General features: G+C 71.7%; 52 protein-coding genes, 1 tRNA gene and 1 other RNA gene (1 of these 54 cut by a window edge). 24 read left to right on the forward strand and 30 right to left on the reverse strand.

The window, feature by feature from the left end; genetic code table 11:
- Together AA75_RS03400 and ffs are read right to left on the reverse strand one after the other, a co-directional pair.
- Positions 1-1,310: DNA polymerase III subunit gamma and tau (locus AA75_RS03400; RefSeq protein ID WP_033818204.1), on the reverse strand; the 1,310-nt coding region annotated here is incomplete at its 3' end.
- 106 nt (positions 1,311-1,416) lie between these two features.
- An RNA gene (gene ffs / locus AA75_RS44725) (signal recognition particle sRNA small type) lies at positions 1,417-1,507 on the reverse strand.
- Positions 1,508-1,638: 131 nt separating this feature from the next.
- Here ffs and AA75_RS03405 point away from each other — a divergent pair.
- From AA75_RS03405 to AA75_RS03415, 3 genes are all read left to right on the forward strand, one after another.
- A tRNA-Ser gene (locus tag AA75_RS03405) sits at positions 1,639-1,726 on the forward strand.
- A gap of 489 nt (positions 1,727-2,215) precedes the next feature.
- Positions 2,216-2,962, forward strand: coding sequence for a hypothetical protein (locus AA75_RS03410; RefSeq protein ID WP_149037913.1), 747 nt, complete (start codon positions 2,216-2,218; stop codon positions 2,960-2,962).
- Complete coding sequence (locus AA75_RS03415; protein WP_255369494.1) at positions 2,952-4,133, forward strand: XRE family transcriptional regulator; 1,182 nt, start codon at positions 2,952-2,954, stop codon at positions 4,131-4,133. The genes AA75_RS03410 and AA75_RS03415 overlap by 11 nt, the downstream gene beginning before the upstream one ends.
- Before the next feature lie 191 nt (positions 4,134-4,324).
- Here the strand turns inward: AA75_RS03415 and AA75_RS03420 are convergent, their stop codons facing one another.
- The 3 genes from AA75_RS03420 to AA75_RS03430 form a co-directional block, all read right to left on the reverse strand.
- The gene (locus AA75_RS03420) at positions 4,325-5,569 is read right to left on the reverse strand and encodes a site-specific integrase (RefSeq protein WP_033818206.1); all 1,245 of its coding nucleotides are present in this window, start codon (positions 5,567-5,569) and stop codon (positions 4,325-4,327) included.
- Between the two features lie 10 nt (positions 5,570-5,579).
- Positions 5,580-5,885, reverse strand: coding sequence for a helix-turn-helix domain-containing protein (locus AA75_RS03425; protein ID WP_033818207.1), 306 nt, complete (start codon positions 5,883-5,885; stop codon positions 5,580-5,582).
- A 337-nt stretch (positions 5,886-6,222) separates the two neighbouring features.
- Positions 6,223-6,744 (reverse strand): helix-turn-helix domain-containing protein, encoded by a 522-nt coding sequence (locus AA75_RS03430; RefSeq protein ID WP_051811741.1) that lies wholly within the window; start codon positions 6,742-6,744, stop codon positions 6,223-6,225.
- A 257-nt stretch (positions 6,745-7,001) separates the two neighbouring features.
- On the opposite strand from AA75_RS03430, the gene AA75_RS03435 reads away from it, so the two are divergent.
- Complete coding sequence (locus AA75_RS03435; protein ID WP_304441481.1) at positions 7,002-8,564, forward strand: DnaB-like helicase N-terminal domain-containing protein; 1,563 nt, start codon at positions 7,002-7,004, stop codon at positions 8,562-8,564.
- A gap of 757 nt (positions 8,565-9,321) precedes the next feature.
- Here the strand turns inward: AA75_RS03435 and AA75_RS03440 are convergent.
- On the reverse strand, positions 9,322-9,813 hold the full coding sequence (locus AA75_RS03440) for a TrmO family methyltransferase (RefSeq protein WP_033818208.1): 492 nt from the start codon (positions 9,811-9,813) through the stop codon (positions 9,322-9,324).
- Positions 9,814-9,826: 13 nt separating this feature from the next.
- On the reverse strand, positions 9,827-11,209 hold the full coding sequence (locus AA75_RS03445; RefSeq protein ID WP_033818209.1) for a hypothetical protein: 1,383 nt from the start codon (positions 11,207-11,209) through the stop codon (positions 9,827-9,829).
- Between the two features lie 216 nt (positions 11,210-11,425).
- On the opposite strand from AA75_RS03445, the gene AA75_RS03450 reads away from it, so the two are divergent.
- The 4 genes from AA75_RS03450 to AA75_RS03460 all read left to right on the forward strand — a co-directional run bounded on the left by AA75_RS03450 (position 11,426) and on the right by AA75_RS03460 (position 13,098).
- On the forward strand, positions 11,426-11,662 hold the full coding sequence (locus AA75_RS03450; RefSeq protein WP_033818210.1) for a hypothetical protein: 237 nt from the start codon (positions 11,426-11,428) through the stop codon (positions 11,660-11,662).
- Positions 11,659-11,808 (forward strand): hypothetical protein, encoded by a 150-nt coding sequence (locus tag AA75_RS48980; protein ID WP_158515434.1) that lies wholly within the window; start codon positions 11,659-11,661, stop codon positions 11,806-11,808. Before AA75_RS03450 ends, AA75_RS48980 begins: the two co-directional genes overlap by 4 nt.
- Positions 11,805-12,008 carry a hypothetical protein gene (locus AA75_RS03455; RefSeq protein ID WP_033818211.1) on the forward strand — a complete coding sequence of 68 codons (204 nt, stop codon included), beginning with the start codon at positions 11,805-11,807 and terminating at the stop codon, positions 12,006-12,008. Before AA75_RS48980 ends, AA75_RS03455 begins: the two co-directional genes overlap by 4 nt.
- A gap of 67 nt (positions 12,009-12,075) precedes the next feature.
- Positions 12,076-13,098 carry an NAD(P)-dependent oxidoreductase gene (locus AA75_RS03460; protein WP_233288908.1) on the forward strand — a complete coding sequence of 341 codons (1,023 nt, stop codon included), beginning with the start codon at positions 12,076-12,078 and terminating at the stop codon, positions 13,096-13,098.
- On the opposite strand, the gene AA75_RS03465 is transcribed toward AA75_RS03460, so the two are convergent.
- Positions 13,095-13,958 carry a glycosyltransferase family 2 protein gene (locus AA75_RS03465; RefSeq protein WP_033818213.1) on the reverse strand — a complete coding sequence of 288 codons (864 nt, stop codon included), beginning with the start codon at positions 13,956-13,958 and terminating at the stop codon, positions 13,095-13,097. The genes AA75_RS03460 and AA75_RS03465 overlap by 4 nt on opposite strands.
- 28 nt (positions 13,959-13,986) lie before the next feature.
- Here AA75_RS03465 and AA75_RS03470 point away from each other — a divergent pair, with 28 nt between their 5' ends.
- The 4 genes from AA75_RS03470 (at position 13,987) to AA75_RS03485 (ending at position 19,040) form a co-directional block, all read left to right on the forward strand.
- Positions 13,987-14,748 carry a hypothetical protein gene (locus AA75_RS03470; RefSeq protein WP_051811743.1) on the forward strand — a complete coding sequence of 254 codons (762 nt, stop codon included), beginning with the start codon at positions 13,987-13,989 and terminating at the stop codon, positions 14,746-14,748.
- A gap of 10 nt (positions 14,749-14,758) precedes the next feature.
- Complete coding sequence (locus AA75_RS03475; RefSeq protein ID WP_051811745.1) at positions 14,759-16,114, forward strand: hypothetical protein; 1,356 nt, start codon at positions 14,759-14,761, stop codon at positions 16,112-16,114.
- Between the two features lie 269 nt (positions 16,115-16,383).
- Entirely contained in the window at positions 16,384-17,664 is a 1,281-nt protein-coding gene (locus AA75_RS03480; RefSeq protein WP_033818214.1) for a hypothetical protein, read from the forward strand.
- A 344-nt stretch (positions 17,665-18,008) separates the two neighbouring features.
- The gene (locus tag AA75_RS03485) at positions 18,009-19,040 is read left to right on the forward strand and encodes a DUF4041 domain-containing protein (RefSeq protein ID WP_199520251.1); all 1,032 of its coding nucleotides are present in this window, start codon (positions 18,009-18,011) and stop codon (positions 19,038-19,040) included.
- A gap of 467 nt (positions 19,041-19,507) precedes the next feature.
- Here the strand turns inward: AA75_RS03485 and AA75_RS03490 are convergent, their stop codons facing one another.
- Together AA75_RS03490 and AA75_RS03495 are read right to left on the reverse strand one after the other, a co-directional pair.
- Complete coding sequence (locus AA75_RS03490; protein WP_033818216.1) at positions 19,508-20,479, reverse strand: RNA polymerase subunit sigma-70; 972 nt, start codon at positions 20,477-20,479, stop codon at positions 19,508-19,510.
- 68 nt (positions 20,480-20,547) lie between these two features.
- A complete protein-coding gene (locus AA75_RS03495) occupies positions 20,548-21,288 on the reverse strand; it encodes an SDR family oxidoreductase (protein WP_033818217.1) in 741 nt (246 codons plus the stop codon).
- A 598-nt stretch (positions 21,289-21,886) separates the two neighbouring features.
- On the opposite strand from AA75_RS03495, the gene AA75_RS03500 reads away from it, so the two are divergent.
- Entirely contained in the window at positions 21,887-23,890 is a 2,004-nt protein-coding gene (locus tag AA75_RS03500; RefSeq protein ID WP_149037914.1) for an SMI1/KNR4 family protein, read from the forward strand.
- Here AA75_RS03500 and AA75_RS51615 read toward each other — a convergent pair.
- Positions 23,842-24,186: an NAD(P)H-binding protein gene (locus tag AA75_RS51615; protein ID WP_082526220.1), complete on the reverse strand. Its 345-nt coding sequence runs from the start codon at positions 24,184-24,186 to the stop codon at positions 23,842-23,844. The two genes, AA75_RS03500 and AA75_RS51615, sit on opposite strands and share 49 nt — an antisense overlap.
- On the opposite strand from AA75_RS51615, the gene AA75_RS03505 reads away from it, so the two are divergent.
- Complete coding sequence (locus AA75_RS03505; RefSeq protein WP_082526221.1) at positions 24,185-25,975, forward strand: RICIN domain-containing protein; 1,791 nt, start codon at positions 24,185-24,187, stop codon at positions 25,973-25,975. The genes AA75_RS51615 and AA75_RS03505 overlap by 2 nt on opposite strands.
- Positions 25,976-26,536: 561 nt before the next feature.
- On the opposite strand, the gene aspA is transcribed toward AA75_RS03505, so the two are convergent.
- The 5 genes from aspA to AA75_RS03530 form a co-directional block, all read right to left on the reverse strand.
- Entirely contained in the window at positions 26,537-27,949 is a 1,413-nt protein-coding gene (gene aspA / locus AA75_RS03510) for an aspartate ammonia-lyase (protein ID WP_033818219.1), read from the reverse strand.
- Between the two features lie 38 nt (positions 27,950-27,987).
- Complete coding sequence (locus AA75_RS03515; RefSeq protein ID WP_149037915.1) at positions 27,988-28,998, reverse strand: asparaginase; 1,011 nt, start codon at positions 28,996-28,998, stop codon at positions 27,988-27,990.
- A 26-nt stretch (positions 28,999-29,024) separates the two neighbouring features.
- On the reverse strand, positions 29,025-30,482 hold the full coding sequence (locus AA75_RS03520; RefSeq protein ID WP_033818221.1) for an amino acid permease: 1,458 nt from the start codon (positions 30,480-30,482) through the stop codon (positions 29,025-29,027).
- Positions 30,479-31,156 (reverse strand): FadR/GntR family transcriptional regulator, encoded by a 678-nt coding sequence (locus AA75_RS03525; RefSeq protein ID WP_033818222.1) that lies wholly within the window; start codon positions 31,154-31,156, stop codon positions 30,479-30,481. The genes AA75_RS03520 and AA75_RS03525 overlap by 4 nt, the downstream gene beginning before the upstream one ends.
- 547 nt (positions 31,157-31,703) lie before the next feature.
- Entirely contained in the window at positions 31,704-32,165 is a 462-nt protein-coding gene (locus AA75_RS03530) for an SRPBCC family protein (protein WP_033818223.1), read from the reverse strand.
- 313 nt (positions 32,166-32,478) lie between these two features.
- On the opposite strand from AA75_RS03530, the gene AA75_RS03535 reads away from it, so the two are divergent.
- Positions 32,479-33,387 carry a sensor histidine kinase gene (locus AA75_RS03535; protein WP_233288909.1) on the forward strand — a complete coding sequence of 303 codons (909 nt, stop codon included), beginning with the start codon at positions 32,479-32,481 and terminating at the stop codon, positions 33,385-33,387.
- Positions 33,384-34,130, forward strand: coding sequence for a response regulator transcription factor (locus AA75_RS03540; protein WP_082526223.1), 747 nt, complete (start codon positions 33,384-33,386; stop codon positions 34,128-34,130). Before AA75_RS03535 ends, AA75_RS03540 begins: the two co-directional genes overlap by 4 nt.
- On the opposite strand, the gene AA75_RS03545 is transcribed toward AA75_RS03540, so the two are convergent.
- Together AA75_RS03545 and AA75_RS03550 are read right to left on the reverse strand one after the other, a co-directional pair.
- Positions 34,088-35,122: a haloalkane dehalogenase gene (locus AA75_RS03545; protein WP_082526224.1), complete on the reverse strand. Its 1,035-nt coding sequence runs from the start codon at positions 35,120-35,122 to the stop codon at positions 34,088-34,090. The genes AA75_RS03540 and AA75_RS03545 overlap by 43 nt on opposite strands.
- A 106-nt stretch (positions 35,123-35,228) precedes the next feature.
- Positions 35,229-36,044 carry an SDR family oxidoreductase gene (locus tag AA75_RS03550; protein WP_033818224.1) on the reverse strand — a complete coding sequence of 272 codons (816 nt, stop codon included), beginning with the start codon at positions 36,042-36,044 and terminating at the stop codon, positions 35,229-35,231.
- Between the two features lie 100 nt (positions 36,045-36,144).
- On the opposite strand from AA75_RS03550, the gene AA75_RS03555 reads away from it, so the two are divergent.
- Both AA75_RS03555 and gcvH read left to right on the forward strand, forming a co-directional pair.
- Positions 36,145-36,723, forward strand: coding sequence for a TetR/AcrR family transcriptional regulator (locus AA75_RS03555; protein WP_033818225.1), 579 nt, complete (start codon positions 36,145-36,147; stop codon positions 36,721-36,723).
- Between the two features lie 210 nt (positions 36,724-36,933).
- Positions 36,934-37,332 carry a glycine cleavage system protein GcvH gene (gcvH, locus tag AA75_RS03560; protein ID WP_033818226.1) on the forward strand — a complete coding sequence of 133 codons (399 nt, stop codon included), beginning with the start codon at positions 36,934-36,936 and terminating at the stop codon, positions 37,330-37,332.
- Positions 37,333-37,407: 75 nt separating this feature from the next.
- Here gcvH and AA75_RS03565 read toward each other — a convergent pair whose 3' ends face one another.
- The 5 genes from AA75_RS03565 to AA75_RS03585 all read right to left on the reverse strand — a co-directional run bounded on the left by AA75_RS03565 (position 37,408) and on the right by AA75_RS03585 (position 43,796).
- A complete protein-coding gene (locus AA75_RS03565; RefSeq protein ID WP_199520252.1) occupies positions 37,408-39,753 on the reverse strand; it encodes an FtsX-like permease family protein in 2,346 nt (781 codons plus the stop codon).
- Entirely contained in the window at positions 39,750-40,457 is a 708-nt protein-coding gene (locus AA75_RS03570; protein ID WP_033818227.1) for an ABC transporter ATP-binding protein, read from the reverse strand. Before AA75_RS03570 ends, AA75_RS03565 begins: the two co-directional genes overlap by 4 nt.
- A gap of 124 nt (positions 40,458-40,581) precedes the next feature.
- Complete coding sequence (locus AA75_RS03575) at positions 40,582-42,267, reverse strand: hypothetical protein (RefSeq protein ID WP_033818228.1); 1,686 nt, start codon at positions 42,265-42,267, stop codon at positions 40,582-40,584.
- Between the two features lie 131 nt (positions 42,268-42,398).
- The gene (locus AA75_RS03580) at positions 42,399-43,241 is read right to left on the reverse strand and encodes a VOC family protein (protein WP_233288910.1); all 843 of its coding nucleotides are present in this window, start codon (positions 43,239-43,241) and stop codon (positions 42,399-42,401) included.
- A gap of 45 nt (positions 43,242-43,286) precedes the next feature.
- A complete protein-coding gene (locus AA75_RS03585; RefSeq protein WP_033818229.1) occupies positions 43,287-43,796 on the reverse strand; it encodes a DinB family protein in 510 nt (169 codons plus the stop codon).
- Between the two features lie 279 nt (positions 43,797-44,075).
- Between AA75_RS03585 and AA75_RS03590 the strand changes: the two genes are divergently transcribed.
- Entirely contained in the window at positions 44,076-45,173 is a 1,098-nt protein-coding gene (locus AA75_RS03590; protein WP_033818230.1) for a PD40 domain-containing protein, read from the forward strand.
- Positions 45,174-45,194: 21 nt separating this feature from the next.
- Here the strand turns inward: AA75_RS03590 and AA75_RS03595 are convergent, their stop codons facing one another.
- Entirely contained in the window at positions 45,195-45,779 is a 585-nt protein-coding gene (locus AA75_RS03595) for a hypothetical protein (protein ID WP_033818231.1), read from the reverse strand.
- Between the two features lie 97 nt (positions 45,780-45,876).
- Between AA75_RS03595 and valS the strand changes: the two genes are divergently transcribed.
- Positions 45,877-48,435: a valine--tRNA ligase gene (gene valS, locus AA75_RS03600; RefSeq protein WP_033818232.1), complete on the forward strand. Its 2,559-nt coding sequence runs from the start codon at positions 45,877-45,879 to the stop codon at positions 48,433-48,435.
- Positions 48,436-48,517: 82 nt separating this feature from the next.
- Here valS and AA75_RS03605 read toward each other — a convergent pair whose 3' ends face one another.
- Entirely contained in the window at positions 48,518-49,045 is a 528-nt protein-coding gene (locus tag AA75_RS03605; protein ID WP_199520253.1) for a histidine phosphatase family protein, read from the reverse strand.
- 181 nt (positions 49,046-49,226) lie between these two features.
- A complete protein-coding gene (locus AA75_RS03610; RefSeq protein WP_359892841.1) occupies positions 49,227-50,585 on the reverse strand; it encodes an MFS transporter in 1,359 nt (452 codons plus the stop codon).
- Between the two features lie 244 nt (positions 50,586-50,829).
- Between AA75_RS03610 and AA75_RS03615 the strand changes: the two genes are divergently transcribed.
- Positions 50,830-51,744 (forward strand): LysR family transcriptional regulator, encoded by a 915-nt coding sequence (locus AA75_RS03615; RefSeq protein ID WP_033818233.1) that lies wholly within the window; start codon positions 50,830-50,832, stop codon positions 51,742-51,744.
- A 93-nt stretch (positions 51,745-51,837) separates the two neighbouring features.
- The gene (locus AA75_RS03620) at positions 51,838-52,434 is read left to right on the forward strand and encodes an HhH-GPD-type base excision DNA repair protein (RefSeq protein WP_033818234.1); all 597 of its coding nucleotides are present in this window, start codon (positions 51,838-51,840) and stop codon (positions 52,432-52,434) included.
- Here AA75_RS03620 and AA75_RS03625 read toward each other — a convergent pair.
- Positions 52,418-52,639 carry a KTSC domain-containing protein gene (locus AA75_RS03625; RefSeq protein WP_033818235.1) on the reverse strand — a complete coding sequence of 74 codons (222 nt, stop codon included), beginning with the start codon at positions 52,637-52,639 and terminating at the stop codon, positions 52,418-52,420. The two genes, AA75_RS03620 and AA75_RS03625, sit on opposite strands and share 17 nt — an antisense overlap.
- Positions 52,640-52,730: 91 nt before the next feature.
- Between AA75_RS03625 and AA75_RS03630 the strand changes: the two genes are divergently transcribed.
- The gene (locus AA75_RS03630; RefSeq protein ID WP_033818236.1) at positions 52,731-53,225 is read left to right on the forward strand and encodes an FBP domain-containing protein; all 495 of its coding nucleotides are present in this window, start codon (positions 52,731-52,733) and stop codon (positions 53,223-53,225) included.
- Between the two features lie 42 nt (positions 53,226-53,267).
- On the opposite strand, the gene AA75_RS03635 is transcribed toward AA75_RS03630, so the two are convergent.
- Positions 53,268-53,789, reverse strand: coding sequence for a YbhB/YbcL family Raf kinase inhibitor-like protein (locus tag AA75_RS03635; RefSeq protein ID WP_033818237.1), 522 nt, complete (start codon positions 53,787-53,789; stop codon positions 53,268-53,270).
- Positions 53,790-53,855: 66 nt separating this feature from the next.
- Entirely contained in the window at positions 53,856-54,707 is an 852-nt protein-coding gene (locus tag AA75_RS03640; RefSeq protein WP_033818238.1) for an alpha/beta hydrolase, read from the reverse strand.
- Positions 54,708-54,797: 90 nt separating this feature from the next.
- Between AA75_RS03640 and AA75_RS03645 the strand changes: the two genes are divergently transcribed.
- Positions 54,798-55,961: a hypothetical protein gene (locus AA75_RS03645; RefSeq protein WP_033818239.1), complete on the forward strand. Its 1,164-nt coding sequence runs from the start codon at positions 54,798-54,800 to the stop codon at positions 55,959-55,961.
- Positions 55,962-55,991: 30 nt separating this feature from the next.
- Here the strand turns inward: AA75_RS03645 and AA75_RS03650 are convergent, their stop codons facing one another.
- Positions 55,992-56,455: the final stretch of a helicase HerA-like domain-containing protein gene (locus AA75_RS03650; RefSeq protein WP_033818240.1), read on the reverse strand. Its footprint extends 1,198 nt past the window's final position; the window shows 464 of its 1,662 coding nt (coding positions 1,199-1,662); its start codon lies off the right edge, out of view; it ends in the stop codon at positions 55,992-55,994.

Consider the following 56,455-nt stretch of genomic DNA (forward strand, 5'->3'; position numbering starts at 1 on the left):
GCCTGCGCGGGGGCGGGTGCCTGGGGCGCGGCGGCCGGTACGGGCTGCGCCGCGGGCGGGGCGGCCGGTGCCGGCTGCTGGTACTGCGGCTGGGCCGGCTGGTACTGCGGCGCGGCGGCGAAGCCCCCGGCCGGGGCGGTGAGGGCCCCGGTCGCGGCCCGCCGCTCCAGCTTGTCCAGCCGGGCCTGCAACGACAGCTCGTCGCTGTACGCGCCGGGCAGCATCACCCGGGCGCAGATCAGCTCCAGCTGGAGCCGCGGGGCCGCGTTCCCCCGCATCTCGGTCAGGCCGGTGTTGACGATGTCGGCGGCGCGGCTCAGCTCGGCCGCGCCGAACCCGTCCGCCTGCGCCTGCATGATCGCGACCCGGTCGGCGGGCGCGTCGAGCAGCCCCTTCTCCCCCGCGTCCGGCACGGTGGCGAGGATCACCAGGTCGCGCAGCCGCTCCAGCAGGTCAGTGACGAACCGGCGCGGATCGTGCCCGCCCTCGACCACCCGGTCGATCACCTGGAAGACGGTCGCGCCGTCCTGCGCGGCGAATGCGTCGACCACCTCGTCCAGCAGCGCGGAGTCGGTGTACCCGAGCAGCGCGGTGGCCATCTGGTACGTCACCCCGCCCTCGGTGGCACCGGCCAGCAGCTGGTCCATCACCGACATCGAGTCACGCACCGAGCCGGCGCCGGCCCGCACCACCAGGGGGAAGACCGAGTCCTCGACCTGGATCTGCTCCCGGCCGCAGACCTGGGCCAGGTAGTCGCGCAGCGTGCCGGGCGGCACCAGGCGGAACGGGTAGTGGTGGGTGCGGGAGCGGATCGTCCCGATCACCTTCTCCGGCTCCGTGGTGGCGAAGATGAACTTCAGGTGCTCCGGCGGCTCCTCCACCACCTTCAGCAGCGCGTTGAAGCCGGCCGAGGTCACCATGTGCGCCTCGTCCAGGATGAAGATCTTGTACCGGCTGTGCACGGGCGCGAAGAACGCGCGCTCGCGCAGCTCACGGGCGTCGTCCACACCACCGTGCGAGGCGGCGTCGATCTCGATCACGTCGATCGAGCCGGGCCCGCCGGTCGCCAGGTCGCGGCAGGACTGGCACTCCCCGCACGGGGTCGGCGTCGGGCCCTGCTCGCAGTTGAGACAGCGGGCGAGGATGCGCGCGCTGGTCGTCTTGCCGCAGCCGCGGGGGCCGCTGAAGAGGTAGGCGTGGTTGACCCTGTTGTTGCGCAGGGCCTGCTGGAGCGGAGCGGTCACGTGCTCCTGCCCGATGACCTCCGCGAAGGTCTCCGGGCGGTAGCGGCGGTACAGGGCTAGGGACACGCCACCGACGATATCGGGCGGGACAGACAAACGCGTCGCCCCGCAGGCCACCCCCCTACTGCCAGACCCCGAACCCTGCACCCGGCCGGACCCGGTCCGGGAACGCAAGGACCCCTCGTGCACCCGCCAGAGCCCTCCTACCCTTGCTGCCTTCCGGCCCTGGGGGGGTTCAGAGAGATAACGCCACACGAGGGGCTGGCACCAGAGTAGCGGATCCCCGCCCCGACCTGTACCGCCACCCCGCATCCACGATCCGCAGGCAGCCACCCGTGACCACCTGCGGATAGCTGGTCGCGAGCACCCCGGAACATGTACTAAGCTCTCCCACGGAGGATTCGCCTAGAGGCCTAGGGCGCACGCTTGGAAAGCGTGTTGGGGGCAACCCCTCACGAGTTCGAATCTCGTATCCTCCGCCATGGCTCACCAGCCATAACGAAGGCCCCGACCGCCCAGCGGTCGGGGCCTTCGTCGTGCCGTGGTCTCAGTTTTGGTCTCAGTTGCCTGGAAGAGACCCGCCACAGGTCCAAATATGGACCCCCGGGCATCGCAGTCGCGCGGAGCCGCCGAGTAGATGCCCCACCGCATCCCCGGTCAACGCCGACCAACGGCGAGCTGGGCAACGCCGATCGTCTGATCCAAGGCCCGTCTGGCAACTGTGCGCACCACACTGACGTCACCCAGCGCCTCAGCGACCCGGCCCGGCACTCCGCAGTCCATGCTCCGACCGGAGCACCGCCCCTGCCGGATCAGGCTTACCTTCGAGCACATGCGGGCCGGAGCCACCACTTGCCAGTCCACCCAGCCGCCAGAGTGTCGGATTGACGCGGAAACTAAAGTGCTGCACCATGACCTAAGCACTTCGGTAAAGTCCCGTCGCTACCCCTGCTAACTCGGGAGTGGTCACCTTGCCACTGCACAGTTCTCGGTTCGACCAGCTGGTGGGCGAGCCCGCACAGCGCGTACGTCGCCATCTGGCCTGGGCACTGCGCACCGGCAATCAGGAAGCCGTCGAAGCCTTCAAATTCAGCAGATACAGCGATGGCCACACCTTCGGAACTAACCGCTGGAGGTTCTGTGTCGGCGCACTGAAGGACAAGGACCGCTTGGCCGAGTACCTACCGGAAGCACACCCGCTGCGCGTCCAGAGCACGTTCATGCTGGCGGTGGGCGGTGCCGTCGTCTACCCCGTCTGCTACGCGAACGACGCCACCTCGGACGTGCGGGAGATGAGAGTCCGCACCTCGCAGATCCGCCAGGAGATGTTCGCCGCCTATGGTCGGCTCGCTCCCCAAGTCCAGACGGCTTTGCAAATCCGCGAGGGCATCGAGGGCGTCGAGTGGGTTCTGGAGGATCTCAACGAGGCACCCGAAGAGTTGCCCGACCAGCCCAAGATGGTGCTACTCGCCTACGCCAGCAATCGCGCTGGCGGCCTGCTCAACTGCTTTGTCGGGGAGGCTACGCTCGACGCCACTGGCGCGGTTAGCTGGGACTGGCTCGAGCCGCTGCCTATCGCAGACGCCGAAGGCGGCACCGGCGGCCTCACTGCCGTCTCTCCGACCGCTCCGACCGGTCCCGGTTTTGGGGCTGGCAAGGAACCCGACCTCCACCTGGAAGACGCGGAAGACACCGCGCACGAAAGCGATGAGCACTAAGCGACCGCACCTGTCCCTGGCGTCGGCCCTGCCGCTGGACCTCTCGTCCTCAGTGGCAGGCGCCTTCGACGGGGCACGACTCACCCAAGCTCGACGCTTGGCGGGCTTGACCAAGAAGGATCTGGCTTCCAAGATCGACGTCACGCCCGCCGCCGTGGGTCAGTACGAGGCGGGCGGCATCCGTCCCCGCCCGGAACAAGTACGGCGCATCGCCGAGGTCCTCGGAATGCCAGCGACGTTCTTCACCGCCGGCCGTCCCCGGGCAGCACTCGACACCGGAGCGGTCCATTTTCGTTCCCTGCGCTCAGCTCCCGCCCGGGAGCGAGAGCGCGGTGTCTCCTTCACGGAACTGGTGTGGGAACTCGCCCACGCGCTGGAAACCTACGTTCGCATGCCCGACGTCGACCTGCCCGGCTGGGACGGCGGCGAAAGCACACCAGGCCTGCCGACCGACCCGCAGCAGGCAGCCCGAGCCCTGCGTAAGCGCTGGGATCTCGGGGACGGCCCCATCCCTCACTTGGTCAGGCTCCTGGAATCCCGGGGGATCCTGGTCACAGTTCTGCCCTACCGCAACCCCGACAGCCGCAAGCTCGATGCCTTCTCCACCACTCACCTCCCCCGGCCCGTCGTGGTACTCAACGACGAGCGCGACGACGTCTATCGGCACCGGTTCAGCTGTGCCCACGAACTCGGCCACCTACTGCTCCACGGTGAAGCTCATCCGGGCGACATCCAACACGAGCGCCAAGCAGACGCGTTCGCTGCTGAGTTCCTGACGCCTGCGGTCAGCCTGATCGGCCAGCTGCCTACCAAGATTGATTTCACCCGTCTCGGTGCGCTGCAGCAGACCTGGGGAGTTTCGCTGGATTCCATGTTGGTCCGCTGCCGTGAACTCGGCCTGCACACCGAAGCGGTGAGTGGTCGGGCCTGGCGCCGCCTCAAGGCCCTGCGCGCCGACGGAATGCTCCCATCAACGCCAGTGAGTAGCTATCCCGGCGAGGTCCCTGTCCTCCTCGAACGGGCCCTCGGCATGGCGCGACGCAAGGGGGTCTCTGTTCAAACTGTTGCAAGGGACCTGCATTGGCCCGAACACCTGGTTCAGCAACTGCTTGAGTACGTGGATCCACGGCCGGCTCTTGATCTCCAGGACGCGCTGGAGCCCACGGAGTAGCGGAGCGCATGGGGCAGGTTGCCCTCAGAACAGACAAGGGAGACCAGCTCTGCGGGCTTCCTACCAACGCAGCAGGCGGGCACTCACGGCCAGATCGAGGAAGTAACAGGCTGGCTCCACCCGATGGCCATAGCGCAGGAACCGTCACCCGGCTGATTTTGTAGCCGGGGCAGACAGCGTTCGTTCAGGCCTCAGGATCCGTCGTCAGCAGCGTGTTCGGCATGCCCTGCATGCCCGCCCCAGAGCAGGCTGCCGATCTTTCGGCCCACGTCGTGCAGCATCGGGTCGGTGACGTGCTGGTAGCGCTTTGCCATCGAGGCCGAGGACCAACCCATGATCGCCATCACGATCCGTTCCGGCACACCGAGGAGCAGGAGGACGGTGGAGGCAGTGTGGCGTGCGTCGTGCAGGCGGCCGTTGCGGACGCCGGCCTCGCGCAGGAGCCGCTTCCAGTGGTGGTAGTCGGTGCTGGGGTTGAGCGGCTGGCCGACCTCGGAGGCGAACACGTAGCCCTTGTCCAGCCAGAGGTCTTGGGCAAGGGCGCGCTCGCGGTCCTGCTCCTCCTTGTGCTGACGGAGGATCCTGGCGAGCTGCTCGGGAAGCGGGACGGGCCGCCTGCCTGCCCTGGACTTCGGGTCTGCGGTCTCGGGGCGGGTCGGGACCTTCTGGAGGCAGAAGCCGGGCTTGCGGCCGCAGTCCTCGCGGCACCCGTGCGTGTACTTGGGTCGCAGGCGGCCTCGCCGGACCCACGCCATCCCCTTGTCGAAGTCGATGTCCGTCCATCGCAGTCCGAGGACCTCGCCCTGCCGCAGGCCGAGCGCGAGGGCGAAGATCCACCGGGCGGAGTTGCGCCGCTTGCGCGCCGTTTCCAGGAGGGCCTGGACCTCCTCGTGCTCGAAGGGCTCGACCTCGTCGTCGTCCAGCTTCGGCGCCTTCGCGATCGTGGCCACGTTGATGGTGAGGTGGCCACGACGGACGGCCTCGCCGAGCGCGACGCGGACGGTGCGGTGCGCCTGGTGGGCGGTTCCGCCCCGCTTTCCGTTGGCCCGCATCTTCTTGTAGAGGCGCTCCAGGTGCTCGGGCTCCAGCTTGACGAGCTTGTGCGCGCCCAGGCCGGGGATGAGGTGGACGCGGACCGCGACCTCGTAGCCGGACAGGGTGTTCTCGCCGACGGAGCCGGGCACGATGTTCGTAATCCAGTGGGTGAGCCAGGTCTTGACCGTCCACTGCTGGCCGGGCTTGCGGACGGTACCCGCGTCCCGGTCCTTTTCAAGCTGCCGGACCTTCTTGGTGACCTCGGCCCGGGTCTTGGCCGTGACGTGGCGGCGGTCGGGCGTGCCGTCGTCCTTGACGCCGACGGTGACGCGACCGTGCCAACGCCCGTCGCCACCCTGGTAGATGGAGGATGCGCCGTTGGGCTGTCGAGACTTCGTCATGCGCTCCCCCTCAGGCCGCGAGTACGACGGCAGCACCGACGGTCCGCACACGAGCGGCCAGGTACTCGTCCAGCGCCTGCGCAGGCACGCGACGAAGGCGGCCGATTGTCACGGACGGGACGTCACCGGAGGCAACGAGGGAGTACATCGTCGTGCGACCGATGCTCAGTCGACGGGCAGCCTCCTCAACGGTGAGCGCGACCAGCGTGTTGTCGGCTGCCAAGCCGTCCTGATCAGCGATCAGGCGGAGGAGCACGTGCTCGGTGGTGCCGAGGGCGTGAGCCACTCGGGAGAGCTCCAACGGTGTTTCGGACATGGGTGTCCTATCCCGACGGCGCTTTCGGCTATGCGCCGCCGTTGTCGATGTTCCAGGGATGGGCGATTGGGTTGTGCGAGGCCGCGTGGCGACCCCCGGCGTTCGTAGCGCCGAGGGGCTGCGGAGGGGCATGACTGGTCGAAGGTTCACGGGCTGGCGAAGCCCGTGGTCGGACCCGGCGGGACGGGACGTTAGCCGCAGATTCCGGCCGCACCAAACTGCCGGACGCCCGGCATGATGCCGGTCATCATCGGATCGGCGACGGGACTGACGTGCTGAGCCAACGGAGTACAACAGGTGCCCTCTGGCAGCCGGGGCCTGCCCTCGGATGCCCTGGCTATGCCTCGGTTCCCGGGTCGGCAAGACCCTCCGCGTCGGGCGAGCCGGACGGGAACTTCGGCGAGCGGTAGTCGTCACCGGCCGCGTCCGCCACGACTCGGGTGATCATCGCTCTGATGAGCTCTTCGAGATTCGGGTGGGCGCGTCCGTAGGCGTCGAGCGCCTCACGGGCCCGGTCCATGTCCTTGCGAGCGGCGACGGACTTCTGCCAGCTCTCGGCCAACTCCGCCAGCAGCCGCTTTACGTGGGCGTTCGCGGCGATCTCGGGTGGTCCGACCAGGTTGTCCAGGGAGATGTCGAAGACCTTGGCGAAGCCGATGGCCTCATCCAGGTTGACCCTTCGACGCGGCTCACCGCTCTCGATGCGCCACACCGCCGACTGGTTGAGCGGGTAGCCGGCCTCGGTCAGGCGCTCGGCAAGCGTGGCGGTACTCCACCCGCGCGCCTCGCGCTCCATCTTGATGCGCCGGGCGACGTTCTCCTCCCCCTCCAGCCGTTGTTGCCGGTCCTCGTCAGCCATGGTCAACCCTCCATGCATCGTCATCAAGCCCATTTGCAATGCGTCGAGCACGACGTTAACGTGATGCAAGATGAAACGCAACTGAGCCGAACCGCATCGGCGAGCCGGGCCAGCCACCCGGCACCACGACGCAAAAGGCCCCCGACGCTACGAACGCCGAGGGCCAAACGCAGAACCTCGAAAACCGCCCATCCCTGGAACAGTCGACAACGGAGGAACCGGGTAGCCGCCCGAATCCTCCGAGTGAGGACACCGCTGTGGACAAGCCTACGGCCCCGCCGCCAGGCCCGTCATCCCACGACCAGCGAAGGGACCGCCGCGCCTCGGACCCCGCCCCCGCGCTCGTCGGCACCACCTCCGGGGAGCCGCCGCACAACATCGACGCCGAACAGGCAGTCCTCGGCGCGTGCATGTTGAAGCACCAGGCGGTGGACCAGGTCCGGGGGACGCTGGACGCGGGCGACTTCTACCGGCCCGCCCACGAGACCATCTGGCGCGCGATCCTCGCCCTGCGCGCCGAGGACGCCCCGACCGACCCCATCGCCCTCGCGGACCACCTGCAAGGCAAGGGAGATCTCTCCCGCGTCGGCGGCTCGTCCTACCTCCACACCCTGGTCACCGTCGCGCCGCCCTCGACGGACAACGCCGACTACTACGCGCAGATCGTGCGCCGCGACGCCCAACTGCGGACCTTGCACACCACTGGCGTCCGCACCGTCCACCACGCGCTGACCCCGGGTGCCGACCCGGACGAGATCCGCACGGCCATCGAGACGGAGATCCGTGCCGAGCGTGAACGCGCCCTGTCCTCCGGCGGTAGCCGCCTGGCCCGCTACATCGTCAACGGCTGGGACTTCGTCACCAAGACCGGCGCGGACAAGGAACCCCTGTGGGGCACCCGCGAACAGACCGCCTGGGCCTCCGGCGAAAGCCTGATGATCGTCGGCGCACCCGGCGTCGGCAAGACCACCCTCGCCCACCAGGTCGTCCTCGCCCGCCTCGGCCTGCAAGCCTCCGTCCTCGACCTGCCCGTCGCCGAGGGCGAGCGCGTCCTCTACCTCGCCATGGACCGCCCCCAGCAGATCGCCCGCGCCATGGCCCGCCGCATCACCCCCGCCGACGAGGCCCACCTGCGCGACCGGCTCACCGTATGGCAGGGACCGCTCCCCGCCACCCTCGACAAAGAACCCGACCTCCTCGCCGAACTCGCCGCCGCCCACCGCGCCGACACCATCGTCATCGACAGCCTCAAGGACGCGGTCAGCACCCTCGTGGACGACTCCCTGGCCGTCGCCTTCAACAACGCCCGCATGCGCGCCCTGCGCGCAGGCGTCCAGATCATGGAACTCCACCACCAGCGCAAGGCCGCCGCCGACGCGCCACGCGGGATGCGACCCACCCTGGACCGGGTGTACGGCTCGACCTGGCTGACCGCCGGAGCGGGCAGCGTCCTGTTCATCGCCGGAGAGGCCGGCGACCCGGCGGTCACCATCCACCACCTCAAGACCGTGACCGGCGAGATCGGCCCCCTCCCGGTCATCCACGACCACCAGCGAGGCACCACCTACGTCGAGCCCACCCTCGACCCCGTCACCATCCTGCGCGCCGCCCCGGACGGCCTGACCACCCGTGACCTGGCGACCACCCTGACCGGCGAAGCCAACCCCGACCGCGCCGACATCGAGAAGGCCCGCCGCCACCTCGACCGCCTCGTCAAGACCGGACTCGCGGTCAAGACCGAAGGCACCGCCGGAGGCGCCGGAGGCGGCCAGCAGGCCCGCTACCGCCCCTCCGCCCGGCACATCACCGCCGTCTCGTAACCGCCACCACGGCGACCGGCGTGACCGGGGGCAACGCAGCGACCGCGCCCCCGGTCAGTCCGTCGTACTGACCGACCCCAGTGACCGAGGCTCCGGTCAGCCGGTCACTCCGACCGACCGAACTGACCGGAGTGCCACGCAGGCCAGCAGCCCGCCGACCTGCTGACCTGCTGACCGGCCCGTCGGACGACCAACGGACGGCACCCACCAGGGCCACCGGGCGGCCAGCCAGTGAGCGGATCACCAGCCCCACCGGGCACCGGCAACCAGGCGCGGATCGTTCACGGGACCGTACACGCACCCCTCCCGCAAAGGGGCCGGTGGAAGCCGTTCACACCGTCCACGCCGAGCAAAGAAACCGCAGGTAGAGCGATCACGGAGGCGTACACGCCGTCCACGCGACCCAGCGTTCACGCGCGAGCCCCCCTTTAGAAGGGGGCTCGCGTGTACGCCCCACCGTGAACGCCCCGCCTTCGAGGAGACTCCAAGCCGCCGCCCGCCGTAACCAGGTAGACCCAGCAACAAGAGATCACCGTGATCCGAATCCTGATCAGACCACCGGAAGCCGGAGCAAGTTGTGGGGTAAGGACTCCTTACCCCGCCCCGCTCCTGGCGGAGCAAGTTGTCGCATTGGACGGTCCTATGGCCCGCCGCCGCACCTGCCCTCGCCCAGGGGTGCGAGAGCAAGCCTGGAACCAGCGGCAGCGGAGAGGCATGGAGCCACCGATGCTCGCGATCGGACAGTCACGGTCCGCCGTCAGTCATTGGCCGTGGGCGCGAAGTAGTCGCGGAGCATGACAGTCGTCCACTCGGGCTGGTGCTGCTCTCCACGAGGTCCCATCTCACCGAACCACGGCTTCACGTCCAAGACCGGCGTGCCGTCGACGGCGTCGAGGTCCTCGACGTGAAGGTCCAGGCCGTCAACCTTGAGCAGGCGGCAGCGTGAGACCCCGAGCCAGTTCAGGCGCCGCATGTTGCGGTGCCCGAAGATCCCGACCTCCGGCCACTCCGGGTTGTCCCGAGGCCGGCGGGCTCCGAGATTCAGGTCGGTCGGGTCGGTCAGGTGGAAACGGAAGACGATCTCCAGGTGCGAGAAGTCCTCAAGCCCCTTGGTCGCGTCGGCGGTGAAGAGGGATCTGTCCAGCCGGATGATCGCCCGGGTGCCGCCCCAGAAGTCGTCTGTGGGTTCGATCCGTCCGCCGACCACGTGGCCGAGTGCCTCGACCTCGAACGTCTCACGGTCTGCCATCAGTGACTCCTCATCAGGCTGTTTCGGTCAGGTACGCGGCAGCGCGTGCGTCGATCTCGCTGATCGCCGCGGTACCGCGCCGCCGGTAGGGGGAGAGCAGAGTACGCATGTCGGCGGCGGCCTGGCGGGTGCGGCCGGACCGTACGCCGTCCATGGCATCGAGCGCCTGCGACCAGGTGGCACAGGCCCGGTCGACGTTGTTCATCTGCGCGTACACGGAGCCGAGATATCCCAGCGTCACCGCGTGAGTGCGGGTGAACTTCGTCGCCTTGCGGGTGCGGACGCTGTGGTGGAACTCGCGCACCGAGCCGTCGAGATCGCCTATGTCGCGCAGGGCGCACGCGGTCTCGTGGGCGAGGCTCGCCTCGCCGAAGAAGAACACCCGGTCCGGCTCGGCGATGTCGTCGCTCGCGGCGGACAGGTCGTCCTCGGCCCGTAGCAGCGCCTTTGCGGCGGCGTTCTTACGTCCGGCGGTGGCCAAGCTCCGGGCGTGGACGACGCCGAGGAGAGCCCGTTCCCGTGGGGAGGCGAGCGCGTATCGGTCGCCGTCGACGGAGGCGGCGGCAAGGTTGAGAGCCTGCTGGTGGTGTCCGAGATCGATGGCTTGGTGCGCCATGGCCCGCAGCACGTGAGCGGCCATCGGCGGATCGCCGGCCTCGGCCGCGAGCTTCACCGCCTCGGCGAAGTACCGCTGCGCTGTCGCGTGCTGGCCGCCGTCGAACGCCATCCAACCCGCCAGGTAGGCGAGTTCGCTGGCTGCGGAGAAGAGATCACGGCGAACACGCTCATCGGTGAACTTACCCCGCAGGTAAGCGGTGACGTCGGTCGCCAGGTACTGCACCACGGACGTCCAGGCGTGACCACCGCCTCGCCGTTGGTCCACTTGGGAGAACAGGGTGGTCATGTCGCGGACGGCTGCGAGGTCGCCAGGGCCGACCCGCCGGGTTGCGGCAGAGCTACGCGCACTGCCCCGTTCGGCCATGCGCTGCCACCAGTCTTCGCCGGGCAGGGAGAGCGCGGCCACCGAGTAGACCGCCACCCCCAGGGCCCGCCTGCGTTCCACGTCCACGTCGGTTCTCCCGAGTTCGGCCAGCGCGCTCAGCGTATCGGCGTCCCAGTCGGGTTTTTGGGGCGCGGGCGCGATCAGGCCGATCTCCTCCAGCGTCACGACCCGTCCGCCGAGCGCGCGGCCCAACGCCTCGGCCAGGAAGGCGCCGACGTTCCCGGCCGGCTGACCGCCGTTCTTCCAGTGCGTGATGCTCGATTTGTTGGTCTCCAAGAGCTCGTCGTGCTCGGCCGCGACCCGCCTGACCAGGCGCGCGATCGCATCGCCAGAGAGCTTCGTCTCGCCGATGACCTTCCGCAGCCGCTCGTTCGGTTCCCTCGTCGGCGCCAAAGCGCACCTCCCTGACGGGCCGTTAAACCGCTTAAACCGCATAGCGTGCCCAACACCGTACTCCCAGTAGCGATTAGGCGGTTCACTAACTGCATGCCGCTCCGCAGAGTGGAGCCGATTCGGGTCCTGGACCCCTGCGAAGCGGCGGCCTGCGGCGGCTCCAGCCATGTCCGGCATCGAGATCCGCCCCGCCAACTCGCGACCCCGGAGACGCTGATGACGACTGCCGACCGCACACCGCACCCGTGGAGCCTCAACATCGCCTCCACGCTCGTGGACCCCATCCGGCCGAACCCGCGCCGATCCACGAGTCCGACGCGGGAGGGCGCCGCCGCGACCAGCAATCGCATGCTGCTGGACGAGCACCGCAGCAAGGACGGGCTGTGCGTCCGGTGCGAGAGCCCCTGGCCCTGCGACGTGACCAGGAGCATCCGCTTCGGGAGCGCCGCGTGAACAGCGCCGAGATCCCCATCCAGGCCGGCAACCGGACAGTCACCTTCGTCCCGAACCGGGAACGCGCCCGCCGACGCGCTTTGGTCCTGCGTCAGCTCGCTGTCGGCCGTCGCCGCCGCAAGCGGCACCGGGAGTCGGCGGCGTGAGCGCTGAGAACTCCCCGGACTTCAAGCTCCCCGAGGACCGCCACCAGGGCCTGTACATCCGCACGTTCAAGCTCGCGGCCGACGGCACCCGGTACGACGACTCCGGCGTAATCACTGTGGATTCGGAACCCGGCGCCTACGCGTACCACCCCTCGGCCACCTGGCCCGCCTGCCGCTGCCCTCAGCACCGCGACATCTGACACGACCATCACCGGCGGCTACCGCGCTTCTGCGGCCCCGCCAACCCCGCGTGAGAGGAAGAACCTGTTGTCCCTCGAACAGCTCTCAGGAAAGACCGTGCTGGTCACCGGAGCCGGTGGCCTCATCGGCAGCCGCATCACGTCCCAGCTCCGCCAGCTCGGCGCCCGCCCCATCTCGGTGTGCAAGCTCGACGCCTACCCACACGAGGTGTACCGCGAGCGGTTCGGCATCGACGCCTCCGACCCGGACTTCATCGTCGGCGACATCGCCGAGCCGGACCTGATGCGCAAGGTGATCTCCGGCTGCGACTACGTGATCCACGCCGCCGCGCTGGCCGACGTGGCGGCCTGCACGCGCCGACCGCTGGACGCCATCGACACCAACATCACCGGCACCCAGCGGGTCCTGGACGCCGTCGCCGCCTCAGACCGGGTGCGCAGGATGGTGTTCGTCTCCTCCGCCAGCGTCTACGGCAACGGCGACCACACTGGCCAGCCCGAGCAGTTCATCGAGGGCACAGCGGTCCAGCCGGTGTCGGTGTACGGCAACAGCAAGGCGTGGGGCGAATACCAGACCGCCGCTGTCCTCGGCGGCGCCGGCATCTCGTACGCCGTGGTGCGGTATTTCTCGGTCTACGGCGAGCCGCAGGTCGTCAAGGAGCGGAGCCACTCCTGGGTGGTCGCCTGGTTCGCCATGCGGGCCGCGCTCGGGCTGCCGCTGCACCTCAACGGCGGCGGTCACCAGATCCGCGACATGGTCCACGTGGACGACATCGCCACCGGCACGCTGTGCGCTCTGGTCGCACCTCGCGCCCACAACAAGACCATCAACATCGGTACCGGAAGCGGCACTTCGATCCGGCAGATCGCCGAACTCGTCCGCAGCCATTACCCGGACGCCCCGCTGGTCGAGACGCCCATGCCACCCGGCGACCCCGAGGGCGGTTACGCCTCCATCCAACGGATGGAGGACCTGCTGGGCTGGAGGCCGACCATCTCCATGACGGAGGGCGTCGCCCGCTACGTGGCCTGGCTGAAGGCCACCCCCGCCGCCATCCCCGACTGGATGCGCCAGGCAGCAGCTGCCTAGATGATCGGCGGCCGGCCCAGCCGGGTCATGGTCCACACCGTGCGCCAGCGCATCGGCTTGCGCCGACCGCACGGTGTGCGCCAGCCCTCGGCGAACCCTGCGAACCACGCCTTCAGCCCGGCCACATCCCGAGTCCGAGCGACGGTGAGCGCCACCCACACCCCGAGGTAGACCGGCACCAGCAGAGCAGGCAGGTGCCGACGCGCCAGGTACACCCGGTTGCGGGCGTTCACCCGGTAGAAGAAGGAGTGCCGGGTCGGGCTGGTACGCGGGTGCTGGAGCAGCAGCTCAGGTACGTAGAGCACCCGCCATCCGGCATCCAGCGCCCGCCATGCCATGTCGGTCTCCTCGTGCGCGAAGAAGAAGGAGTCCGGCCAGTCGCCGACCTGCTCCAGCATCTTCGAGGACAGCGCGTGGCCGCCGCCGAGGAAGCCGGTCACCTCCCCGCCGCGCATCGGATCTCCAGCCCGCAGGCGGGGGACGTGGCGTCGCTGGGTGACGCCGGTCTCGTCCGCGATCCGGAAGCCGACGATCCCCAGCCTGGGGTCGGCCTCGTACAGGGCAGTGATCCGGGCGAGGACGTCGTCCGCGACCAGCAGGCCGTCGTCGTCCAGGTCGACCACCACGTCCACGTCCCGCAGGTGGTCCAGGGCGACGTTCCGGCCGCCGGTCACCCCAAGGTTGTCCGCCAGCTCCACACCCTCGACCCCCGACGGCAGTTCCTGCAGCGCGCACCCGTTGCCGACCACCACGACCTTCGCGGCCTTGACCGTCTGCATCTCCACCGAGGCCAGCAGCTCGGCCAGCTCCTTCGGCCGCGTGCCCATGGTCAGGATCGCCACACCCAGCTTGACGCCCACCGAACCTCTTCCCTTCGAGGAACCAGAGATGACCTCACGAACGCCGGAGCACAGCACCGCGTCGCTCCGAGAACTCGCCGAGAACCGGAGCCTTCCCGCCCATCAGGTCATGGACCAGGACACACTCACCTGGATCGCCAGAAACCGGCCCGAAGCCTCAGCCGCGCCGCCCACCCTGCCACATCCGCCGCTCATGCTGGTACCGAACGCCACCTGGTTCGCGCAGCCCCAGCTCGTCGACTCCATCCACGGCATCCGGCACAACGCCCGCGTCTCCCTGCTCGCCGGTCTGCTCGCCCAGGAGTACGGACTCGACAGCGATCACACCGCCGCCCTGTGCGCCGCCGCAGCGGTCCACGACTGCCGGCGGCGCGACGACCGCGACGATCCCGCACACGGCCGACGGGCAGCACTCTGGTTCACCCGCAACCAGCCCGCCGTGGCCACCATGCTCGGCCGCGAACTCCCGCCCCACCTCTCCCAGCAGGCAGCCGCCGCGATCGGCCTCCACGACGTCCCGTACGCGGACTTCACCTCCCAGCAGAACCTCACCTACCAGCGGGCGCCCCACTTGATCGACCTGCTCAAGGCGGCCGACTGCCTGGACCGCTACCGGCTCCCTCTCGCCCGCTGGTGGCCCGACCCGTCCCACCTGCGCATTGTCATCCCGGCATGGCTCCACCCCGTCGCCTTCGATCTCGTCGTCCGAAGCGAGCAGGCACGGCTCAACGGCGCCACCAACTGCGGAGCGCTCATCCACGCCAGCCAGATCCTCAACCCCCGGCAGTAGGAGGCCGTCCATGCACCACGAGTGGGACAACGCCCACACCGACCACACCAGCAGCGTTACACGGCCCGGCCCCTCCGGCCTCGCCGAGAGCGAAGCCGACTGGCGCCACCACCTCGAACACGGGACGCCCAACGGCTGGCTCCTTAGCGGCAACGCCATGACCAAGACGCTGACCTCCGGACGTCCCATCCACCTGATGCACACCACCGTCGCTCTGGACGCGATCCGCGCCAGCGGGCACCTTTATGCCTCCACCGGCTGCCTGGCCGCGGCCCTCTACTGCGCGCCTCTCACCCCTGAGCCCGCCGGCCTACGCCCCCACAACCTCGGCACCTACCTGCTGGAGACGAAGAAGCACACCCGCACCCTGGTCTTCGAGATCACCCCCGACGCCCCCGTGCCGCCCAAGGGCATCGACTATCTCCGACTGGGCGCCATCCACCTGCGCACCTACCTCACCCACCGCAGCTTCCTCACTGAGCCCGAAGACGCCAAGCTCCGCCGAGCAGTGCTGGACCGGCTCCATGCAGCGGCGCCCTTCCTCGACACCCTCCTCGCCAACGCCGCCGGAAAGCAGACGCCGGAAGCCGAGTTCATCGACCAGCTCGCCGCCACAGTGCCGGCCTTCCCGTTCCTCGGTTACCTCTACTTCGAGGTGCTGTCCGAATACCTGATGCTCCACTCCACAACCCCCGAGACCAAGGCGTGCGCCCAGCTCGGCGAGATGAACAACCGCCTCTACAAGCGGCTTGCCTTCTCGGCGGTCCAGGGCATGGAGCTGCTCTTCGACCTGTCCCGATTCAACCCGGGACAACGCCTTCTCCAGCTCGTCGGAGAGATCGAGGCTGGCCTAGCCCCCGGGGTGGCCGAATTCACCAGGCGGCGACTGTCACACCTGTTCGCCGGCGTCGCACTCTCGCCCGCTCAGGACGCGGCGTCTTTCACCTTCCGTAACTCGGACTTCGACCGCCTCGCCACGACCGCTCCGCACCTGCTGGGCCAGCTCGTCTTCCGCGAGATGCGGATCGTCGACCGCTACCCGCAGCTGTATCTCGCCTTCGAGCAGGCCAAGGCGCTGGAAGCGTGGAGCTACTGGAACGCCGAGGGCATCCCAACACCGTTCAACGGCACAATCCCGAAGGGCGAGATCGGCATCAACCCGGCCTATCCGCGCGCCCGCTGCACCGTTTGGACCGCAGAGACCTGCGAGCGCGGCCTGCTGCACCCGGTCGAGCAGCTCGACGTCACCCTCGCTCCCCGCCTCGCCGAGCTGTCCATGACGGCCATGCGGAGGGACGACACAGGAAGAGCCGCAGGTCACGAGCCAAGCTCGGCCCTGCGATGTGGGGCACCGAAACGTCCATGACCGCCGAGACGGCCGGCACCGCTGCGGACCGCCCCGATCCGGTGCGACGAGGACTACAAACGCGTCTTCTCGGAGGGCGCCCCCATCCGCTTGGCGGTTTCGCGCTCCCGGGGCCGCCGCCACGGGCCTCGGCGTCGTCCACGGCTACCTGCGCGGGGCATAAGCAACCACCCCCTCGATCCTGGGGTTACCCCGCCAGCCGCAGCGATCATCGCTACGGTGAAAGTTGCAGGGTTTGATCCTCGGTACCAGGTCTTGTAGGGGATGTCATGGGCAAACGTCGCGGCTTCTTCGCGGAGATGAACTACCAGGCGCAGCAGGCGGAAAAGCGCCAGCGCCAGCAGCAGGCCGCCGCCCATCGTGCTCACATTGCAGCGCAGCGCCAAGCCGAACACGCCGCGAGGGCATACCACAGCGCACAGGTGGCGGCGGCAAGGGCTTCTGCCGCCGAGAGGAAGGCTGCGGAACGTGAGGCCGCCCGACTCCATGTGGAGTCCAGGCTCGCCGAGGTCGAGTCCATGAACACCGACCTGGCCAGGGAGCTTGCCGACATAGACGGTCTGCTCGCGTGGACCCTGGGCATCGACGACTTCGTCGATCTCGAATCATTGAAGATCTCGAAGGTCGAGCATCCTCCATTCAACCCTGGCACCCTGGCGGTCCCCGCACCTAAAGTTGCAGAGCCAAACTACGCGCCTGAGCCCGTTTATCAGGAGCCAACTGCCCCAAGCGGACTCTCAGCCATGCTTGGCGGAAAGAAGCGGCACCAGCAAGCCATCGTAGAGGCCCACGCCTCCTTTAAGAACGCGCATGGCTATTGGCAGCGCACTATGGCCACCATCCACGACAACTACATCAAAGAAGTTGCTCAGCGCGAACGATTCGAAGCCTCGCGCTTGGCGAAGCTATCCGCCGCCGAGGAGAAATACAAGCAGGAGTGCGAGGAGCGCGAGACTGAGGCATCAGCTCACAATGCTGCGGTCACCAAGCTCATCAACGACCTTGCATTCGATGTCGAATCCGCTATCCAGGAGTACATCGGCATCGTCCTTTCCAACTCAATCTACCCCGATGTTTTCCCGGTCGAATACGACCACGCTTTCAATCTCGCATCCCGAGAGCTTACGCTTACAGTCAGGATTCCGGAACCCTCAGCCATACCCTCAGTGAAGGCGTACCGATACGTCAAGACGAAGGACGAGATTACCTCAACCGACCTGCCCGTTCGCGAAAAGAAGGAGCGGTATGCGAATGCAGTCTGGCAGGTCGCTGTTCGCAGCCTGCATGAAGTCTTCGAGGCCGACCGCGCCGGTAAAGTCCACTCAATCGCGCTGACGATCGGCGTCGATTCAACCGATCCCGCCACCGGTCGGCCAGCGACCGTTCCTCTTGTTATCGTCGCCGCGGACCGCGAGACCTTCAATAGCTTCGACCTGGCCAAGGTGATCCCTCAGGCCACTTTGCAGCACCTCGGCGCTGCAATATCGAAGTCGCCGTTCGATCTGGCTCCGGCAGACACCAATCGCGGCATCCGGGTTCGAGGAAAGTGACAATGCGATTCAACCCACCGCCAGGGTGGCCCACACCGCCCGAAGGCTGGACTCCCCCGCAGGGCTGGAAGCCCGACCCATCCTGGCCGCCCCCACCACCTGGCTGGCAGCTCTTCTTGCCCGACGGCGGGACCGAATCGCACAGTGACGTCAACGGGTCCATGCCCGCACCAAATATCGAGGCTTCCGCGCCCCTGACGCAGGGCTCACCGGTGACCAAGCCAGACCATGCATCTGCCAGTGCACCGACTCCGCCACCGTCCCACGGAGTCGACCCCGCACCGCTGTTGGCCCGAATCGCCGATCTCGAAGCAGCACTCTCCGCCACACAAAGTGGCGCCGACGTGATCGATCTCAGCGACCAGCGCGCTTTGCAGGACGTCGGCATCTACCGCTACCACCATCCCCTGGAAAGCGCGGCGGCTTACAGGGACCGGTTGCGCAGTCTCGAATGCCAGATCGACGACGTCATCAAGAGCAAGCGCGCGATCCTCGCTGCCGACCTGTTCACCTTCGACGGCTCTCTGGCTCGAGGGCGGAAACTTATCGGCGATCTGTCCAAGCTGATGCTACGGGCCTACAACGCCGAGGCCGATAACTGCGTGCGCTCGCTGAGGTCAGGGAACGTGCGCACCGCGCAGAAGCGACTGGAGTCAGCAGTCGCAGCGATCGAGAAGCTCGGGGCGATCATGGAAATGCGAATAAACCCCGAGTATCACGCCCTGCGAGTCGCCGAGCTCGAACTGACCGCTGACTTCCAGATAAAGGTGCAGGAAGAGCGCGAACGCGCACGCCAGGAGCGACAGCTCCTCCGCGAACAGCGCCAGGCCGAACAGGAGCTGGCAGCCGAGAAGGAGCGGCTCGAGAAGGAGAGATCTCACTACATTGGCGTCCTAGCGTCCCTCCGCGCCAAAGGGGACGACGCCGCCGCTACTGAACTCTCCAACCGGCTCGCCGAGATCGAAAAGGCCATCGCAGCCAACGACTACCGCATCGCGAATATCCGCGCCGGCTACGTATACGTCATCTCGAACATCGGCGCATTCGGTCCGAACATCGTCAAGATCGGCATGACCCGCCGCCTCGATCCAATGGACCGCGTCCGGGAGCTCGGCGACGCTTCAGTGCCGTTCCGGTACGACGTCCATGCCCTGTTTTTCTCCGAGGACGCCGTGGCGCTGGAGTCCGAGCTCCACAAGGCGTTCGCCGATCGACGCGTCAACTTCGTCAATGAGCGACGGGAGTTCTTCTTCGCCACACCGTCCGAGGTCCGAGCTCTCCTGGCAGACAGGGTAGGCGGCCTGCTCGAGTTCACAGAGGAACCCGCAGCTCTCGAGTACTTCCAGAGCCGCAGCCGCTGGCCACAACAGGGCTGAACGTGGATCGCGGAGCCTCGTCTATCCGTGGCGGGCCCCGCCTGATCAGGTGGGCCGGGATGTTCGCAGCAGCAGCGCCATGGCCTGCGGACACCCACCGTCGCTGAGCCAGGATCCCGATCCTGGTCTCAGTTCTGGTCTCATTCATCACGGTTCAGGACTGTTCAACCGGCACCCTGGAAAGCTCTCCGCCGCAGGTCAGAACGTGTGCGGACCCCGCCGGACAGCGCCGTGCAGAATTGGAAAGCGTGTTGGGGGCAACCCCTCACGAGTTCGAATCTCGTATCCTCCGCCTTCACGAAGGCCCGGACCGTTCTACGGTCCGGGCCTTCGTCGTTCACCGGCCTCCCACACCGGACGACGGCGACTTCGCCGCTTCGACGAACCACGCCTCGCGGGCTGCGCGGACTGCGCGGCCGTCAGGCGCCGGGGAGGATCGCAGGAAGCACGTCGGCAGACCGAGGATCTCAGCCACGTTCCGTCGCGAGCGCGGGATCGAATCCGAACGTCGGCACCAGGCTCGCGTCGTTGAACGCCGTGATGCGGGCGACGCGGGCGCCGATCAGGGTCAGGACCTGGACGCCGTAGGGCTCGTACCGCCCGTCCCCCGCGTGCCTGTGGATGACGAAGGCGGACTGGCCGTTGGCGCTGGTGGGCGTCAGCCGCCAGAGGTCGGGGCGCAGCACCTGGTCGGTCAGGAAGCCGAGGACGGCCCGGCGGCCGGTGAACCAGGTCGGGGTGGGCGGCATCTCCAGCTCGACGTCGACGCGCAGCAGGTTGACCAGCGCGGCGGGGTCGGCGCGGGTGAAGGCGTCGACGTAGCCGTCGAGGAGGGTGCGCCTGGTCTCCTCGTCCGGCTCGGCCAGGTCGTCCGCGACCGGTCCGGCGTCGGCCAAGCGGGCGCGGGCGCGGCGGAGCGCGCTGTCCACGGCCGCGATGGTCGTGTCCAGCATCTCGGCGACCTCGGCTGTCCGGAACCCCAGTACGTCGCGCAGGGTCAGCACGGCGCGCTGGCGGGCGGACAGATACTGGAGCGCGGCGATGAAGGCGAGGCGCACGCCCGTCCGCGCAGCCACGACCGTCGCCGGGTCGTCGGCGCCGAACCGGGCGTCCGGCGCCGGCTGGAGCCACGCCATCGTCGGCTCGCGGGGAGCCACCGCCACCCGGTGGTCGTCCGATGGCGCGCCCAACCCCGACGGCAGGGGCCTGCGTTTGCGCGTCTCCAGTGCCGTCAGGCAGGCCATGGTGGCGATCCGGTACAGCCACCGCCGCACCGAGGATCGCCCCTCGAAGCCGTCGAACCCACGCCACGCCCGCAGGTAGGTCTCCTGCACCAGGTCCTCGGCGTCATGGATCGAGCCGAGGATCCGGTAGCAGTGCGCGAGCAGTTCCGGCCGGAACGGCTCGGCCAGGGCGGTGAAGTCGGCGTTCGAGGGCATCGCGGATCCTCCTCGGAGTGCGGCGGGGCCACTGTAGGCGGCGGTGGGCGGCGTGGCCGGGTGGCGGCTCAGCCGATCGGGCTCAGACCCTCGCTGCCGAGCCGGTACTCCGCACCGCTGTCCGGGTTCCCGGCGAGTTCCACGACGGCCTTGCCGACCTGCTCCAGGTGGAGGATCGGCTGCCGTCCCTCGATGAAGGTCTCCCGATCGACACCCACCCGCGCGGCGTAGCCCGTGACCCCGGCCTCGCCCACCCCGCCGACCGGGGTCATGTCCGGCAGCACCGTGACGAACCGGATTCCCGACCCGGCCCGCTCGGACTCCTCGGCGCCGTACTGGCGCAGGTAGCGGACGGCGGCCTTGGCGCTGGCGTACCCGCCGCTGAGCGGGGAGCCTCCCAGAGCGGCCCCACTGGACATCGACAGGACCAGGCTGCCCGGCGCCAGCGGCTCCCGCAGCGCCGCCCCGGTCCAGGTGAACACGTGCCGGGTGTCGACCTCCCAGTTGCGACTGAAGGTCTCCCAGGTCTGCTCCTGCACGGGCGCCATGTGCGGCGTGGCCCCGGCGTTGAGGACGAGCAGACTCGGGCTGTGCGTGCGGATCACCTCTGCGGCGAGCGCTTCGTCGGTGGCGTCTGCGGCAACGGGCGTGAAGCCCTCGCCGAGTTCGTCGCGTACGGCGCACAGCCCCTGCCCGTCGCGGGCGATGCCGATGACGCGGGTCCCCCGGGCGACGAGCGCGGCGGCAATCGCGCGCCCGAAGCCACGGCTGGCACCGGTGACCACTGCGGTCTGAACGGGATCTGACATCGGAATCTCCTCAGTACTGGTCGGGTCCGGTACCTATCCAGACCAGCGGCGGGCGGAAAAACCGTCGCCCTCACGGAAAGATCTTTTGGAGGCACCCGGGAAACACCCGTCGCCGCTTCGACACCGCCCGCATCGCCCGCCCCGTTGCCCATCAGCGCCCCGGATCGGCAGCACCTGCTGCGAGGCCGACTGGCGACCCGGGCCCTCGGAGGGGGCGGGCTACGCAGTGGGAGTACGAGGCGACCGCCAACGGACATGTCAGCTACCTCGCCGACGAGCCCGACCGAACCGTCCACCTCGTTTTCCGCCTCCCTCGGCACCCCAGGGACACCGACAGCTATCGGAGAATTGGCGCGCCGGAATCGGCCACCTCGGCGTGCCGCTGCTGCCGGCCGGGGGGCGGTCGGGTACATCCTGGCCGCGGGCGAGGACCACTGTGAGCTTCGGTGCCCGGTCCGCAACCGGCGCACCTGCGGCCCCCTCGACATGATCCCGGGCTGTCACCGCCCCGGCATAGGGTGCGACTCCGACGAACAGTCGTTGATCTCGCGGAGGTTGACCCGTGGTGGCACACCTGAGCCATGTACCCCGATCCTGCATGGCATCCTGGCTGCTGCCGAACGGCCCGGAGTACTTCATCCCGGAATTCACGTCGGCGGCGTGTACGGCGGCGCGTATGGTACTGGCCGAGGACGACGCTCGGCGCGAAGCGGTCGGCCTGACTCTCATCCACCTGCTGGACCACGGTTTCGCGATCCGCCCCGAGGTGGCCCGCACGATCGTGGAGCTTGTTCCCGAGCAACGGGCTGCCGCCGCCGCGCAGTTGCGCCTCTACGGCGCCGACCCGATGAACGATCGGGCGCGTATCCCATATCCGCAGCAGGACGTCTCCGACACGAGTTCCGCCGCGCTGCTCACGCACATCGCCCTGGCAGTCCTGGACCCCGACGAACTCCCGGCGGCACGGGAGCGGTTCCGGAACACCGGCGATGCCAGGGCCGCCGTCCACAGCGCCGCACTCGCCCGACTCGGACCGGAGCCGAGGGAGGACGCCCTGGTCCGGCTGACGGCGGGCGCCAACCGGAACCGGACCCGGAGTGAGTCGTCGGCCGTGCCGCCGTCGATGCTGCGCATGGCGCTCGAAGACGGGACGTGGTCGGCACTAGTCTCGCTGGCGCTGTTTCCGGACGAGTGGAAGTCACCGCACGGCCCGGTGAGCGAACTGCCTGACCTCGTCCCATCGGGGTGCGCGGCAGTACGCGAGATGCTCGCCCAGGACACGGCTCAGCGCGAGGCGATCGGCAGCGCGCTCGTCGACCTGCTGGATCTCGACTTCGTGAGCCGCATCGAGGTGGCCCGCACCATCGTGGACCTCGTTCCCGAGCAACGCCTGCGCGCGGCTGCGAAGTTGAGCGGATATCTGGCGAACCTTCCGAACGACCCGGCGCTGGTCCACTCTCTTCACAAGGATCTTTCCCCCACCGCTCCCGCCGCGATGGCCACCCAGATCGCGCTGGCCACGCTCGACCCCGGGCAGTCCGAGGCGGCGCGCTCCCGGCTCCAACTCGCCAACGGACACGTGGAGCCCTTCTTCGCCGCCGACTTCGCCCAGCTCGGACCGCAGCACACCAACGACGTGCTGGCCCGGATGGCTGCGCGGCTGACGCCCCGGCGAGTGCAGGAGATGTTCACGCTGAGCCCGTACGTGGATCGGCAGCATGTTTACGAACTGCTGCACGGCGTGGTCGCCGGTGGCGTGCCGGTCGGTCTCGTCGCGGTGCCGCTGACCGTGCTGGAGCTGGCCGAGCGTCCTGACGCGGTGCGGCTGGCACTGGAGTCATTGGTGCTGAACCCGAAGGAGTACCTGGTCACGGGCGGAGACAAGGACATCGTGGCGGCGGTGCTCGATGCGGGTCCTGAGTTTCAGGGCCAGGTGACCGCGGCGCTGTGGTGGGTCGTCAGGAAGCTGTCGCTCAACCGGGCACTGCGTCTCCAGGCCGCGGCACGGCTCGGCCCGTCCGACCGCGAGGTCGCCGAGCGGTTCCTGACCGGCCCGGACTCCGAGAGCGCACGGCTGGAGCGCGCGGCGGTGGCCGAGGCCTGGCGGCGGATCGAGGAGGCGCTGACGGTGCACGCTCCGGCGCTGCTAGGCGGCCTGGCCGCACCGGCGAGCGCCGAGGAGGTCGCGATGGCCGAGGCGCAGCTCGGATATCCGCTGCCGGTCGACTTCGCGGCCTCGTGCATGATCCACCGTGCGGTCGACATTCCGGGCGCGGGCCCCGACGACTGGATGCACTGGGACGTTTCCGAGCTTGCCGAGATACGCGAGAACACGGCCGACGACTGGTCCTCGCGGGCCTACGTTCCGCTCACCGTGGAGGGCGACGGCTCCCACGTGGTCATGGATCTGGACCCCGAGGGGTCGCCGGGCCGGTTGATCTACTCGGACCAGGGCTGGGACCCCGATCCGGATGACGAGCGTGCACCGAGCTGGCTGTCCGTCCTGGAGTCCTTCGCCGGCAACCTGGAAGCCGGCTGTTACCGGTACAGCATCTACGACGACGCTACCGGCGCGGGCGAACTCCTCCACGAGCACCTCTGATCAACGGCCCCACCACCGAAGGCCCCCACCCTCCGGGCGGTTTCCTCGGTCGGGGTGTCGACGAGGGCGGCGGGACGCAGGATCGTCCAGTCCAGCGGCCGGTCCCTGATCGCCTCCTCGGCAGCCCGCTTCGCCTTCAGGTTCGGTCCGGCCCCCGCGGCGAACACCACCGCGTCGGCGCGTGGTGCCCGAAAAAATCTTTGCGATCCGCGGCAACCCTTTCGGGGGCGGCGACAACTGGGGGGGTGTCCGGACACCCGGTCTGTCACAGACAACGGCTGAAAGAGAGCAGGCATGTCCCTCGCCCCAAGTCACAGGAAGCGGCGCCTGTACCAGCGTCGGAGTCTCTGGGCGGCCGTCGGCCTGGCCGTCCTTGGCGGCTCCGTGGCCGTGGTCAGCACGGCCTCGGCGGGAACCGTCGACACCAACGCCTGGTACACGCTGGTCAACCGCGCCACCGGCGAGTCGCTGGACGCCCTCGACTACGCCACGTACGACGGTTCTCCGCTGGGGCAGTGGAGCCGTACCGGCGGGACCAACCAGCAGTGGAAGTTCGTCGACTCCGGCGAGGGGAACTACCGGCTGCAGAACCGTAACTCCGGCAAGGTCCTGGACGACTACGGCTGGTCGGACGCCGAAGGCGCCGCGCTGGTGCAGTGGCGCGACCTGAACGGCGCCAACCAGCAGTTCCACCTGGAGAAGTCGTCGGACGGTTACGTGCGTCTGATCAACCGCTTCAACGGCAAGGCCGTCGAGGTCCCGGGCGGTTCCAAGACCGACGGGAGCCACCTCGCCCAGTACCACGACTGGAACGGCCCCCAGCAGCAGTGGCAGCTCGTCCCGGTCGGCGGCAACACGGGCGGCTCCGGCAGCACCGCCACGCCCACCACGCCCACCACGCCCACCACGCCCACCAAGCCGACCGGCAGCGCTCCGGCGAGCCAGGCTCCGAGCACCCGCCCGACCTCCGTGCCGCCGGCGTCCCCGGCCCCCGGCAGCGGCAGCTCGGCGAAGACCCTCATGGGCAGCACAACGATGCTCATCGGCGGCGCGATGGACGACTCCTCGGCGCACGCCGCGCCGTTCGACGTGCGGTACAACTACGTGCACAGCCAGCCCGCGCCCTCGTCGGACGCCTACACGGCGGCCCGCTGCCAGGACGGGTGGTCGGGCTGGTGGGGCTGCTGGACCGGCAGCACCACGGCGCCCGGCACGTTCGTGACCTACAAGGACGCCAATGCGGCTCATGAGACCTACCAGGGCAAGTCGCGCCCGCAGAAGCAGCTCTGGACCTGGTACTCGCTGCGCGACCTCGGCGACGCGGCGGGCCAGGGCGACGGCCCGGGCGAGGTCCAGGCCATCAACCGGGCCGACCTGCTCACCCGCTACCTGAACGACTACCGCTTCTTGCTCCAGAAGATCGGCACCTCGCACGACATGATCGACCTCGAGCCCGACTTCTGGGGCTACGTCCGCTCGCTCGGCAACCCGCACCAGGTCGCCGCGCAGGTCAAGGCCGCGAACCCCACGGACTGCGGCTCGCAGGAGAACAGCGCCTCCGGCCTGGCCCAGTGCCTTATCTCGATGGGGCACAAGTACGCGCCGAACACCGGCATCGGCCTGCACCTGTCCTGCTTCGACTGGCAGCAGAACACCCCGCAGTGCGCCAAGGACTACGCGGACCTCGGGGCATCGAGCGCCGACTTCCTGGTCACCGACGTGACGGACCGCGACGCGGGCTGGTACGCACTGCCCGCCCACGGCAGCAAGAACACCTACTGGAACGACCAGAAGGGCTTCGCCGCGCTCGCCTTCTACAAGACGATGGCCGAGGCCGTGGGCAAGCCGGTGGTCCTGTGGCAGGTCCCCCTGGGCAACATGGCGCAGAACAACACGCCCAACCACTACAAGGACGACAAGGTCGACTGGTTCTTCTCGCACCTGGACCAAGCGGCGAACGCACACGTCGGCGGCATCCTGTTCGGCGCCGGCTGGACGGAACAGACCACGCCCGAGACCGACGGCGGCAACCTGATCAACAAGACCATCGCCTACCGCAACGCGGGCGGCACGCCGCTCAAGTAACCAGCAAGCGCACATAGGGAGCAAGCCCCGGGCCACCGGCCTGGGGCTTGCCCGCTTTGGCGGCTGACGGAGCGGCTTACGCCACGCTCTCGCCGGAACCACCAAAGCCATCGCTTCGAGGACACCGAGTGCGCTGGCGACGACGACGCCCTTGCGGTCTTCCTCGACCGCGAAGCGGCAGCCGACTCCGACCTCCGCCTTCAGGCCCGGGACGACCGTGCCAAGGCCGTCGAGCCGGCCATCCTCGTCCTGGGCCACTGGCTGGCCACCACCGCCCAACCGCAGAGCCGCCGGTGAGCGCCCTCGCAGCCTTCCGCAAGCCCCTCGGCCGGGCAGCGGCCGACACCGAGGTCGCGGGCTGGCAGGCCGTCTCCCGCGCGCTGCCGGTGCCCCGGCTGCTTGGCCGCACCGACGACTTCGTGGCCTACGAGGACGTGTTCGCCAGTGACCGGTGCACCAAGCTGCTGGGCGACGTGATTGCCACCGCCGACCGTCACCCGGACACAGCGGTGGCTGGAAGAACGGCCCGGGGGGCGTTCCCCCCGCTCGGGCCGACCGGGGTCAGAGCTGCGGCGAACCGCTCCCCGCGAGCACCTCGGGCCGCAGCAGCGCCTGCAGCCGCTCGGCCGGCAGCAGGCCTTTCTCCAGCACGAGTTCGGCGACGCCGCGCCCGCTGACCAGGGCCTCCTTGGCGATGCCGGTGGCCGCCTCGTAGCCGATGTGGGGGTTGAGGGCGGTGACCAGGCCGATGGAGTTCTCCACGGCGGCCCGCAGCTGCGCCTCGTTCGCCGTGATCCCGGCGACGCATCGCTCGGCGAGGGTCAGGCAGGCGTGCTCCAGGTGCATGATGCTCTTGGAGAGGGAGTGCAGGATGACCGGCTCGAAGGCGTTCAGCTGGAGCTGCCCGGCCTCCGCGGCCATGGTGATGGTGACGTCGTTGCCGATCACCTCGAAAGCGACCTGGTTGACGACCTCGGGGATCACCGGGTTGACCTTGCCGGGCATAATGCTCGAACCGGCCTGCACCGGCGGCAGGTTGATCTCGTTCAGGCCCGCGCGCGGCCCGGACGACAGCAGCCTGAGGTCGTTGCAGGTCTTGGAGAGCTTGACGGCGATCCGCTTGAGCACACCGGACATCTGCACGAAGGCACCACAGTCCTGAGTGGCCTCGACCAGGTTGGCGGCCGTCACCAGCGGAAGGCCGGTGATCTCGGCCAGGTGGCGGCGCGCCGACTCGGCGTATCCGGCCGGGGCGTTGAGGCCCGTACCGATCGCCGTGGCGCCGAGGTTGATCTCCTGGACCAGCTCGACGGCCTCCGCGAGCCGGCTGCGGTCCTCGTCGATCATGACCGCGTACGCCGAGAACTCCTGCCCGAGCGTCATCGGCACCGCGTCCTGGAGCTGGGTGCGGCCCATCTTCAGGACGTCGCGGAACTCGACGGCCTTGCGGGCGAAGGCGTCCTGGAGCACGGCCATCGCCTTGAGCAGACCGCGCACGGCGAAGACCGTGGCGATCTTGACGGCGGTCGGGTAGACGTCGTTGGTGGACTGGCCGAGGTTGACGTCCTCGTTCGGGTGGAGGTGCTGGTACTCGCCCCTGGCGTGGCCGAGCAGCTCCAGCGCCCGGTTGGCGACGACCTCGTTGGCGTTCATGTTCGTCGAGGTACCGGCGCCGCCCTGGATGACGTCGACGACGAACTGGTCGTGCAGCTTGCCGTCGCGGATCTCGCGGCATGCCTCGATGACGGCGGCGGCCTTCTCCTGTTCCAGCAGGCCGAGTTCCTCGTTGGCGAGGGCAGCGGCCTCCTTGACGGCGGCGAGGGCGTCGATCAGATGCGGGTACGCGGAGATCGGCGTCCCCGAGATGGGGAAGTTCTCCCTGGCGCGCAGGGTGTGTATGCCCCAGTACGCCTCGACGGGTACGTCGCGGTGGCCGAGCAGGTCGTGTTCGCTGCGGTGGGCTGCGGAGGTCATGGCGGTGTGGGCCTTTCGGAGGTGGACGATTCGCTCGGTCAGGCTTGCGTCGGGGAGAGCGGGTCGAGCGCGCGGACCGACCGGACGCTGCCGACCGGCTTGCCGCCTCCGAGTAGCGGTTCACCCGCGAACTCGGCGAGAGCCGCCGGGTCGATGCCGGCGCGGGCGAGGGCCGCGGCAACGACCGGTATGCGCGCCCGGTTCGCCCCGTCGGAGATCTTCACGGCGACGGCCCGGCCGTCCGGCAGGGCGGCGACCTGCACACCCTCGAAGCCGTCCTTGGTGAGGAGCCCGGGCACGGCGCGCATCAGCGCGGCGACGTCGCGCCCCGAGCCCGAGGCCATCTCGGCGTGCTCGCGCATCGCGTCGGCCACCCGGGCCTCCGGGGTGCCGGCCGGCGAGGTGGTGATCCGGGCCGCGGCGCGCGCGAGCCCGTGCAGCGAGGCGGTGAACAGGGGCGCGCCGCAGCCGTCGACGGTCACCCGGGCGATCGCCTGGCCGGTGAGGTCCTCGACGGTCTCGGCGATGGCCCGCTGGAGCGGGTGGGCGGGGTCGAGGTAGTCCTCCAGCGACCAGCCGTTGAGCTCGCAGGTGTACAGCATGGCCGCGTGCTTGCCGGAGCAGTTCTGCGCGAGCCGGGACGGCAGGCGCGCCTCGCGCACCCAGGTGTCGCGCACCACCGGGTCGTACGGAAGGTCGGGGATGTTGCGCAGGTCGTCCTCACGGACCCCGGCCAGCTCCAGGATGCGACGGGTGCCGGCAAGGTGCACTGCCTCGCCGGAGTGGCTGGCCGCGGTCAGCGCCAGCAGCTCCCCGTCGAGCGGCAGCCCCGCCCGCACCATCGCCACCGCCTGCAACGGCTTGAGCGCCGAGCGCGGATAGAAGGCGGCTTCGATGTCACCGAGTTGAAGCTCCACGGCCGAGTCGGCGCCCAGGACGACGACCGAGCCGTAGTGGATGCCTTCGACGACTCCACCGCGGACGAGGTGGGCGACCGGGGCGTGGCGGGGCTCCCGGATCACCGGAGGCTGGGCCTGAGCCTCAGCCACCGAACTTCCGTACGAAACTGCGTGGTTCACACGTTCACCTCGGAGGACTTCGTACGGGCGACCCGCCCGCGTACGCCGTACCAGCCGGCCACCAGGGCAGCCGCGATCAGCGGCACGCACAGCACCGTGGCACGGCTGGCGCCGCCGTCGGCGTACATCAGGACGAAGACGGAGACGAGGAAGCCGAGCGTGACGATCTCGGTCCATGGGGAGCCGGGCAGCCGGTAGCCCGGCCGGGACAGCTCGCCCGCCTGCGTCTTCCGCCAGAACAGCAGGTGGCAGATCATGATCATGCCCCAGGTGGACAGGATGCCGATCGCCGCGAAGTTGAGCACGATCTCGAACGCGTCCGCCGGGACGACGAAGTTGAGGCCAACGCCGAGGACGCAGATGCCGCTGGTGAGCAGGATGCCGCCGTAGGGGACCTGGGTGCGGCTCATCACGCCGGTGAACTTCGGTGCCGAGCCGGACATCGCCATGGAGCGCAGGATGCGCCCGGTGGAGTACAGGCCGGAGTTGAGCGAGGACATGGCCGCGGTGAGCACGACGAGGTTCATCACGGCGCCGGCCGCCGGGACGCCGATGTGGGAGAGGACCGTCACGAAGGGGCTCTGGCCTGCGGAGTACCTGTTCCAGGGCAGCAGCATCGACAGCAGGACGACCGAGCCGACGTAGAACAGGCCGACGCGCCACATGATCGAGTTGATCGCCTTCGGCAGGATCTTCTCAGGGTTCTCGGTCTCGCCCGCCGCGACGCCGACCAACTCGACGGAGGCGTAGGCGAAGACGACACCCTGGATGATCAGCAGCATCGGCAGCACGCCGTTGGGGAAGACACCGCCGTGGTCGGTGATCAGCGAAGGGCCGGGGACGGCGCCGTCGACCGGGTGCCGGGTGACCAGCAGGAAGATGGCGATCGCCATGAAGATCACGAGGGCGCTGACCTTGATGATGGCGAACCAGAACTCCATCTCGCCGAAGATCCTCACCGAGATGAGGTTCACGGTGAGGACCACGGCCAGGGCGACGAGCGCGATCACCCACTGCGGGATGCCGGAGAACAGGCCCCAGTAGTGGGTGTAGGTGGCCACGGCGGTGATGTCGGCGATGCCGGTGGTCACCCAGTTGAGAAAGTACATCCAGCCCGCGGTGTACGCGCCCTTCTCACCGAGGAACTCCCGGGCGTACGAGACGAACGCGCCGGACGAGGGCCGGTAGAGGACGAGTTCCCCGAGGGCACGGACGACGAGGAAGGCGAAGACGCCGCAGATCGCGTACGCGACGAAGAGGGAGGGGCCGGCGTCGGCGAGCCGGCCGCCCGCGCCGAGGAACAGGCCGGTGCCGATGGCGCCGCCGATGGCGATCATGTTGACGTGTCGGGACTTGAGGGACTTGCGGTAGCCCGCGTCACCGGCGTCGACGTGACCGGACGAGGTGCGGGTGTCCGCCTGGGCGGACTCTTCCTGCAGGGACTGCTCGCTCACGCCTCGGGTCTGCCTTCCGTGGGGATGTCCGTGCGCCGGGGGCGCACGATGTCGGTGAGGGTCGTCTCGACGCAGTCGAGGTGGTGGGCCATGGCTTCCACCGCGTCGTGTTGGGAACCGTCCACCAGCGCCTCGACGATCGCCCGGTGCTCGCGGTTGGACTGCTCGCGCCGACCTCCCAGATCGTTGAGGAAGGCCGACTGGCGGGCCAGCGCGTCCCGGATCTCCTCGATGATCCGGCGGAACACCGGGTTCTGAGCGGCCTCGGCCACGGCCAGGTGGAAGAGCGTGTCCATCGCGACCCACGCGGTGGTGTCGGTCTCCCGCTCCATCCGGTCCAGGAGGTGGGCCAGGTGGTCGAGGTTCTCCGGAGTACGGCGCAGCGCCGCATAGCCGGCGACCGGGATCTCGACGTGTCGGCGCACCTCCAGCAGGTCGCTGGCCGCGTAGTCGCCGAAGGTGGGGTCCTCGACGGTGCTGGCGACGACGAAAGTGCCCTTCCCCGTCCTGGAGACGGTCAGACCCATGGTCTGCAGGGCCCGCAGGGCCTCGCGCAGCACGGGGCGACTGACCTCCAGGCTGCGGCACAGCTCCGCCTCGGAGGGGAGCTTGTCACCGATCGCGTATTCGCCGCGCTCGATGGCACGGCGGAGGTGGGTGAGGACCGCTTCCATGGCGCTGACGCGCCGCAGTCTCGTACCACCTGTCTGGCTGTCTGACAGGTTCACGGGAGTGATACTCCGGTTAACGGGACGTGACTGTCAAGGGTGCGGAGGCATGCCACGATCGCTACGAAGCCACGCCGCGGGACTCCATCCACGCGCGGGACGCGCAGGCTTCTCGACGGCAGTTCCGAGTCCCAGCGTCGGCCCCGGTCGTGGATTCGGTCTCAGTTCTGGTCTCATTCATCGCCGTTCAGGCTGGTCCAGATGCCTTCCCAGCGACCAGAAAGCCGTAGGTGACAACGTGTACGGACCCCGCCGAACACCCCCGAGCAGAATTGGAAAGCGTGTTTGGGGCAACCCCTCACGAGTTCGAATCTCGTATCCTCCGCCGGCAGAAGGCCCGGACCGCTCAGCGGTCCGGGCCTTCGTCGTTCGCGGCCTCGGCCGAAGTCCCAACGGGCCCTCGGTCGGTCGGCGGCCCGTCCTCATCGACGTTCCTGACCGCTGGCCAGGTGAGACCACCACCCGCTCGGCAACGGTGGCAGGCCCGCCCGCCTCAGTGGCCGCCGGCCAGCCGCCGGGCCAGTACTCGGCCGCGCTCGGCCTGTACTGCTCCGGCCTTCCCGGCCGCGTAACGGAGGAGGCCGAAGGGCGCGTGCAGCCGCAGCCGATCGACCACCAGGGAACCGCCGTCGCCTCGGGCGGTGAGGGCGAACCGGTAGTCCATCCGCACACCACCGGGACTGACCACCTCGCCGCTGACCGTCGCCTCACCCGGAAGTCGGGCGTCGTCGGTGCGCAGGCTGACCTGGATGACGTTGTCGTGCCGGACCAATCCGAGGAACCGGAAGCGCTCGACGGCCACGTAGTGCGTGACCCCGCCCTCGCACCGCACGTCCCGCACGTCCACGAGCAGCGGGGAGAGACCGATGTAGTTCTCGGGGTCCGCCAGGTGGGCGAGCACCGCAGCGGGCGTCGCCGCGATGTCGTAGCTGTGGCTCAGTTCGGTGCTGGGCACGTCCAACTCCCCTGTCCGGTCCGGGTGCGGCCGTCATCGTGGATCGGGAACGATCGTCGGATGATCGCACCTTCCTGCCGGCTCCGTCAGGCCATCGCCGGAAGCTCCTCCGGCGACCTCAGTCGCCAATGACGTCAAGCCGACAGTCCGGCCTGCCGAGGCTGGTGTCAGACGGCCACGAGCCGTCCAAAAGCGGTGATCTCCGGCTGCGAGTACGTGATCCGCGCCCGGCGCCGAGGTCATCCCGGGGATGTACGGACCTGGGCCCGGCGGACGATGCGGCGGCGGGCGGGTGACTGGCAGGGTGGGGGCCGTGTGGAGATCCGGGAGCGTCTGGCTGGTCGTCGCGTTGGCCGTGGTGGCGGTGGGAGCGGCGTGGCTGGCGGTCGCGCTCGGCCGGGCCCGGCGGCTGCACCGGAAGGTGATCGAGGAGCGCGGCTGGCTGCTCGAGCGGGAGCGCGAGAGCGCCGCGCGGGTCGCGGTGGACGCCGAACGGGCCCGGATCGCCAGGGAGTTGCACGACATCGTCAGCCACAACGTGAGCGTCATGGTGGTCCAGGCCGGGGCGGCCCGCGAGGTGCTCACCCTGCGGCCCGACCAGGCCGTGGAGGCGCTGATCGCCGTCGAGGGCGCCGGGCGGGACGCGATGACCGAGCTGCGGCACCTGCTCGGCGTGCTCGCGCCGTCGCAGAGCGGCGATGACGACCCCGACCCGGCCGCGCTGTCCCCGCAGCCCGGCCTGGACCAGCTCGGCCGGCTGGTCGACCGGATCGCGTTCGCCGGACTGCCGGTGGAGGTGCGGATATCCGGCGAGCCCAGGGCACTGCCGGGCGGGGTCGGACTGACGGCGTACCGGATCGTGCAGGAGGCGCTGACCAACGCCCTCAAGCACGGCGACGCGACCAAGGCCGAGGTGACGGTCCGCTACGCCGACCGCCAGCTGCGGGTGGAGGTGCTGAACAGCGGACCCAGCACGCTGTTCGGCCGGCCCTCGACCCCTGGCGCGACGGCGCCGACCGCGGGGCGGCGGGGTGACGGCGCGGGCCGCGGGCTGGTGGGCCTGCGGGAGCGGGTCGCGGTGTACGGCGGCGATCTGGACGCGCGGCGGCGGCTGGGCGGCGGCTACCGGGTCCGGGCCAGGATCCCGTTGGACCGGCCCTTCGAGCAGCCGTCGGACCGGCCGTCGGAACGACCGCTGGACCGGCCGCGGGACCGGCCGTGACGGGCCCGGCGCCGGCCGGCGTCGCGGGTACCGAGGGCTCCGAGGGTGCCGGGCCCGCGCCGCGGGTCCTGATCGCCGACGACCAGGCGCTGGTCCGGACCGGGTTCCGCATGATCCTCACCGCGCGCGGCCTCGACGTGGTCGGCGAGGCCCGGGACGGCGCCGAGGCGGTGGCGGCGGCCCGCAGCCTGCGGCCAGACGTGGTGCTGATGGACATCCGGATGCCGAACCTGGACGGCCTGGAGGCCGCCCGGCAGGTCCTGGCGCAGGACCCGGACTGCCGGGTGATCATGCTGACCACGTTCGACCTCGACCAGTACGTCTACGCCGCGCTGGCGCTCGGGGCGAGCGGCTTCCTGCTGAAGGACGTCACCGCCGAGCACCTCGCTGCCGCCGTGCGCCTGGTCGGCACCGGCGACGCCCTGCTGGCGCCCTCGATCACCCGGCGGCTGGTGGAACGCTTCGCCACCGGCGGCGGCCCCGGCACCGACGCCGGGGGGCGCCGGACGCCGGCCGTCCACCGCGAGCTCGGCGCCCTGACCCCGCGCGAGCTGGAGGTCCTCACCCTGCTGGGCCGCGGCCTGTCCAACGCCGAGCTCGCCCGCACGCTGACGCTCAGCGAAGCGACCGTGAAGACCCACGTCGCCCGGATCTTCGCCAAGCTGACCCTCCGCGACCGTGCCCAGGCGGTCGTGCTGGCCTACGAGACGGGACTCGTCTCCCCCGGCGGGAGCGACGCGTAAGCACCTCCCGCCGCCGCTCCCGCCCCCGCCCCCGTTCCAGCCGTCCCAGCTGGCCCCGCCGGCCCAGCCGTCCGGGCCCGGTGGAGGCCGTGCCGGGCCGACCAGGCGGTGACGGCGGCGGCGATGGCGAGCGGCTGGTCCTCCGGGGTGTGGTGGCCGGCGACCAGGTCGGGGTGGTGCTCGATCTCGAGGCCGGCGATGTTCGCCGCGCACCACTCGACGGTCGCGGGGCCCATCATCACCCCGGGCCCGGGGGCGAAGGTCAGCAGCAGTTTGGGCACGTCCGCGCTGGCGGCCAGCCAGCTGTCGTACGCCTCGATCCTGGCGACGACGTCGGCGGGGTCGCCTCCCAGCGGCATCGACCGGGGCCACTGCAGCAACGGGCGGCGGCTGCGGCGGGTCGGGTACGGCTGGCGGTACACCTCCAGGTCGGCGGGGTCGAGGGGGGTGGCGACGGAGCCGGGCAGCGCCTGTTCGATGAAGGCGTTGTCGTCGAGGATCATCGCCTCACCGACCTGCGGGGTCCTTATCGCCCGGAACAGCGGGCGGCCGCCCTCCGGGAACTCCTCCCAGCTCATCGGCTTCACGATGGTCTCGGTGAACGCGATGCCGCGGACCCGGTCGGGGTGCCGGGCGGCCCGGTCGAAGGCGAGGGCGCCGCCCCAGTCATGTCCGACCAGCACGACGTCGGTGAGACCGAGCGCGTCGAACCAGGCGTCCAGGTAGCGGGCCTGGTCGGCGAAGGTGTACGCGATGTCGGGCTGCCCGGACGCCCCCATGCCGATCAGGTCCGGGGCCAGCAGGCGGCCCGGCCGGCCGACGGCGGGCAGGACGTGCCGCCACAGGTGGGAGGAGGTGGGGTTGCCGTGCAGGAACACGATCGGCGGGCCTTCACCGCCTTCCCGGTGGAGCCCCCCATGGAGCTCCCGGTGGTGCTCCCGGTGGTGCTCCCGGTGGAACATGAACGAGTCGAGGACGGGCTGGACGGGCATGTCGGCCGCTCCTGTGCGGGTCGGGGGTCCAGGGGTCAGGGGTCCAGGGGTCAGGGTCAGGGGGGCGGGAGTTCAGGGCCCCGGGACGGTGCCCGGCTGCTGCAGGTCAGCGGAAGGCCGGGGCGGTCCGGGCGGCCCAGGCGGCGAAGGTGCGCGGCGCCCGTCCGAGGATGCGTTCGACGGCGGGGCTCACCTCCTGCTCGGCGGGCAGCGGCCGGCCGAGGATGGCGAGGGTGCCCTCCACCACCGGTTCCGGCATGAAGGCCAGCATCTGCGCGCGGGCCTCGGCGCGGGTCTGCTCGACGAACCGCACCGGGCTGCCCAGCGCCTCGCCGATCGCCTCGGCCCGCTGGCGCGGGCTGACGGCGGCGGGTCCGGTCAGGTCGTACGTCCGGCCGGTGTGGCCGCTCCCGCGCAGGACCGCGGCCGCGACCTCGGCCACGTCCGCGGGGTCGACGGTGGGCAGCGCGACGTCGCCGAAGGGCGCGGCGGCCGTCCGCCGCTCACGGATCGACCCGGCCCAGGCGAAGGCGTTGGAGTTCAGGCCCCCGGAGCGCAGGACGGTCCAGTCCAGGGCGGAGCGGCGTACCGCCTCCTCGAACGCGACCGGGTGGCGGTAGACCTCGGGCCTGGTCCCGGCTCCCTGCGAGGAGAGCAGGACGACCCGGCGCACGCCGCCCGCTGCGGCGAGGTCGAGGATGCCCTGCGGGTCCTCGCCGGCGACCAGCAGGAACAGCGCGTCGGCGCCGTCCAGGGCGGGGCGCAGGCTCTGCGGGTCGGCGAGGTCGGCCGCCACGTGCCGTACGCCGTCGGGCAGCGGGGCCGGACGGCGGGAGACCGCGGTCACCTGCTCGCCGGCGCCGGTGAGGATCCGGACCAGCTCCTGTCCGACGTTCCCGGTCGCACCCGTCACAACGATCATGAGAAAACCCCCGCGAGTTGGTCAGTGGATAGGTAAGTCAGTTGGCTGACTTAGTCGAGACCCTAGCCGCTCCCCGGGGCGCACGTCTACAGTCAGTCAGGTGACTCACTCAAAAACCGCCCGGCGGTCCTCGGGCAAGCGGGAGCGGCTGGCGGCCGCCGCCGCCCAGGTACTGCACGAGCAGGGCGTCGAACAGACCACGCTCGCCGACATCGCCCGGGCCGCCGACGTACCGGTCGGCAACGTCTACTACTACTTCAAGACCAAGAACGAGCTGGTCGAGGCGGCGATCGACGCCCATGCGCAGGGCCTCGCCGCCCTGATCGGCGCGCTCGACACGCTCGAAACCCCGCAGGACCGGCTGAAGGCGCTGCTGAACGGCTGGATCGAGCAGCGCGAGCTCACCGCCCGCCACGGCTGTCCGACCGGATCCCTGGCCTCGGAGCTCGACAAGCGCGCGGACGGCCTCGACCGCGCCGTCGCCAAGGTGATCGAGGCACTCATCGACTGGGCCGAACAGCAGTTCCGGGCGATGGGACGCGAGGATGCCCGCGAACTCGCGGTCGCGCTGGTCGCCGCGTACCAGGGGATCTCGCTGCTCACCAACACCCTGCGCGACCCCGAGCTGATGGCCGTCGAGGGGCGCCGGCTGGAACGCTGGATCGACTCGCTCACCTGACGGTCCGCCACAGCCCGCCCGGCGCGGGCCGCCCGGCGCGGTCCACCAGGTCCGACTCACCCCTGCGGGCGAACATCCCGGCCCGGGGCCGCGCGCTGTAGCAGGCTCTCCGCTGGCGCCTCGTCCCGACCGTCCCGACCGGCCCGGTCGTCACGGCGGCGGTCGGTGACGGCGCCGCCCGGACGACTTCTGACTTCTGTGGAGGCTGGCATGGCGAACGTCCCGGACGACCTCAAGTACAGCAAGGACCACGAGTGGGTGCGCTCGCTGGGCAAGGGTCAGGTGCAGGTCGGCATCACCGACCACGCGCAGCGCCAGCTCGGCGACATCGTCTACGTCGAGCTGCCGAAGACGGGTGACCGACTGGACCAGTACGAGCCGTTCGGCAGTGTGGAGTCGGTCAAGGCGGTGTCCGAGATCTTCATGCCGCTGACGGGCAGGATCTCGGCGGTCAACGAGAGCCTCAACGACGAGCCCGAGCAGGTCAACACCGATCCCTTCGGCGACGGCTGGCTGGTCCAGGTCGAGCTGTCCGACCCGAAGGCGCTCGACGGGCTGCTCACCGCCGCCGAGTACCGGGACTTCATCCAGCAGGACTCCTCCGACTGACCCCGGGCACCCGACACCCCTCGAAGGCCCGGAGCGCGGCTGCCGCGCTCCGGGCCTTCGCGTCCAGGGCCTCGGTCACTCGTTGTGCAGCACCTCGGCGATGGTGAGCCGCGCCGCCGAGCGGGCCGGGACCAGCGTGCCGAGGACCGCGATGGCCGTCCCCGCCAGGACCAGCAGGGCGAGCGCCGAGGGGTGCCAGACGTCCAGCGCGCCGGCCGGCAGCGTGGTGTCCATGGCGTCCGCCATGGCGGGGACGACCAGCCGGTGCACGGCGATCCCGAGCGGCACGCCGAGCAGGCCGCCCGCCACGCCCACCGCCGCCATCGAGGTCACCACCATCACCGTCACCTGACGCGGGGTCATTCCGATGGACTTCAGCATCCCGAGGTCACGGCGGCGTTCGCGGGTGTTCAGGACGGTCGTGTTGAAGACGCCGAGCGCGGCGACCGCCGCCAGCAGCAGGGTGAGGACCGTGGCCGAGCCGACGATGCTCACCGTGACGGAGGTTCCGTCCCCGGTGACCGTGGGCTGGAGCCCGGGCTCCGCCGCCTTCACGGCGGCGTTGTAGGCGCCGACGTCGGTGCCCGGCGCGACCTGGACCCAGTACTGGTTCACGTAGCGGGTGGCCGGCAGGTCGGGGGCGAGCGCGGCCAGGGTCTCCCAGGGGGCGGTCAGCCCGTCGGAGTCGCCGGCCACGGTCTCACCGACGACGGTCACCGTGTGCTGCCGGCCGTCGAGGTCCAGGGTGAGGCGGTCGCCGACCCGCACGCCGTGCTTCTTCAGGAACGGCGCCCCGACCACGGCCTCGTCGGGGCCGGAGTACCAGCGGCCCGCGGCCAGCGCCGAGCGGGCGATCTCCCGGTCCCCGCGCAGGAACCAGGCGCGCAGCGGCTGCGGGGCCCCGGCCAGGTGCACCCGGACCGGTGCGGCGGCGGCCAGCCGTGCCGTCCCGGGCAGCGCCCGCAGCTTCGCCTCGATCTCGGCGTCGGTGTCGGTCGGCGGGGTCGTGCTCGCGCCGTCACCGACGTAGCTGACGGACTGGTAGGCGCTCCCGGTCGCGTCCAGGAAGGCGCCCACCGAGGCGGACAGGCCGGTCGCGACGGTCACCGTGGTCACGCCCAGGATCAGCGCGGTGAGGGTCATCACGGTCCGGCCCGGCCGGGCGAACGGCAGCCCGAGCCCCAGGCTGACGGCGCGCGGCAGCCGGGTGCCGCCGAGGCGGCGCTGCACCCGCAGTCCGCGTCCGGTGCCCGGGGCGCTGCCCGCGCTGATCGCCCGGGCGGCGGGCAGGCGGTGCGCGCGCAGGGCGGGCCCGAGGGCTGCGAGCAGGACGACCACGGGCATGCCCAGCAGCGTCAGCACCTCGGCCCAGGGGCTGAGGGTGGCCTCGAAGTACCCGTTGTCGAAGCCCATGAACACGGTCCGCAGCATCGGCCGGGCGGCGAGGTCGCCGAGCACGGTGCCGAGGACGCAGCCGACGGTTCCGGGCACCAGCACCATCACCAGGTGGACCGAGACCACCTGACCCGGGGTGAAGCCGATGGCCTTGAGCACGCCGATGTGCCGGAAGCCCGAGACGACGGCGCCGCTGACCACATTGGCGACGATCAGCACCGCCACCACCAGGCCGAGCACCCCGAACGCGGTCAGGAAGGGCAGGTAGGCGTTGGCCGTGCCGGTCATGTCCTGCTTGACGGTGAGGTAGGACAGCGAGCCGAGCAGCGCGCCCGTGGGGAGGTCCGCGGTCACGGTGGTGCGGCCCTCGTCGACCTCGGCGCCGGTGCCCGCGTGGTCGAAGCGGTAGAGCATCTGGAGGGCGGTGGGGTGCAGGGCGGGCATCTGGTCGGGCCGGACCCAGGCGCCGGCGGTCTGGCTCAGGCTGGAGGCGAAGCCGACGACGGTCAGGGGCGGGGCGCCGGGGAGGGTGAGCCGTCGGCCGATGCCCTCGGTGGCGGCCCAGGTCTGGCCGGGTGGGCGCATCAGCACGATCTCGCCGGGCCCGGTGGCCCAGCGGCCGCTCCACACGTCGACCCGGTCGACCGGGCCGCCGGGGTCGGCGCGGCCCACCACGGTGACCGGGCCGGGCGGCGGGTGGTAGTCGCCGTCGGCGGCCGTGTCCAGGTGCGGCGGCACGGTGACGACGGTCTGGGCGAACGGCCCGGCGGCCGCCGTCACGCCGGGCCGGTGGGCGGCCCGGGTGAGCTGCTCGGCGGTGGTCACGGCGGGGTCGAAGGTGGCGGCCAGGTGGGCGCCGCGCTGCCGGTCGAAGGTGCGGTCGAACGGGCCGGAGGCCGCGGCGAGCAGGCCGAGCGCGACCACCAGCGCGACGGTCGAGGTGAGCACGACCAGGCCGATCACGAAGGTCTGCACCCGGCGGCGGCGGACGGCCGCCCGGGAGGCCCGCCAGACGGCGCCGCTCACGGGGTCGGCTCCAGGGTGCTCTCGCGGGCGATCCGGCCGTCGGCGAACTCGATCAGCCGGCTGGCGCAGCGGGTGGCGAGCCGGGGGTCGTGGGTGACCATGAGCAGGGTCTGGCCGAGCTGGTTGAGGTCGATCAGGAGGTCCATCACCTGTTCGCCGGCACGGCTGTCGAGGGCGCCGGTCGGTTCGTCGGCGAGCAGCAGGGCCGGACGGTTCATCAGGGCGCGTGCCACGGCGACCCGCTGGCGTTCGCCGCCGCTGAGGGCGGCGGGGTAGGTGTCGCGGCGGTCGGCGATGCCGAGTTCGCCGAGGAGTTCGAGGGCCCGGCGGCGGGCCTGGGCGGGGGCGGAGCCGGTGAGCTGGGCGGCGAGGGCGACGTTGTCCAGGGCGGGCAGGTCGTCGATGAGGTTGAAGAACTGGAAGATCATGCCGATCCGCTTGCGGCGGAACAGGGCCAGGCCGGTCTCGTTCAGCCGGCCGAGGTCCTCGCCGTGCACGGTGACCGTGCCGGCGGTCGGCCGGTCCAGGCCGGCGACCATGTTGAGCAGGGTGGACTTGCCGCAGCCGGACGGTCCCATCACCGCGACCGCCTCCCCGGCCCGGATCTCCAGGGACACGCCGTCGAGTGCGGTCGACTCGCCGTACTCCTTGCGTACGCCGTCGAGGCGGACGACCACCGGTGGAGTGCTGTCTTGACTGGTCATGGCAGGAAACCTAGGGCGGCGGCCGGCCCCGGGCATCAGCCCCCGGTGGTAACCCGGGGGCGCGGTCATCCCCGGGATGTACGGGGAGGTACGGGCGAGGGGGCGCCGCCGCCGTGCCCGTCCCCTAGGCGCAGGGGTTGCCGCGGGTCAGGCCGTACCGGGCGCCGACCAGGTAGGTGCCGGGCGCGGCGGCGTGCAGCACGGTCCACTCGCCGGACTCGGCGAGGCAGCCGCGGTCGCCGCCGCGGGCGCCCTCGATGCCGAGCCACGGTGACCACGGGATGCGCAGCAGGACCGGGCCGGCCCGCGGGACCTCGACGGTGAGGGTGGCGGGCCCGGCCCGGCGGACCGTCGCGGGCGGTTCGGCCAGCGGCACGCCGTCGGTGACCCGGAACAGCCGCCAGCCGTCGTCGTGCCAGATCTCGTTCAGCCAGGGGGGTCCGGCGGCGACGATCCCGGCCTCGTCGACGGCCGCGTCGTCGGGCGCGGCGGCGGGCAGCACGACGTAGCCGACGCCCCAGTTGCGCAGCCAGGCGTGGTACGCGTCGGCGGTGAGGGGGCGGTCCTGGTAGAAGACCGGGTTGCGGGCCACGTCGGCCTGCCGGTTCCAGCCGCGGGCCAGGTTGACGTACGGGGCGAGGCCGGAGGCCTCCTGGTGGGAGCGGAGCGGGACGACCTCGATCCGGCCGCGGTCGGCGCCGAGCCGGTGCAGTTCGCCGAGCAGGGGTGCGGTGGAGCGGGCCGCCCGGGCGGAGGGCACGGTGGTGATCAGGTCGCCGACGGGCTTGCCGACCTGCCAGGCGGCGACCGCCAGGAAGGCCACCACCAGGGTGGTCCGCCGCCGCCCGCCGGGGGCGGCTTCGAGGAGCGCGGCGAGCAGGACCGTTCCGGCGAACAGCAGCGACAGCCGTTCCACGTTACTGCCGACCGGCGAGGGCACCGTCCAGGTGAGGGCCACCCCGGCGGCGTACACCGCCGCGCCGCGGCGCACCGTGCGCCACTCGGCCGGGACCAGGGCGGCGACGGCGGCGGCGGAGGCGGTCAGGGGGAGGGCGAGCCACCAGTCGAAGGGCTGGATGCCGTGGAACGGGAAGACCAGTGCGGTGCAGCCGACCACCAGAACCGGGCCCACCATGAGGGTGAGTGCCTCGCGGTGACGTCCGGTCAGTACCAGGGCGGCCGCGGCGACGCACAGGAACAGCCCGGCGACGGGGCTGCTCATGGTGGCGAGCACGGCGAGCAGGAAGGCCGCGGCGGGCCGCGGGGCCCCGGCTCGGAAGGGCACGGTGTGAGTCCGGGAGCGGGTCGAGCGGGCCGGTGGCAGGACCGCGCCGAGCGCCGCGAGGCCGAAGGCGACGCCGACCGCGAAGGTGACCCGCCCGGAGGCGATGTTGGCCCACAGCGCGACGGCGGTCCACAGCGCCGGCGCCATCGGGCGGCGCAGTGGCGCGCGCACCAGCAGGCCGGCGGCCAGCGCCGCCGACACCGTCCCGGCCAGCACTCCGGTGGTCCGGACGCCGAGCCAGCCCATCAGGTACGGCGCGATGAGGCTGTACGAGGCGGGGTGCATGCCGCCGTACCAGGAGAGGTTGTACGCGGCGTCCGGGTAGCGGCTGGTGAACTCGGTCCAGGCGTACTGGGCGGCGAGGTCCCCCGCGTCCGCGGCGAGGAACAGCGCCCACAGGCAGAGCAGGGCGGCGGCCAGCAGGGTCGCGGCGGCCACCGGCCGGCCGCGCGGGGAGCGCAGGGAGCGCCGGGCGGGTGAGGGGCGCCCGGTGGCGGCCCGGGGAGCCGTCTCCCAGGTGGTCATCGGATCTCTCTCGCAGCGGCGGGCGGTGACAGGACCAGTGGACACCGCGGGAGCGGGCCGTCCCCGGCCGGACACACCGCGCCGTCCCCCGGAACGCCGCCGCCGGGCCGCCCGAGGGCGCGGGCGCGGGCTCAGCCGGGTTCGGGCAGGGCGGCCAGTTCGCCGGCCGCCTCCGCCGGGTCCAGTACGGCGAAGGCGGCGCCGTGCGGGTCGATCAGCGCGGCGAACCGTCCGAAGGGGCTGTCCAGCGGCCCGAACACCGTCCGTCCGCCGCGTTCCAGGGTGGTCGCGACGGCCGCGTCGCAGTCCCGGACGGTGAAGTAAACGCCGATGTACGGCGGCAGCCCGGGCGGGAATTCGTCCGTCATCGCCAGCCGTCCCAGCACCGGCTCGCCGTCGAGGTCGAAGACCTTGAAGTCGAGTCCGCCGTCCTCCATCCGGCGCACGCCGTACGGGAAGACCGCGGTGAAGAAGGCGTCCGAGGCCGCGGGGTCGCGGGTGTACACCTCGGCCCAGGAGAAGCCGTCGGGCCCGCGGCGCCGCTCGACGCCCGCGGCGGTGCCGCTCTGCCGGACCCCGAACGGCACCCCGCCCGGGTCCGCGGCCAGCAGCACCGTGCCGAGCCGGCCGGTCTCGGCGGGGCCGGTCAGCACCCGGCCGCCGGCCGCGCGGATCCGCCGTGCGGTGGCTGCGGCGTCGGGCGAGGCGAAGTACAGGCACCAGGCCGACTGGCCCGCCTGGCCGGGCGGCGGGGGGACGAGGTCCGCGGCCGCCCTGCCGTCCGCGTACGCCCGGGCGCCGCCGCCGGACTCCACCGGGCGCTCGACGAAGGTCCAGTCCAGCACGTCCCCGTAGAACCGCTGCGCGGCGGCCGGATCGGCGAACCTCCCGTCGACCCAGCACGGTCTGCCCTCGGACGGTCCGTCCTCGGACGGCGTGCCCTCGATCGGTGTGCCGCCGGGTTGCCCTGGCACGGCGTCGACTCCCTTCTGCGGTCCGGGCGGTGTCGGGCCCGGCCGTCAGCCCATGGTCTTCGCGCCGTCCAGGGACTCGCGGATGATGTCGGCGTGGCCGGCGTGCTGGGAGGTCTCCGCGATGATGTGCAGCAGCACCCGGCGCACCGACCAGCTGGCGCCCGGCTCGAACCAGGGCGCCTCCGGGAGCGGGTGCGCCAGGTCGAGGTCGGGCAGGGTCGCCACCAGCTCGTCGGTCTCCCCGGCGACCCGCTCGTAGGCGTCCAGCAGGCCGTCCAGCGTCTCGCCGGGGAGCATCCGGAACTGGCCCGCCCAGTCGATCGGTTCGCTGCGCATCGCCTCCGCGCCGCCGGTCGCGAACCGCATCCAGCGGGCCTCCACCCCGGCCACGTGCTTGATCAGTCCGCCCAGGCACAGCTCGCTCACCGTGGTGCGCAGCGCCGCCTGCTCGTCGCTGAGGCCGCGGACGGTGTGCCGCAGGAACCCGCGGTGCTTGGCGAGGGTCTCCAGCAGGTCGGCGCGCTCGCCGCCGGAGGGGTTCTGATGAGGTGTCATGGCGTGCCTGCCTCCCGGGTCCGTCCGGTTCGCACCGGCGCTTCCCCACCCTTCCACAGCGGCGCGCCCGGGCCCGGAAGGCGCCTCCGTACGCGGGAGCCGACGGTGTTGCACAGCCGTGACGGGCGGCACACAGATCGAGGACGCGCGGTTGCCAGACTTCTCTCATCACACGGAGCAGCGACAGGTCGAACGGGCGTCCACCGCCCAGGGGATGACGGCGCGGCTCGATAGGTGACACACCGCCGTCGTCAGACCGTTTCCGGGGGGAACCCAGCCATGTCCGCTCGCACCCGCATGCGCAACCGCTCCGCCGTCGCCATCGCCCTCGCCGTCACCGCCGGGGTGGCGCTGCTCACCGGCTGCGACCCCGAGCCCGCGGGCTCCGCCGCGCCCGGCGCCTCCGCGAGCGCCACCGCCGCCGCCCGCCCGGCGAGCCCTTCCGTGGCCTCCACCGCGACCGCGCCGGCCCCGGTGACCCCGACCGCGAAGCCGTCCGCCTCGGCGTCCGCGTCCAAGCCGGCCGGGGCGACGCCCACGGGCACCGCCGCCGCGGCCAACGGCACCGCCGGGAACGGGCTGACCATCAGCAACGGAACCCAGTACGTGCTGATGAACGGCGGCCAGGTGGACTTCGGCACCGCGGTCCGGGACCTGGCGTGGTCCCCGGACGGCAGCAAGGCGGCCTTCGTCAGCGGGTCCGGCGACCTGGTGGTCTCCAACCCGGACGGCAGCGGCCGGGTCGTGGTCGCCAAGAACCCCGGCGGCCAGACCTGGTCCCACCCGACCTGGCAGGTCGCCCCGGCCGAAGACCAGTACCGGATCCCCGCCAAGAACAACATCATCTTCGCCGCCGTCAAGGACGGGGTCTCCCGCCTGGAGCGGGTCGCCGCGACCGCCCAGGGCGGCACCCCCGAGCAGATCGCCCTCAACACCATGTCCGACCCGGACGTGAAGCCGCTCCCGGCGACCGGCAACACCTGGCCGAGCGGCGGGGGCAAGGTCGGCGCCGCCGTGTACGCCAACTCCGACACCGGCGAGGTGTACATCCGCGACGAGTACCTGCGCCAGCAGGGCAGCTCGCTCGGCAAGGGCTCCCAGCCGGCCATGTCGCCCGACGGCGAGGAGATCGTCTTCGTCCGCTCGGTCGGCGGCCACGACCACGTCTTCGAGGTGGACCACACCGGCAAGGACGCCAAGGACCTCACCCCGAACGCCACCACCGACTACACCGAGCCCGCGTTCTCCCCCGACGGCCGGACCATCGCCGTCCGCACGCCCGGCGGCATCGCCACGCTCCCGGCCCACGGCGGCGCGGCCCCGGTCCAGGTCTCCACCTCCGCCGGCCTGCCCGCGTACCGCGCCGGCAAGCACTGACCCGGGGACCGGCCGGCCGGGTCAGGCCGGGCGGCGGGCCAGTTCGGCCCGCAGCTCGGCCAGGTGGGTGTCGGCCGCGTCGTGCGGCAGGTACTCGACCAGGTCCAGGAAGCGGAACAGCACCTTGTCCGGGGTGACCGCGTACTCGTAGTCGCCGAAACCGACCACCGCGCCGCTCCCGCCGCGGGCGGTACCGCGCACCACGTGCGCGGTCAGCTCGTCCGTGCCGTCGGCCGACAGCCCGCGGCGGGCGTTCGGACGGGCCAGGTACGGGCAGACCATCGAGGCGTACAGCATGCACGCGCGGTGGCCGGGGCCCTCCAGGGTCGGCGCGAGGTTGCGGTACGGGCGGCCGGCCGCCAGCGCCCCGGCGATCGCCGCGCTCTCGGCCGCCCCGACCACCCGCCACACCGGGCCGCGGGGCATCGGCGTGTTGCACACCGAGCACAGCCGTCCGCGGGCACAGTCGGCGCTGCGCCCGTGGTCGGTGAGGGCGAACTGCGGGAGGCCGTCCTCCCAGGGCGTGATCGCGGGAACGGGGTAGCCGCGGGTGTCGTGAGGCCTGGCCTCGACCTGCGGGGGCTTGGGCACACTGTCGAAACGCACGCACCCTTGCCTACCAGCCCCGACGGCCGACCCGCATCCCCCGCCGGGCCGAAAATGCCCGGCGCCCGCCGGTGCGCCGCGGTTAGCATGCGGTGGCATGACGCATCTGCCTCGTCTCCCCGACGTCCCCGAGCAGCCCTCCCTCGACGGGCTCGAAGAGAAGTGGTCGCGGCGCTGGGACGAGTCGGGCGTATACCGCTTCGACCGGTCCCGGACCAGGGACCAGGTCTTCTCGATCGACACCCCGCCGCCGACCGTCAGCGGCTCGCTCCACGTCGGCCATGTCTTCTCCTACACCCACACCGACGCCGTCGCCCGCTACCAGCGGATGCGCGGGCGCGAGGTGTTCTACCCGATGGGGTGGGACGACAACGGCCTGCCCACCGAGCGCCGGGTGCAGAACTTCTTCGGTGTCCGGTGCGACCCCTCGCTGCCGTACGACCCGCGCTTCGTCCCGCCCGCCGAGCCCGGCCGGGAGCAGGTCCCGGTCTCCCGGCGGAACTTCACCGAGCTGTGCGAGCGACTCACCGCCACCGACGAGACGGCCTTCGAGGAGCTGTGGCAGCGCCTGGGACTGTCGGTCGACTGGACGATGACCTACCGGACCGTCGGCGCCCCGGCGCGCGCCGCCTCGCAGCGGGCCTTCCTGCGCAACCTGGCCCGCGGTGAGGCGTACCCGGCCGAGGCGCCGACCCTGTGGGACGTCACCTTCCGGACCGCCGTCGCCCAGGCCGAGCTGGAGGACCGCGAACGCCCGGGCGCCTACCACCGGCTGCTGTTCGCCCGCCCGGACGGCGCGCCGCCGCTGGAGATCGACACCACCCGGCCGGAACTGCTGCCCGCCTGTGTCGCCCTGGTCGCACACCCCGACGACGCCCGCTACCGGCCGCTGTTCGGCACCCGGGTGCGGACCCCGCTGTTCGGCGCCGAGGTCCCGGTCCTCGCGCACCGGCTCGCCGACCCGGCGAAGGGCACCGGCATCGCCATGGTCTGCACCTTCGGCGACACCACCGACGTGGTCTGGTGGCGCGAACTGCGTCTGGACACCCGCCCGGTGCTCGGCCGCGACGGCCGGCTCGCCGCCGAGCCACCGGCCGCCCTGGACTCCGAACCCGCCCGGACCGCCTACGCCCACCTGGCCGGTGCGACCGTGCACACCGCCCGGGAGCGGATCGTCGCGCTGCTCCGCGAGAGCGGCGAACTGGTCGGCGAGCCACGGCGGATCAGCCACCCGGTCAAGTTCTACGAGAAGGGCGACCGGCCGCTGGAGATCGTCACCACCCGCCAGTGGTACCTGCGCAACGGCGGGCGCGACGAGCGGCTGCGCGCCGAACTCCTCGCCCGCGGCAGCGAACTGTCCTGGCACCCGGCGCACATGAAGGTCCGCTACGACAGCTGGGCCGAGGGCCTGAACGGTGACTGGCTGGTCAGCCGGCAGCGGTACTTCGGCGTCCCGATCCCGGTCTGGTACCCGCTCGACGCCGACGGGAACCCGGACCACGCGCGGCCGTTGACCCCGCCGGAGTCGGCGCTGCCGGTCGACCCGAGCAGCGACACCCCCGCCGGGTACGAGCCCGCGCAGCGGGACCGCCCGGGCGGCTTCACCGCCGACCCGGACGTCATGGACACCTGGGCGACGTCCTCGCTCACCCCGCAGATCGCGGCCGGCTGGGAGCGCGACGAGGACCTGTTCGCCCGGGTCTTCCCGATGGACCTGCGCCCGCAGGCGCACGAGATCATCCGGACCTGGCTGTTCTCCTCGGTGGTCCGCGCGCACAGCGAGCACGGGGTGCTGCCGTGGCGGCACGCCGCGATCTCCGGCTGGATCCTGGACCCGGACCGCAAGAAGATGTCGAAGTCGGTCGGCAACGTCGTCACCCCCACCGACCTGCTGCTGCGGCACGGCTCGGACGCCGTCCGGTACTGGGCGGCCAGCGGACGGCCGGGGACCGACACCGCCTTCGACGTCGGCCGGATGAAGATCGGCCGCCGCCTGGCGGTCAAGGTGCTCAACGCCAGCCGGTTCGTCCTCGGCCTCGGCGCCGCCGGCGGCCCGGAGCGGATCACCGAACCGCTGGACGCCGCGCTGCTGGCCGAACTCGCCGCCACCGTCGAGGCCGCCACCGCGGCCTTCGAGGAGTTCGACTACGCCCGGGCGCTGGAGGGGGCCGAGCAGTTCTTCTGGCACTTCTGCGACGACTACCTCGAACTCGTCAAGTCCCGGGCGTACGGCGAGCAGGGCGCCCGGGCGGCGGACTCGGCCAGGGCGGCGCTCGCCCCCGCGCTGTCGGTGCAGCTGCGGCTGTTCGCGCCGTTCCTGCCGTTCGCCACCGAGGAGGTCTGGTCCTGGTGGCAGGAGGGCTCGGTGCACCGGGCCGACTGGCCGCGGGCCGAGGAGCTGCGCGAGGCCGCCGGGCCGGCCGACCGCGCGGTGCTGGCCACCGCCGCCCAGGCCATCGCCGGTGTGCGCAAGGCCAAGTCGCAGGCGCAGCTGTCGATGCGGGCCGAGGTGGCGCTGGCCGTGGTCACCGGGCCGCGCCCGGCGCTGGACCGGCTCACGCTCGCCCTCGGTGACGTCCGCGCGGCCGGCCGGATCGGGGAGCTGCGCACGGTGCCCGGCGAGGATCCGCAGCTGGCCGTCACGGTCAGCTTCTGACGGTCGGCTCCTGACGGTCGGCCGCCGGCCGGCCGCCGGCCGGCCGCCGGGCCCGGTGCAGGTCACCGGGCCCGGCGGAGGCTCAGCCGGCCGTGCCGCGCGGCACCACGAACTCGGTCAGCAGCGCGCCACCCGGCCCGAGCTGCGCCCAGGTGCCGGGCAGGGCCAGGACGGCGGCGGCCGCGGTCGGGTACTTCTCCCGGACCCGGGTGGAGGGTTCGTCGGTCCGCTCGACCGCGAGCAGCAGCACCAGGTCCTGCACGGCCGGCCGGTGGCCGACCAGCAGCACGGTACGGCGCTCCTCCGGGACCTTGCGCACCACGTCGAGCAGGTCCTCGGCGTCGGCCCGGTACGCCCGGGGGTCGTACACCACCTCGGGGTCGGCATCCAGTTCGGCGGCGGCCAGCTCCCAGGTCTCCCGGGTGCGCCGGGCGGGCGAGCAGATCACCAGGTCGGGCGCGCGGCCGCAGTCCCGCAGCCAGCGGCCGGCCGCGGGGGCGTCGATCCGGCCCTTCTCGGCGAGCGGGCGCTCGTGGTCCGGCACGTCCGGCCAGGCGGCCTTGGCGTGCCGTAGGACGATCAGCCGGGCGGGGTGGGCAGCAGCCGTCATGAGGCCAAGTGTGCGCCTTCGGCGGGCCGGACGGGAGTTCACGCGCCGAACCGACGCCCGGCGTTCGGCCCGTCCCGCACCCGCCCGGCCTCCGGGACACCCCGGTGCACACCGTCGGCCGCCCCCGGCCGGGCCCGTCCACCAGGACCTGACACCGGCGGGGGCTCCCGGCCGGGGCCGCTCAGAGCGCGACCGGGTGGTCGGGGGTTTCGGCGGGCGGTGCGGCGGCCGAGGGTGTCCGGTCGGCCCGGTAGCCGGCCGTCGCGACGGCGGCCGCCAGCAGCACCAGCACGGCGACCAGCCGCAGCCCGAGGCCCATCCCCGCGGTGAACCGGTCGGCCGCCGTGCCGGGCCCGCCGGCCCGGGCGGCCAGCACCGTGCCGACCACGGCGACACCGAGTGCCGCGCCGGCCTCCCGCGCCGCGGTGTTCAGCCCGGCGCCCAACCCGGCCCGGCCGGGCGGGAGTTCGGACACCACCCCGTACGCCAGGGCGGGTGCGGACAGCCCCATGCCCGCGGAGAGCACCAGCAGGTGGACGGCGTAGAGCGGGTACGGGGTGCCGGCGTCGGCGGTGGAGACGCCGAGCAGTCCGAGCCCGATCAGCAGCAGTCCGCCGCCGATCAGCGGCCGCGGTCCGTACCGCGCCTGGATCCGGACCGCGACGCGGGGCGCCAGGGCCATGCCGACGGTGAGCGGCGCGATCGCCAGGCCGGTGAGCGCCGCCGAGTAGCCCTTGACGTACTGCAGGTACTGGGAGTTGACGTAGAAGAGCGCGAACAGGCCGAAGAAGCTCGCGGCGGAGCCGAGGGCCGCCGAGCGCAGCCGCCGGTTGCCGAACAGCCGCGGGTCGACCAGCGGGTGCCGGGCGCGCAGCGCGTACCCGGTGAAGGCGGCCAGCAGCAGCGCGCCGGCCGCGAAGGCGGTCAGCACCTGGGCCGAGGCCCAGCCGTGCGAGGGGCCCTCGATGATGCCGTACAGCACGGCGGCCAGGCCGCCGGTGAGCAGGGCGGAGCCGGTGGCGTCGGGTGTGGCCGGGTGCCGGGGGACGGCGGGGACGGCGGTGGCGACGGCCGCCGCGAGCAGGGCGGCCAGCGGGAGCATCGCCCAGAACAGCGCCTGCCAGGGCAGGTACTGGGCGACCAGGCCGCCGCCCAGGTTGCCCGCCAGGCCGCCGAGGCCGAGGGCGAGGGTCCAGGAGGCGAGCGCCCGGGCCCGGTGGGCGGGGCCGGCCAGCTGGACCAGGATCGACATGGTGGCGGGCATGATGAGGGCCGCCCCGGCGCCGGAGACCGCGCGGCCGGCGATCAGGACGGCGGGCCCGTCGGCGAGCGCGCTGAGGGCCGCACCGGCCGCGAACAGTCCGAGGCCGGCCAGCAGCGCGCCGCGCCGCCCGTGGCGGTCGCCGAGCGCCCCGGCCGGGATGAGCAGTCCGGCGAAGACGATCACGTAGGCGTCGACCGCCCAGATCAGCTGGTCGGAGCTCAGGCCGAGCCCGGCGGCGGCGAGCTGCGGGACCATCAGGTTGATGGCGGCGACCATGCTCTGGGCGACCAGGACGCAGGCGCCGACGGCGAGCAGGACCGGCCGCCGCAGTCCCGGCGCTTCTTTTGGTCCGGGCGTACCGACTGGTCCGGGCGTAGGGACCGGTCCGGGCGTAAGGACCGGTTCGGGTGTGCGGGCAGGCGTCGGCAAGGCTCCCCCTGGAGCTGGCGTGGATGACGGGATGTCTGCCACGGTAGGGCGGCTCGGTCCTGTCATCCAGTGCAAGTTTCACAAGAGAGGAATGCACGTGACGCATTCCGGCCTGGACCTCAACCTGCTGGTCGCGCTCGACCTGCTGCTGGAGGAGGGCAGTGTGTCCGGCGCGGCCGCCCGGATGCACCTGTCCGAGCCCGCGATGAGCCGCACCCTGGGGCGGATCCGCAAGGCGCTGGGCGATCCGGTGCTGGTCCGCGCGGGCCGCGGACTGGTGCCGACCCCGCACGCGCTGGCCATCCGGGCCGAGGTACGGGCGGTGGTGGAGCGGGCCCAGGGGCTGTTCACGGCGGCCGGTCAGGTCGACCTGGCGACCCTCACCCGCACCTTCACCGTGCTGGCGCACGACGCGTTCGCCGCCGCCTTCGGCCCCGCGCTGTTCGCCCGGGCCGCGGCCGAGGCGCCCGGGGTACGGCTGCGGTTCCTCGCCGAGAGCCACCGGGACGGCCCGGCCCTGCGGGAGGGGGTGGCGGACCTGGAGGCGGGGGTGATCGACACCACTTCGCCCGAGGTCCGGGTCGAGCACGTCTTCGACGACCGGATGCTGGCGGTGGTCCGCCCCGGCCACCCGCTGCTGTCCGGCGGACCGGTCACCGCCGGGCGGTTCGCCGCCGCGCACCATCTGAGCGTCTCGCGGCGCGGGCGCCTGCACGGGCCGGTCGACACCGCGCTGGCCGGGCTCGGCCTGGCCAGGACGGTGGTGGGCAGCGCGCCCACCTTCCCGGCCGCGCTGTTCACGGTGCGCGGCAGCGACCTGGTGGGCCTGGTGGCCGCCCGGGCCCGCGGCCTGGCCGACGCGCTGGGCCTGGTCACCTTCGAGATCCCGCTCGACCTGCCGGTGATGCCGTTCGGCCTGGCCTGGCACCCGCGCCACCAGGCCGACCCGGCGCACGCCTGGCTGCGCGGCTGCGTCCGCGAGCTGATGACGTCCGGCCCGTCCTGAGAGCCCCCGGGCGCGGGCGCGCGTGTTGTGCGCCGGGCCCGGCGGGCCGAGCTGCAAGCATGTGAGTCCCGACCTGATCGGAGCCGTCCCGCCATGGCCGTGAAACTTCGACTCGCCCAGCAGCCCGAGGCCGACGAACTGCTCGGCCGCAGTCCGCTCGCCGCGCTGGTCGGCATGCTGCTGGACCAGCAGGTCCCGATGGAGCACGCCTTCACCGGCCCCCGGACGCTGGCCGACCGGCTGGGCGCCGACGACCTGGACGCGCACCGGATCGCCGCCGCCGACCCGGAGGAGTTCGCGGCGCTGTTCGCCGAGAAGCCGGCCGTGCACCGCTACCCGGGGTCGATGGCCAAGCGGGTGCAGCAGCTGTGCGCGTACCTGGTGGAGCACTACGACGGCGACGCGGAGGCGGTCTGGCGGGACGCGCCGGACGGCAGGGAGCTGCTGGCCAGGCTCACCGCGCTGCCGGGGTTCGGCAAGCAGAAGTCGCAGATCTTCCTCGCCCTGCTGGGCAAGCAGTTCGGGGTCCGCCCGCAGGGCTGGCGGCAGGCCGCCGGGCCGTACGGCGAAGAGGGCAGTTTCCGCTCGGTCGCGGACATCACCGGCCCGGAGTCGCTGACCAAGGTGCGGGCCTACAAGCAGGAGGCGAAGCGGGCCGCCAAGGCCGCCGCGGTCACGGACAAGGGCTGACCCGGCGGTAGCCGTAGCGCGGTTTGATCCGCAGGTTGAGGTACCTGCCGTGGCTCTCGGCGGCCAGCAGCGCGGCGTACTCCTCGGGCGGGACCGCGAGGTAGCGGTAGACCGCTCCGGCGAGGGTCTCGACCTCCAGCTCCCGCACGGCCGCGTCGTACCCGGCGGAGCTGATCCAGGACGACTCCAGCGGCACCCGCTCCATGCGCCCACCCTGACCGGCCCGCCGCCCGGCCGCCACCGCGGACCGGAAAACGGGGCGACAGCCACCCCGGACGGTGGCTAGCGTGCGAACCATGCACGCACTGTCCGAGACCGAGATCCGCGACTCCTTCGTCAACTGTTCCAAGGGCGAGGCCCGCCGCCTCAACCTGCCCCGCCAGCTGGCCGAAGTCCCGTGGGCCGACCTCGACTTCCTCGGCTGGCGGGACCCGGGCGCGCCCGACCGCGGGTACCTGGTGGCCGAACGCGACGGCGGCCCGGTCGGGCTGACCCTGCGGGTGCCCTCGGTCCGCCGTTCGCTGACCCGGACCAACATCTGCAACCTGTGCATCAGCACGCACGCCGGCTCCGGCGTCGCCCTGCTCACCGCCCGGCGCGCGGGCGCGGCCGGCCGCGAGGGCAACACGGTCGGCACCTACCTCTGCGCCGACCTGGCCTGCTCGCTGTACGTCCGCGGGAAGAAGAAGTCCGCGCTGGTCAGCCGCCCCGAGGAGTCGCTGACCCTGGACGAGCAGATCGCCCGCACGGTCGCCAACCTGGACGCCTTCCTGACCCAGGTGCTGGCCTGAGCGGGCGGGTCCCGGCCGCGGCCGGGACCCGCCCGCCGGGGCTCAGCCCGCCTGGTACTCGACGGTGAGCAGCGCCCGGCCGACCGCGTGGAACGCCAGGTTGAAGCCGACGGCAGCGGCCGGCGTGTCCGGCTTCAGGTCCAGGGTGGGGACGTCCAGCGCGTGCACCGCGAAGACGTAGCGGTGGGCCGGTCCGGGCGGCGGCGCGGCGCCGTCGTACTGGTGGCCGGGGAAGTCGTTGCGGACGTGGAACGAGGCGCCGCCCGGCAGGTCGCCGTCGGAGGAGCCGGCGCCGCGGGCGAGTTCGGTGGTGTCGGCGGGCAGGTTGACCGCCAGCCAGTGCCACCAGCCGCTGCCGGTGGGCGCGTCCGGGTCGAAGCAGGTGACCGCGAAGCCCCGGGTCCCCTCCGGGAAGCCGGACCAGCTCAGCTGCGGCGAGAGGTTCCCGCCGCCGTGCACATGGGCGTCGGGCATGGTGGCGCCGTCCACCAGGTCGGTGCTGGTCAGCTCGAAGGACGGCACCTTCGGCAGGAAGTCGTACGGAAGCGGCGGACGGACCGTCATGGGGCGTCCCTCTCCTGGGCGTCGGGTCGGTTGCTTGCCGGGGCAGTCTATGGATCCGGCGGCGGCTCAGGACCCGAACCGCTCCAGGACCTCGCGGCCGAGTCGGCTGTCCGCGCGGCCGAGGTCCAGCGGCAGGTCGAAGTGGTTGCGCCCGGCCGCCGTGAAGGCGTGCACCGGCACCCCGGCGGCCCGTACCGAGGCGGTGAACTCCTCGTGCTGGCGGCCGAATTCGGCGGTCTCGTGCTCGCCGACCGCGATCAGCAGCGGCGGCAGCCCGGCCTGCGGGAGGTGCAGCGGGCTGTTGCGGCGGGCCGCTGCGGCGTCCAGGCCGAGCGCCTCGTTGACGTAGCTGAGCGAGATCGGCTCCAGGTCGTAGACCCCGCTGAGCAGCACCGCGCCCGCCACCCGGCGGCCGTCCGGGGCGGGCTCGGGGTCGAGCAGCGCCATCGCGGCCAGGTGCGCACCGGCCGAGCTGCCGCTGAGGTACACCCGCTGCGGGTCCACCCCGAGCTGTTCGGCGTCCGTCAGCAGCCGGCGCACCGCCCGCCGGACCTGCGCCACGATCGCGTCCAGCGGCCACTTCGGCGCCAGCCCGTAGCCGATCGCGGCGAACGCGGTGCCCCGGGCGGTGAAGTCCGGCGCGGCGAACACCGAGTCGGCCTTGTCCAGCTCCTGCCAGTAACCGCCGTGCACGAAGACGTGCAGCGGGGCGGCGGGCCCGGCGGCGGGGAAGAAGTCCAGCACCTCGGGCGCCTGGGTGCCGTACCGCAGTTCCCGGTGGCCGGGGAGCGCGGCGTAGGCGGCGGCGCTGCCCTCGGTGTACGCGGCCAGCTCGGCGCCGAGGTCGGCCACGCAGCTGCTGGGCGAGTACTCGCGGTCCAGCTCGACCTGGTCGAACTGCCGGTAGACGGGTGACATCGGCGCTCCCCTGCCATCAGGTATAGACCAATAACGGACGCCCCGGATAGCGTGGGCATCCCGCGTACCGCCCTGCTCCGGAGCCGCCCCATGGAGTCGTCCGTCCTCGCCTTCGCCACCGATCTGCTGGACGAGGGGCCCGACGCCTTCTTCGGCAACCTTACCGACCGGGCCGGCGTCGGCGGGGTGACCCTGGCCTCCGTCTACCACGAAGCCCGGGACGTCTTCCCGCACAACCCGCGCCGCGTCGTCCAGTACCTGGAACCGGGCGCCGCCTACTTCCGGCCCGACCCGGCCCGCTGGGCCGGCCGGCGGCTCGCCCCCGTCGCCTCCACCGCGATCGGCGAACGCGACCCCTTCGCCGAGGCCGCCGAGCAGGCGCACCGCCGCGGCCTGAAGCTGCACGCCTGGACGGTCTTCTGCCACAACGACCGGCTCGGCTTCCAGCACCCGGACTGCTCCCCCGCCAACGCCTTCGGCGACCGCGCCCGCACCGAGCTGTGCCCCGCCAACCCGGAGGTCCGCGAGTACGCCACCACCCTGGTCGGCGAGCTCGCCCGGTACGGCGTGGACGCGATCCGCGCCGAGTCGCTGCACTTCCACGGCCTGCGCCACGGCTACCACCACGAGCGCTACTTCGAGGACCTCGGCCCGGCCGCCGAGGCCCTGCTCGGCATCTGCTTCTGCGACCACTGCCGGGCCGCCGCGACCGCCGCGGACGTCCCCGCCGAGAAGGTCCGCCGGGCCGTCGGGGACGAGATCCGCGCCCGCCTCACCGACGAGCGCAGGGCAGCCGAACCGGCCGCCCTCGACGCCCTCGCCGACGGCACGGTCGCCGCCTACCTGGACGCCGCCACCCTCACCGTCACCTCGCTCGCGGCCGAGGTCGCCGAGGCCGCCGCGCAGCACGGCATGCGGCTCACCTTCATGGACGGCGCCGGGCCCGGCAAGGGCTGGCTCTCCGGCATCGACCTCCCGGCGCTCGCCGCGGCCACGCACCAGATCGAGACGCTCGGCTACGCGCGCACCCCCGAGGAGGTCCGGGAGAAGGTCGCCGCCTTCGCCCTGCACGGGGTGCGCCCCGAGGAGATGGCCGTCATCCTGCGGCCGATGGCCTCCGACTGCGACGGACCCGCCAACCTGGCGGCGAAGATCGACATGCTGCGCGCTTTCGGCGTCCCCGAGGTCGAGTTCTACCACTACGGCCTGATGCGGCTGTCCTCCCTGGACCGGATCGGCGAGGCCCTGCGCTGACCGGCCCGCCGGCCACCGCCGGCGCCGCCGCTACCGCCGGCGCCGCGAGGTCCCGAACAGGCTGCGGCTGATCTCGCGGCCGAGCTGGGTGCCGGCCGAGCGGGCGAAGGACTTCACGGCCGGGTTGCTCAGCAGACTTCCGAGCAGCCCGCCCTGCTCCTGCGGCGGCCGCTCCGCGCGCCCCTCCCCCTTCTCGCGCCCCTCCTCCTTCTCGCGCTGCGGCGCCGCCTCGGGCCCGGGCTCCGCCGGGGCGGGCGCGGCGGCCTGCTGGGCGCGCGCCGCCAGCCGCTCGTACGCCGACTCCCGGTCGATCGCGTCCCGGTAACGGGCCGCCAGCGGCGAGGCGTCCACCGCCGCCGCCAGCCGCTCCGGCGGCACCGGCCCCATCAGCGACTGCGGCGCCCGCAGCCGGGTCGCCGCGACCGGCGTCGGCGCGCCCTTCTCGGAGAGCACCGTCACCACGGCCTCGCCGGTGCCCAGCTGGGTGAGCACCT

Source organism: Kitasatospora sp. MBT63 (assembly GCF_000710465.2).
GTDB lineage: Bacteria > Actinomycetota > Actinomycetes > Streptomycetales > Streptomycetaceae > Kitasatospora.

Excerpts from the sequence above, each read along its gene's own strand:
- AA75_RS03415 (WP_255369494.1), top strand. The coding sequence starts at position 2,952 with ATGAGCACTAAGCGACCGCACCTGTCCCTGGCGTCGGCCCTGCCGCTG.
- AA75_RS03420 (WP_033818206.1), bottom strand. The coding sequence starts at position 5,569 with ATGACGAAGTCTCGACAGCCCAACGGCGCATCCTCCATCTACCAGGGT.
- AA75_RS03425 (WP_033818207.1), bottom strand. The coding sequence starts at position 5,885 with ATGTCCGAAACACCGTTGGAGCTCTCCCGAGTGGCTCACGCCCTCGGC.
- AA75_RS03430 (WP_051811741.1), bottom strand. The coding sequence starts at position 6,744 with ATGGCTGACGAGGACCGGCAACAACGGCTGGAGGGGGAGGAGAACGTC.
- AA75_RS03440 (WP_033818208.1), bottom strand. The coding sequence starts at position 9,813 with ATGGCAGACCGTGAGACGTTCGAGGTCGAGGCACTCGGCCACGTGGTC.
- AA75_RS03450 (WP_033818210.1), top strand. The coding sequence starts at position 11,426 with ATGACGACTGCCGACCGCACACCGCACCCGTGGAGCCTCAACATCGCC.
- AA75_RS03470 (WP_051811743.1), top strand. The coding sequence starts at position 13,987 with ATGACCTCACGAACGCCGGAGCACAGCACCGCGTCGCTCCGAGAACTC.
- AA75_RS03475 (WP_051811745.1), top strand. The coding sequence starts at position 14,759 with ATGCACCACGAGTGGGACAACGCCCACACCGACCACACCAGCAGCGTT.
- AA75_RS03480 (WP_033818214.1), top strand. The coding sequence starts at position 16,384 with ATGGGCAAACGTCGCGGCTTCTTCGCGGAGATGAACTACCAGGCGCAG.
- AA75_RS03490 (WP_033818216.1), bottom strand. The coding sequence starts at position 20,479 with ATGCCCTCGAACGCCGACTTCACCGCCCTGGCCGAGCCGTTCCGGCCG.
- AA75_RS03495 (WP_033818217.1), bottom strand. The coding sequence starts at position 21,288 with ATGTCAGATCCCGTTCAGACCGCAGTGGTCACCGGTGCCAGCCGTGGC.
- AA75_RS03500 (WP_149037914.1), top strand. The coding sequence starts at position 21,887 with ATGGCATCCTGGCTGCTGCCGAACGGCCCGGAGTACTTCATCCCGGAA.
- AA75_RS03505 (WP_082526221.1), top strand. The coding sequence starts at position 24,185 with ATGTCCCTCGCCCCAAGTCACAGGAAGCGGCGCCTGTACCAGCGTCGG.
- AA75_RS51615 (WP_082526220.1), bottom strand. The coding sequence starts at position 24,186 with ATGCCTGCTCTCTTTCAGCCGTTGTCTGTGACAGACCGGGTGTCCGGA.
- aspA (WP_033818219.1), bottom strand. The coding sequence starts at position 27,949 with ATGACCTCCGCAGCCCACCGCAGCGAACACGACCTGCTCGGCCACCGC.
- AA75_RS03525 (WP_033818222.1), bottom strand. The coding sequence starts at position 31,156 with ATGGAAGCGGTCCTCACCCACCTCCGCCGTGCCATCGAGCGCGGCGAA.
- AA75_RS03545 (WP_082526224.1), bottom strand. The coding sequence starts at position 35,122 with ATGCCCGTCCAGCCCGTCCTCGACTCGTTCATGTTCCACCGGGAGCAC.
- AA75_RS03550 (WP_033818224.1), bottom strand. The coding sequence starts at position 36,044 with ATGATCGTTGTGACGGGTGCGACCGGGAACGTCGGACAGGAGCTGGTC.
- gcvH (WP_033818226.1), top strand. The coding sequence starts at position 36,934 with ATGGCGAACGTCCCGGACGACCTCAAGTACAGCAAGGACCACGAGTGG.
- AA75_RS03570 (WP_033818227.1), bottom strand. The coding sequence starts at position 40,457 with ATGACCAGTCAAGACAGCACTCCACCGGTGGTCGTCCGCCTCGACGGC.
- AA75_RS03575 (WP_033818228.1), bottom strand. The coding sequence starts at position 42,267 with ATGACCACCTGGGAGACGGCTCCCCGGGCCGCCACCGGGCGCCCCTCA.
- AA75_RS03585 (WP_033818229.1), bottom strand. The coding sequence starts at position 43,796 with ATGACACCTCATCAGAACCCCTCCGGCGGCGAGCGCGCCGACCTGCTG.
- AA75_RS03590 (WP_033818230.1), top strand. The coding sequence starts at position 44,076 with ATGTCCGCTCGCACCCGCATGCGCAACCGCTCCGCCGTCGCCATCGCC.
- valS (WP_033818232.1), top strand. The coding sequence starts at position 45,877 with ATGACGCATCTGCCTCGTCTCCCCGACGTCCCCGAGCAGCCCTCCCTC.
- AA75_RS03605 (WP_199520253.1), bottom strand. The coding sequence starts at position 49,045 with ATGACGGCTGCTGCCCACCCCGCCCGGCTGATCGTCCTACGGCACGCC.
- AA75_RS03610 (WP_359892841.1), bottom strand. The coding sequence starts at position 50,585 with ATGGTCGCCGCCATCAACCTGATGGTCCCGCAGCTCGCCGCCGCCGGG.
- AA75_RS03615 (WP_033818233.1), top strand. The coding sequence starts at position 50,830 with ATGCACGTGACGCATTCCGGCCTGGACCTCAACCTGCTGGTCGCGCTC.
- AA75_RS03620 (WP_033818234.1), top strand. The coding sequence starts at position 51,838 with ATGGCCGTGAAACTTCGACTCGCCCAGCAGCCCGAGGCCGACGAACTG.
- AA75_RS03625 (WP_033818235.1), bottom strand. The coding sequence starts at position 52,639 with ATGGAGCGGGTGCCGCTGGAGTCGTCCTGGATCAGCTCCGCCGGGTAC.
- AA75_RS03630 (WP_033818236.1), top strand. The coding sequence starts at position 52,731 with ATGCACGCACTGTCCGAGACCGAGATCCGCGACTCCTTCGTCAACTGT.
- AA75_RS03635 (WP_033818237.1), bottom strand. The coding sequence starts at position 53,789 with ATGACGGTCCGTCCGCCGCTTCCGTACGACTTCCTGCCGAAGGTGCCG.
- AA75_RS03640 (WP_033818238.1), bottom strand. The coding sequence starts at position 54,707 with ATGTCACCCGTCTACCGGCAGTTCGACCAGGTCGAGCTGGACCGCGAG.
- AA75_RS03645 (WP_033818239.1), top strand. The coding sequence starts at position 54,798 with ATGGAGTCGTCCGTCCTCGCCTTCGCCACCGATCTGCTGGACGAGGGG.